Raw genomic sequence first — 57,671 nt, 5'->3', positions numbered from 1 at the left:
GGTGCGGCTCTTGCAAGCGAAGCGTTTTTCCCGTTTCGCGACTCCATCGACGCGGCGGCAGCCGCGGGTGTGAAAGCCATTATCGAGCCGGGCGGTAGTATCCGCGACGACGAGGTCGTCAAAGCCGCCGACGAATACGGTATCGCACTCTACTTTACGGGCGTACGCCACTTCTTGCATTAACTCCATGGCAGAGCTTCTTTCAATGTCGGCATTGAAAGAAGCCTGTGCGACACATTTCCCGATGATTACTTTTGCATTACGATTGGTTTTTCACGGTGAGTAAAAATTCGTAGGCAATTTTCGATAAACGTTTATCTTTACGGTATGCGAGTACGGCGGTACGCTTTAAAAGAGGTTCATCGATCGTAAATAACATCACTTTATCGGCTTTGTCTTCTTTAATAAATTGCGGTAACGTAAAACAGGCTCCGATTCCGGAAGCGACGATGGCATTAGCGATATCAAATGTTTCGGTTTCGCAAAAGACGTTCGGTTCAAAACCGGCTTTCTTGAAAATATGGTCAAAAATAGCACGACTCCTTTGCGTTTCTTTCGGCAAAATAAACTTTTCATTTCGCAATTCGCTTAAAGAAAGCATCGGATAGCCTTTGCTTTTTTTCTTAGCTTTTTGAGCCAAAGGATGCGTAATCGGCAAAGCAAGAAGTGCTTGATCTTCTTTAATAATTTTATAATTCAATTCTTCAGAACTCAGCGGTAGCATTAATGTCGCAATATCGATATCGCCGTCTAAAAGCATTTTTTCTAGTTTGAGGGTTGAAAAAACTTGTGAAACTTTAATGTCCGCTTTGGGAAATTTTTTGTAAAAAGAGGCTAAAGCGGTCGGAATGAAATGGTACCCAGTTTGCGAAAAACCCAAACGCAATTTACCGCTTTCAAAACCGGTAACGTCTTTCATCTGTATCGTTAAATCATTGTACAGTTCGATGATGGCATTGGCTTTGGAGACATAAATTTCACCCGCATGCGTCAGGCTGATAGGCGTCGTACTGCGATCAAAAAGTGGAACACCCAGCTGCTTTTCGATCGTATTGATATTCTGACTTAAAGACGGTTGGGCGATTTTCAGTTTATTTGCCGCTTTCGTAAAGCTTTTTAATTTTGCTACCGTTACGATACATTCTATCTGTTTGAAACTCATCATAATCTCCTATATACAAGCATTTAAGAACATTTATATTCATAGGTAAAACCTATAAGAATATATGAAAAATCTACTTTGACATATGGATAAAAGTGTATTAATATTTTGCTGTAATTAAATTTAAAATGTATTTTGAAAATATAATTTTAAATTTATAAAATCATTGAGAGGAAATCTTATGAGTGAACAGTTTACCAGAAGAGAATTTCTGCAATCCGCCTGTATTACCATGGGTGCTTTGGCCGCCAGTACGACAGGCGTTGAAAAAGCGTTTGCGGCATCTTCAACCTCTATCAACACGTCAGGCATACCTACATGTGATGTTTTGATTATTGGAACAGGTGCGGCAGGACTAAGGGCAGCCGTCGCCGCACGCAAGAAAAATCCAAATCTTAGCGTTGTGGTTGTGAGCAAAGTGATGCCCTCACGTAGCGCAACGACGATGGCGGAGGGCGGCATTAACGGTGTTATCGATTTTAGCGAAGGCGATTCGTTTGAACTTCACGCCAAAGATACCGTTAAAGGCGGCGATTATCTCGTTGATCAAGATACGGCACTAAAATTTGCGACGTACGCAGGTGCCGCTATTCATGAACTTGATTATCTGGGTATGCCGTTTTCACGCGATAGTAAAGGTCGTGTCGATAAACGCTACGCAGGCGGTGCTTCGAAAATTCGTTGTAACTTTGCATCGGATAAAACCGGTCATATCTTAACGCATACCTGTTTGGACGATGCTCTTAAACACGGCGTGAAGTTTTTGATGGACCATCATATGCTAGATATTAGCATTGATAACGGTCGTTGTGAGGGTGTCGTTCTTCGTAATGTTCGTACCGGCGACATCGCTCCCGTTCGCGCAAAATCCGTTGTTTTAGCCACAGGTGGTTACACGCGCGTGTTTTGGAATAGAACATCAACGCCTTACATTGCAACCGGTGATGGTGCAGCAGCTGCCCTTCGTGCTGGGTTGATCTTTAAAGACCCTGAGATGCTTCAATTCCATCCGACCGGCGTATGCCACGGCGGTACGTTGATTACCGAAGCGGCACGCGGGGAAGGCGGTATCTTACTCAATAACCTTGGCGAACGTTTTATGAAACGGTATGTTCCCAACAAAATGGAACTAGCACCTCGTGACATCGTTGCACGTTCTATCGAAATGGAAATTCGTGAAGGTCGCGGTTTCGGTCACGATATGGAAGCCTATGTTCTGCTTGACGTTACCCACCTCGGCAAAGAGAAAATTATGCGAAACTTGCCGCAAATTCGTCATATCGGTCTTTTGTTTGAGAACATGGACTTAGTTGAAAAACCGATTGCGATTCGTCCAACGGCACACTACTCTATGGGCGGTATTCACGTTGATAGTCTTGATACGATGGCAACGCCGGCTCCCGGTCTTTTTGCGGCAGGCGAGGCAGCGTGTGTTTCGATTCATGGGGCAAATCGCTTGGGCGGTAACTCTTTGTGCGATGCAACGGTAACAGGTAAAATTGCAGGGACGAATGCGGCTGAATACGCGGCAAAAGCGGATTTCGGTACAGGCAAACGCCTCAATGACCTAACCCTTAAATGGATCAGTCATTTTAAAGAAGTCACGGGATCAGGCAAAGGCAATGTGAATGACATGTATGCGCTTCGCGAAGAGATGGGTGCGGCAAACTGGTACAATATGGGTATCTTTAGAACCGAATCTAAATTACTCGCCCTTGCCGACAAACACGCGGAATTTCAAGCACGTTACGATGCGCTTCGTATTCCAAACGCCAATCCGGTGTTTAATACCGCCTTTACGGAGTATGTCGAGTTGGGTAACTTACTTCTTGCCTCTCGCGCTGCACTTATGGGTGCAACGGCACGTAAAGAATCACGCGGTTCACACTTTAGAGAAGATTACTTGAAGCGTGACGATGAAAACTTCCTCAAACACTCGATGGTTACGATGGATGAGAGCGGCAAAATGCATTTAGCATGGAAAGACGTTGTGGTAGGTCAGTTTAAAGTTGAAGAGAGGAAATACTAATGAAATTTATCATTGATCGCTTTGATGGCAAAAAAAATTATCAGCAAACCTATACGGTTGAGAAAAAAGATATTGAAGCATTAACGTTGCTTGGGACGTTGCTGTTTATTAAACAACACCAAGACCTTACGCTCAATTTTACCGCGTCATGCCGTATGGCCATTTGCGGCGCGTGCGGCGTACGTGTCAACGGACATGCGTATCTTGGTTGCGACACCAAAATGACGGAACTTTTTGAAGAGTATAAAGATGCCGAGACATTCCGTATCTCTCCGCTTGCGAATTATACCGTGCTTTCCGATCTCGTCGTCGATTGGGAGCCTGCGATTGAAAATCTTCGCAAAATCAAACCGGGTCTTGTCGCCAAAGATGAATTTTCCGAAAAAGAGGGTTGTCGTCAAAACCAAGAACAATACGACCGTATCGTTGGACAATGGGACTGTATCTTATGCGGTGTGTGCGCGTCTGAGTGTAATAAACTCACCGCTGATCATTCTGACTATATGGAACCGTTTGTCTTTACTCATGCGTGGAAATTAGCCAATGATTCACGTTCAAAAGACCCAATGACTCATGTTAAACCAGCAGTCGTCAATGGTTTATGGAACTGTGTCCACTGCCATGAATGTACCAACCGTTGTCCAAAACATATCAGTGGTGCCGAAGATATTGCGGGTTTACGTGCTCTTGCCATGAGAAAAGGCTTAAACAGCGGCGTCGGTCCGGCACATGCCAAATCATTCTATACGGACTTAGTCGAAGACTCCGGTCGACTCAACGAGATACGTTTGGCTCTTAGAACCGAAGGTATGAGTACGGCGCTTCGTGCCGGTACGGCCATCACGTTGATGCGCGCAGGTAAAATGAATCCGTTAGAGATTTTCGGCGGACATGAAATCGAAGGTCATAAAGACTTGGTAAAAATGATTGAAGCAGCGCATGCTGCACATAAGGAGTAAGGTATGCAAAAAGAATTTGCTTTTTTCCCCGGATGCGTGCTTACACAAGCCGCTATCGAAGCTAAAATGTCAATCGAAGCCATTGCTCCCGTATTAGGCATTACGTTAAAAGAGATGAAAGGATGGAGTTGTTGCGGTGCTTCTCAAGCGCAAGACGTCGATCCGTTAGCCACTTTGGTCGCGAATGCGAGAAATCTTGCATTGGCAGAGCAAATGAAATTGCCGGTACTCACGACATGTAGTACCTGTTTATTGATGTTGCGTCGCGCCAAAGCAGAACTGGACAACGGTAAAAAAGAGAGCATCAATACATTTCTTGCCAAAGGAAATATGAATTATCAAGGTACGAGCGAAGTGACCAGTCTTCTTTGGTTATTGGCACAAAATGCCGAAGAGTTGAAAACAAAAGTGAAAAAGCCTTTGTCTAAACTCAAAGTCGCCGTCTTTTACGGTTGCCACAGCATTCGTCCACACAAAGATCTCGGATTTGAGAGTTCAACCAATCCTAGCAGTTTTGAAACGGTGGTAAGAGCACTTGGGGCGGAAGTCGTTCCGTTTACGAAACGTTTGGATTGTTGTGGATTCCATGCGGTCTATCCTGCTGAAAAATCCGTTATGAAAATGACCAGTGGAATTGTCAACAGTGCGGCTGAATCGAAAGCCGATTGCGTCGTCACGCCGTGTCCTCTATGCCAAATGCAACTTGACATTTACCAAGACGATGCACAAGAAACGACCAAATCTAAAGCACGCTTACCGGTGATACACCTTGCTCAATTGGTAGGTTTGGCACTCGGTATTGATGCTAAAAAATTAGGTCTGGATTATAACGTCATAGATGCGAGCAAGCTCGCTTAACGCTTTTAGAGCGGCGCTTCCAAAAAGAAGAGTCGCTCTTTAAAACGCATGTCTTGGTAAAAAGCTTAAAGGAAAAAAATGAAATATGCTCATTTGAGTGTTGCGGCTATCGTAGCGGTCGGTTTGTCTTCTCATGCTTTCGCGGCGGCGGATACGCTCGCGGATGCTTTTAAAAACGGCACGGTCAAGGGCGAGCTTAAAGCGTGGTATTTTGATAAAGATTCGGAAAAACTCGATTCTTCGACTTCCCCGAGTAGGGTTCTCAAAGATACTGAAAAATCGGGTGATATTTTCAATACCGTTGCAGTTTTAAACTATGTTACGGATACGTTTTACGGTTTGAGTCTTGGCTCAACGATTCAAGCCAGTGCCGCTCCGTTTGCCGATACGGAAGGTAAAAAAGCATATGCAAGTGACATGTATGGCTCGGGTGCCGTTCTTTCGGAAGCGTATGTCGGATATACGCTTGGTAAAACGAATGCAAAGATCGGTCGTCAGTTTATTACGACGCCTCTTGTGAACGGAAGCGGTTCTCGTATCGTCAAGGAGTCGTTTGAGGGTGCCACCGTCGTCAATACGGATATTCCGGCAACAACATTGATTGCAGGTTTTGTGGATAAATTTCAAACGCGAACAAGCTATCTTAAAAAAAATGACGTAGGCGGCAATGCTCCGAGTTTTGAGAAAAGAGCGATTTTTAACGGCGTTTCAGCTTCCGATACGTATCAATTCGATGACGCCTACACTCTTGCGATTATCAATAAATCGATCTCTCATCTTACGTTAACGGCTCAGTACGCTAACATAGGCGATGTCGTTGCAACCAATACGAAAGACGTTGACCTTTATTACACCGATGCCGATTACGTACTTCCGATGAACGGCTTTAAATTAGGTTTTTATGCAAATTACCGCGGTGCAAAAACGGATTTGGTTTCCGGTACGGGAAGCAATGCGATCTCTTTTGACGGTGCACAAACCGCAGGACGGATTTCTATTAGCGAATTATCGGGATTTGGTTTGGCTTTGACGGCGGCAACGAATAGCAAAAACGACGCCGTAATCGCCGGTATGGGAAACGGTGCCGCAAGTAGTACCGCAACTTTGGTAAAAGCTAGCAGTCCTTCATTACGTGCCAATACCGATTCGTATCGCTTAGATTTTACGTATGATTTTTCTACGATAGGCGTGATTGGGCTTAAAAGCATTTTACAATATGCCCAAGCAAATCAGGATCGGGTCAAAAATGCTTCCACGAGTGCCGATTATACCTCGTATGCCGGCGGTATCATGTATGCCGTTCCCGTTTTAAAAGGGTTAAGTTTAGAACTTTTGTATGAAAAACAAGAGATTGAAACGACACGTTACTCAAACAATACGACATTTATGGCAGATTTGGATGAGTTAAGATGTAAGGTAAACTATAAATTCTAACGTGAATGAATCCGTCTTCATGGTGTCGAAAGATCGTCTATAAAATGATCAAAGGCTTGAAAATCAATAAGGATCGTTAAACTTCTTGTCTCGATCCTTGTTGATATGCTTTTTTAAGTTTAGGAGTCACATTATGTTGAAGTTCTTTTCTAAGCTAACATCGGTTGTAGGTATATCGCTTTTAGTGGTATTAGGGCTACAGGCCGCAACCATTGAAGTGATCAGTTCAGGGGCATTTTATGCTACGATGAATGACTTAAAACCCGCATTTGAAGAAAAAACGGGACATACCATCCATCTTTCCTCAGGTTCGTCCATGGGGGCTTCCGAGACATCTATTCCCAATCGTCTAAAGCGAGGCGAAACCTTCGATCTTATCATTCTTGCGAGTAACCAATTGGATAAAATGATTGACGATGGTTTTGCGATTAAAGGAAGCAGAGTTGACCTTGTACACTCTTCCATCGGAATGATGGTCAAAAAAGGGCAACCCAAACCGGATATTAGCACGCAAGAAAAATTTGACAAAGTTTTAGTGGATGCCAAATCGATCGGTTATTCGGCTAGTGCAAGCGGGACGCATCTGAGCGAAAACGTATTCCCTCATTTTGGGGAGGAAGTGAAAGCGAAGTCGAAACTGATTGTGGGTGATCGCGTTGCCACATGGGTTGGACGCGGTGATCTGGAAATCGGCTTTCAACAAGTGAGCGAGATTGTCCCTTTTACGGGCGAAAACGGTAGTGTCGACTTGGTAGGGCCTATTCCGGCTCCGTATCAAAAAGTGACTGTCTTTTCAATCGGTGTTGCAAAAGGAAGTAAAGAGCCCTCCGCGGCACAAGAGTTAGTCGGCTTTCTCACATCGGAGGAAAATTATCCCCGTTTAGTCGCACAAGGTCTTGTTCCGGCGGCAACGACACATGCTATAGCCAAAGAAAAATAGCAAACGCAAGTCGTTACATGTAAGCGTCAATGCTTACATGTAACCTATATTAAAAAAGCGTTTTTTGTATATGCATTGTATCGAAGAGGCTCTTTTAAGAGTGACGTTGCATTATTGACACTTGAGATTTTTTAAGGGAAAATGACAAGATGGATGCATTATTCTTTGGATTGATCAGTTTTTGTACGTCGAGCATAACGGCGGTTATCGGTATAGGCGGAGGTTTATTACTGCTTGCGATCCTTCCGTCGTTTTTACCGGCAAATGTTCTGATTCCTATTCATAGCCTCAATCAAATTACCAGCAATGTCTCACGAGCGTATTTTGGCTACAAAGAGATCCAATTTCAAGTCATACCGAAGTTTTTTATCGGATCTTTACTCGGCGTCGGGCTTTTTAGTTATAGCCTCAATTACATATCCATGACGTATATTCCCGTCTTTATCGGAACGTATATCTTACTGTCGTTATGGTCTCAAACGTTTAATACTACGATGATGCATTATGAAAATTACTACCTCATCGGTTTCTTTCAAACCGGCTTATCCGTCATCGTCGGGACGACGGGACAACTCGCGATCGCAAAATTATTGAAAGATTTTCATGATAAAGATAAAGTGATCGCAACATCGGCCGTTTTGATGTGTATGACGCATGTTATGAAAATAACGGTTTTTGTCTACTTTGGATTTGTCTTTCGCGAGTATCTCGGTATCATCTTGACTATGACGATCGGCTCTGTTTTCGGATCTTACGTCGGAACTTATTTACGCCATCGAATCGACGGGAAGAAACTTGTTTTGGCACTCAAAATAGTCTTAACGGCTCTTGCGATCAAATCTATTATGCAGGTTTTAGTCGCGTGTGCATTTTGATACTTTTTTAACGCGTCTCGTTTTATAATCTCTTTTGCATTGATAATCAAACAGTAAGGCTCTTATGAAAATTTACGAACGTATGAAAAAAGAGATGATGACGATCAAAGCGTTAGGAGTGGTTTACGGCGACATCGGAACGAGTCCGATTTATACCTTAGCGGTTATTTTTATGATCGTGCCTCCGACGGTTGAGAGTATTTTAGGGATTTTATCGTTTGTTTTTTGGGCATTGGTCGTTTTGGTAACGATTCAATATGCATGGCTTGCCACGAGTTTGAGCCAAAAAGGCGAGGGCGGTACGGTTGTGTTGGTTCAAATTCTAACCCCGTATCTCAGGCATGCCAAAACCGGAACGATCGTTTCGATTTTAGGGTTTTTAGGGATTTCCCTTATGATCGGTGATGGGGTGATTACGCCGGCGATCAGTATTTTAAGTGCTGTCGAGGGTGTTTTGCTGATTCCGCATTACGAAGAGACGCCGAGGCTTTATCTGCTTCTTTTAGCGTCGTTGATCGCGTTAGGGTTATTTGTCGTTCAAAAAAAAGGCGTCGAGAGGGTAGCTGCGGCATTTGGGCCGATTATGGTGGTGTGGTTTTTGAGTTTGGGAAGCGTGGGATTGTTTTACGTTTTGCAAGAGTCTTCCATCCTTTTAGCGATCAATCCGACGTATGCGATTTCGTTTGCGTATCATCATCCTTGGATTACCTTTGTGCTGTTAGCGGACATCGTTCTTGCGACGACCGGAGGCGAAGCGTTGTATGCGGATATGGGGCATTTGGGTCGACTTCCGATCTTAAAAGGGTGGGTCTTTGCGTTTAGCGCATTGGTGCTCAGTTATTTCGGACAAGGATCGTTTTTATTGACGCATCCCGAATGCGTCGGAAGTCCGTTGTTTGAAATGATGCAAGAGTTTGCGCCTTACATGTACGTTCCTTTTTTAGTCTTGACGATCTTGGCGACGATTATCGCGTCGCAGGCGATGATCAGCGGTATTTTTTCCGTTTTGTACCAAGCAATGACGACGCGTATTTTTCCCCATTTTCGCGTTGCGTATACGTCGCATGAATTACACTCTCAAATTTATGTCGGTTCGATCAATTGGTTTTTATTTATTTGCGTCGTCGTGATGCTGTTCGTGTTTCAAGAATCCGCCCAATTAGCCGCGGCGTACGGTTTAGCGGTTTCGGGGGCGATGAGCATTACGGGGTGTTTGATGTGTATGATTTTCGCGCATCAAGGAGCGTGGATCAAAATGGCGTTTTCGGTTCTTTCGGGAGCGACGAGTCTTATTTTCTTTAGCTCTTGTTTGTTAAAAATTCCGCACGGCGGCTATTGGTCTTTGTTGATCGCTTCGGTTCCTTTAGGATTGATTATTCTCTATACCGAAGGGCAAAAACGGTTGTACGCTTCGTTTATTTCCGTTGAAAAAGAGACGTTTGTCAAAGAGTACGAAGCCTACTATGCGTCTCAACCGCACATCGGCGGTACGGCACTTTTCTTTGCGCGTAAGAAGGAGAATATTCCGGCGTATATCCCCAAAACGATGTTTAAAAACGGCATTATTTACGAGCGAAACGTGATCGTCAAAATGAAGCCTACCAGTGAGCCCTTAGGCGTCGAATGCGAACTAAGCACTCTTGCCGCAGGACTTGATTTGCTTGTGATTTTCGTCGGTTACATGGAAATCTTCAATATGGAAACGATTTTAAAAAGCCAAAAAATTAATGAACGTACGATTTTCTACGGTGACGAAGAGATCGTCTCTTCCTCGTTATGGTGGAAACTTTACGGGCTTATTAAAGATATGTCGCCCAATTTCGTAAGCTTTTACAATTTCCCGAACGAAAAGCTCATCGGCGTTTCAAGGCGTGCCGAAATTCGCTAACGTGCTTGATATAGATTAAGGAATTTTGTCTCAAATAGGGTTATAGTGGTGTCAAAAAAAAAGGACAAAACTATGTTACCCGATACCGCTCACTCTTTCACCGTCCAAGACGCGACGGTGCCGTTTTTTACGTATGAAGCGCACGGCACGTCATACATCTATTTCGATACTTCGGCGTGCATTCCTCCCGAGCCTATGATCAATGCGATGCTGGCGCTCGAGCTTTTGGACAGCGTCACGAAAAAAGTCGTGATGATCAACCATCGCTCTCCGGTCGGTTTGTTGGCAAAAGTCGAAAAATTTTACGATATCGAAACGACACAGCTCGAAGAGGGAAAACTTCAATTGATCTTTTCGTACAAAGAAGGCGTAAGCGATCAAGCCGATCTTAGCCAAAAACAGTGTGCGGGTTAAGACGATGCGATCGCTCGCGACCGAAATGGCTCCGCCGTTTGCGTTGGTAGCACATTTTTTCATTGCCGCCGTGGTCTTTCTTCTCTTAAGCACGGTGGCGCTTTTTGAGGTTTATCCCGATCTTTCCGGTTACGGAATCTCTTTTAGCCTCGCCTCGTTTGCTCATTTATACCTTTTGGGTTTCGTGATGATGGTCATCTTCGGAGCGATGTACCAACTGCTGCCGGTCGTCTTGGAAATACCGCTTTTTTCCAAAGATTTTGCCTACGTGCAGTTCTACGCTTACGTCATCGGACTTGGTATGATGGTCTTAGGGTTTCGGTATCTTGAATGGCACCTTTTGATCGCTTACGGCGGTTTTTTAACCTACATGTCAATCGCTATTTTTTGCGCGAACGTCTTTTTAACCTTCTACCGCTTGGAAAAAAACAGTATCGTGAGCAGTTATTTGTTGATGGGAACGATTTTTTTAGCGGTTGCGGTCACGCTTGGCATTTTGTTGGGGTTTGTTTTAGCGCACGGCATGCTCAGTATCGACATCGACGCGTGGGTCAAAGCTCACGTTATCGGCACGCTTTTCGGATTTGTCATGATGATCGTTATGGGCGTTTCGATGGTGCTGATCCCGATGTTCTCGCTAGCACACGGCTTCAAAGACCGCTACATCCATGCGGCGTTATTTTTGCACGGTATCGGCGTAAGCGTTGCGATTTTAGCCTTGGTCGCGGCGTTGCCTACGGCGGTATTTTATGCGGCTCTTGGGTCAGTGCTTATCTCGATGGGGTTGTACCTGTTTCAGATGGGAATTATTTTTAGCGTTAGGGTGCGAAAGCAAAACGATTATTGGGTAAAAAATCTCTTCTTCTCGTTTTTATCACTTATCGGTGCGATGGTGATGCTACTACTTTTTTTCATCGAGGCTCAGGAGCGTTATTTATTTGCGGCTGCGGAACTCTTTTTCTTCGGGTTTTTGTTGGCGTTCATCGTCGGACATTTATACAAGATTTTGCCGTTTTTAATTTGGTATAAAACCTTTTCCCCGCTTGTCGGGAAACAGAAAGTGCCGCTTTTACACCAAATGGTTCATACTAAAAGCGCCGATATACAGGCTTTTTTACTGTTTATTTCCGTCGTGTGTTTAAGCATTGCGACGCTCTTGCCTCTTCAAGTTCTTTTCTACGGTGCAAGTTTGGGTGTGATGTCGAGTGTTGTGTTGGTTGCGTTTAACGTTGTTTACGCATTTACGTATAAAGGAGAAAACTAAAATGACACGTAGCGAACATGAAGTGTATCAAGCCATCCAAACCGTGATCGATCCGGAAGTCGGTTTCGACATCGTTTCTTTAGGGTTAATTTACGGCGTACGCGTTGAAGGAGAAGACGTTTACGTACGTATGACGCTTTCGACGAAAGGGTGTCCATTGCATGAATTGATGCAACAATGGACGAAAGAGGCGGTTTTGAAGTTAGAGAACGTCGCAACATGTACGATCGAGCTCGTTTGGGAACCCGCTTGGAATATCTCGATGGCAAACGATACCGTCAAACAAGCACTCGGTGTTTAAAAATAGAAGATACTCTCTCATTTTTAGTCGATCTTTAGTTACAATCGATAGAATATGTATTATAATGGGTAAACGTAAGGTTTTTGGGGGAAAAGAATGCACGTGGTAACTAAAGTACGTAGTGAGAGTGTCGACGTCGTCGTTACGGGGACGATCAAAACCGTGAGTGATACGCAAGCAATTAAAGACGCCGTTTTAAAAGCGCATACGAGTCATATCGACGTTCCGATTCGGCTTCTTCTTCAAGACTCGTTTATTATAACCTCTTCGTTAATCGGTTTCTTAATTAAAGTAATTAAGATGGATCATTATGCTCTTATCGTAGAAGTCGGAAGTTTAGAGCTTTACGAGATGCTTGAAGATATGAACTTGATTGAAATTATGAACGTGCGAAAGGCATCGGTATGAAAAAGGGCATCGGAACGAAAATCGGCTTTACGCTTATTCCGCTTTTGCTGGTAAGTTTTGTTATTTTACAATTCGTGATCGTAGGCGAGTTTAAAAAATCTTCGCAAATTCAAAGCGAAAACAATCTCAATCTTTTGAGTCAATCGGTTTTTCAAACGGTACGTGCCGCTATGAATTTGGGCGATAGAGCATTGATCGAAAAATCGCTCAAAGACGCCGAAGGAATGAAAGGCATTAAAGAGCTCAAAATTCATCAAGCCCAAAGCGTCATCGATACGTTTGGCATCGATGCCAAACCCTCAACGGAAGAAGCCGTCGTCGCTATTTTTAAAAATCCCGTCCAAACAAGTTCGACTTTGGATGATGCTAAAGGGCATCGTTTGCGTCTTTTAAAACCGCTGATTGCCGAGCAAGATTGTTTGGCCTGTCATGCGACGTCTCAAAAAGGCGATGTTTTGGGCGTTATGGATATGACGTTTTCGTTTGACGAGATCGATGCTTACATCGGTTCGATCAGTTGGAAGCTCATTACGATTTTTGCTTTTTCGTTACTGGTGACGTCGATTTTGATTATGTGGGTTTTAAAAAGCGTGGTCGGAAATCCTTTGGGTATTTTGTTGGAAAGAATTAAAAATCTCTCCGGCGGAAGCGGCGATTTAACCGCACGCGTCAATATTAACAGTCAAGACGAGATGGGCGAGATTGCTCATCATATCAACCTTTTTATCGAAAAAATTCAGTCGATTATCGTTACGTCGCAAACGATTTCAAAAAACGTCGAACATACGGGCGAGACGCTCAATACCAACGCCGTTAACTTTTCGCAAGGCGTTTTTGAACAAGCCAAACAGATTAAAACGTCGTTTGATCTGATGAAAGATATCGAAGCCGATCTTGATCTTTCCGAAGAGTTAGCGATTCACACCGTTGAAGACAATAATGCTTCTTTTAGTGTTTTGGAGCGTATGAGTTTATCGTTAAACGACGTCGTTCAAAAAATTAACGGCGCAAGCGAACAAGAACAAGATATGGCGCACCAAATACAAAGCGTCGTCGCTCAAACCGATCAAATTAAAGGCGTTTTAGAGATGATCAAAGATATTGCCGATCAGACCAATCTTTTAGCGCTTAACGCCGCCATCGAAGCCGCGCGTGCAGGCGAACACGGACGAGGGTTTGCGGTCGTTGCCGATGAAGTGCGAAAACTTGCCGAGCGTACGCAAAAATCTCTAGCAGAGATCGACGCGACGATTAGCGTTATCGTTCAAGGCGTAACGCAACTCAGTGCGCATATGGAAACCAACGCGGACAATATCCGCCTTATCTCCGATAATGCCGTTGAGGTGCAAAACGAAACGGAAGAGACGCGAAACCGAACGATTCAATCCATTGAAATCTCGAAAAAAGCATCTAAAAAAGTCGTTGAAATTTCGCACTTAACTAACCAAATGATGGAGCAGATGAAAAAGACGCTGAGTCTTTCAAACAATAACGAAAAGATTGCCGAAGAACTTTCAGTGATTTCCGGTAACATGTTAGAATCGTCTCAGCGATTAGACTCGACGCTCTCTTCGTTTAAAGTATGATGCAAAGGGCTTTTAGCCTTTTTGCATCGTTTCGATTTTTTCTTCAAGCTCAAGCCATGCTTCGATAAGCGGCTCTAAAGCGTCTTCTTTCAAACGTAAATCTTCCGAAAGTTTGCTTAATCCTATTTTTTGGTAGCAATCGGGATTTTCAAGGCATTTTTTAATCGTTTTGATCTCGTCTTCAAGGGTTTCGATTTGATGCGGAAGCGTTTTAAGGGCTTGTTGCTCTTTGTAGCTCAGTTTGAGCGTCATTCCCTCTTTATTTTTTTGCGTTTTGGAGGAATTCTCCTTAGCCTCACTTGAAGTTTCGTTTTCCATGGCTTCGAGCTCGGCAATCTCTTTTTCGATTTCAAGGTATTCGCTGTAGTTTTGGTAACTCTCTTCGATACGTCCGTTGCCTTTAAAGACGTAAAGCTTCGTAGCGATTTTATCGACGAAATAGCGATCGTGGCTGACAAAAATAACCGCGCCTTGAAAACTTTGAATATACTCTTCTAAAATGTTGATCGTCGGTATATCCAAATCGTTGGTCGGTTCGTCCAAAATCAAGCAATCGACTTCTTGAGTAAACAAAAGTGCCAATGCCACGCGATTTTTTTCGCCGCCGCTTAAAACGCCTATTTTTTTTGCCAAATCTTCTTTTGGAAAAAGGAAGTTTTTGAGGTAACCGAAGACGTGCATATTTTTCCCTTTGACGTCTACGCGATCGCCTCCGTTAGGACAAAACGTTGCGAGCAGGTCTTTGGTGTCGTCAAGCATGGCACGTTGTTGGTCGAAGTAGCCTATTTTAAACTCTCCTTTTTTGAGGAGACCTTGATCGATGGCTAAATCACCGAGGAGAATTTTGAGAAGGGTCGATTTTCCGGCACCGTTTTTACCGACGATCGCGATGCGGTCTTTTTGCAAAATGCGCGCGCTAAAAGCCTTGATAAGAGGCTTGTCGCCGAGCGTTTTAGCGATGGATTCCATTTCGAACAACATCTTTTGCTTATTGAGAATCTTGTCGCCGTTAAAGTTGTGCTTTTCACGCTCCAGCTCCAATTTGAGCTTGCGAACGAGTGAGGGATTTTTTTTTGCCTGATCGCGTAATTCGAAAACCCTTTGTTTGCGTCCTTCGTTACGTTTGAGTCTGGCTTTAACGCCGCGTCTTAACCACTCTTCTTCGCCTTTTAAGTATTTGAGAAGATTTTCGTGTTGTTTTTGCAACGAAAGAATGAGCTGTTCTTTACATGTCAAATAGTGTTCGTATCCTCCATCGAAACTACGTAACGAAGCTTCTTCGATTTCGATCGTACGCGTTGCGATTCGGTCGATAAAATAACGATCGTGCGAAATAAAGAGCAACGTAAATTTACCGTTCAAAATCATCTGTTCTAAAAATTCGACCATATAGACGTCCAAGTGGTTTGTCGGTTCGTCTAAAAGCAAAATATCGGGTTTTTGTAAAATCAGACCTGCAAGCGTAACACGGCGTTGTTCACCTCCGCTTAGCATCGTTACGTCGCTTTGTTCAAATTGTTTCAGGTCGAAAACTTCCAAAACACGTTCGATTTTTTCATCTAAATTCCATGCATCGTGCAGTTCTAAATAGCTTACGAGTTCACTTTGTTCTTTTAAAAGCGATGCATTTTGAAAGTCGGTTTCCAATGTTTTGAGGAGTTCATGATAGCGCGTCAAAGCAACTTTAAGCTCTTTAAGACTCTCTTCAATCGCCTCTTTAACGTTCATGCCTTCTTTAAAACGCGGTGTCTGATCGAGCATACCGATCGTCGTGTTTTTTTGAAGAATACGCCTACCTTCGTCCGGTTCCAATATGCCGTAGAGAATCTTCATTAAGGTCGATTTTCCGCCGCCGTTTTTGCCGATGAGGGCGACACGTTCGTTTGCGTGGAGCGAAAAGTCGACGTCGGAGAGAATTTTTTGCGTTTCGTATGCTTTATGAATGCCGATAAGATCTAGAAGTGCCAAACGAGTACCTTGTTTTTACGCGTATTATACCATTAAGCGGGCAAAGCAAAAAGCCTTGCCCGAAGAAGCGATTACGATTGGAATTGGTTGAGTTTGTTGTTTAGATTTTCCGCTAAACGGGAGAGATGATCCGCCGCCGCCGCAATTTCTTCAACGCTACGTGCGTTTTGGCTGGTAAGCGTGTTAATATTGGAGACCATTTCGACGATTTTATCGGTATCGTGTGAAATTTTTCGCGAATTTTGAGCGTTGGAAGCCACCGTCGTGACGGTTTCATCCATCACGTTCGTCGTATCGACGATAGTCTCTTCGACACCGTTTGATACGCTTGATAGCCTTTGAATATTACGTGCGTTTTTATTCATTTGATCCGAAGAATCGACGATGGCTTGTACGATCACGTTAATCGTCGCATTGATTTCGGTTAACGATGTTTGCGTACGCTCGGCAAGTTTTCGTACTTCATCGGCAACGACCGCAAAACCTCGTCCGTGTTCTCCCGCGCGCGCGGCTTCGATGGCGGCATTGAGGGCTAAAAGATTGGTTTGATCGGCAATATCGGAGATGACCGTTAAAATATGTTTTACTTGTTCGGCGTCATGACTCATCTGCTCTAATTTTTGAGCTAAGGCAGTTTCGGATTGGCTAGCACCTTCAACGTCGTTTCGAAGCGTAATGATCTCATTTTTGGCGCGTGAGAGTTTGTCGTTTGCCAAAGCGATTTTATCTTTTGTGACATCCGATAATTTAGCGGTTTCTTGAACGAACGTTTTAATGGTATCGATTTCGTGAATCGTATTTTCGACGATCAGCGAGCTTTGTTCGGCGTTACGTCCGATTTGCATACTGGTGGTGCTAAGCTCATGCGATACCGAAGCGTTTTCGCTGGAAGAATTTTTGGCATCGATAATCGTCTGCTCTAACGTATGAACAAGCGCGTTGAAACTGTCGACGATTTCTTTGATTTCGTTGGCTTTATCGTAAGGAATACGAAAATTAAGGCGTTTGTGTTGAACAAACCCCGTGATGCTATCGCGAATCAGATGAACGCCGTGCATAATATTTTTACGGATGTAAAACGTCGTGATAAAAATCGTTACGCCAACAAGCAATAAAACGACGAACATCCACGTATCGGCATTGTGTTTCACTTCCATCGCATTATTCGCCATTTTTTTGGAAACTTCGATATTGTATTTGATGTGCGCATCCAAGGCTTTTGTAAAATCGAGTAACGTAGGGCGGCTTTTATTGAGCAATGCCGCAGCTTCAACGGTTTTATTCTCCTTGGAGAGTTTGCTGACATTTGCGATGATTTCTAACGCTTTGCCGAGCATAACGCGATCTTTGGCTAAATGCTCTTTATCTTTTTCATCGGAAACCATCGTTTCATACGTTTTAAACGATGCTTCGATGCTTTGCCTTACTTTTTGAATCGCTTCGTCGCGTTTGACTTTTTCTTCCGGCGCGTCATGGGTAATATGTTCCCATAGATTTAGACGCAAGCGATAGCCGTTTTGGATCGTATCGTTGAGAAGATCGATGCTTGGAATGGAATTGACGTTCGCATAGTTCGTCTCGTCGTAAACGTGCTCCATCTTTTGTAACGCGATACCGAAAATCGTACATGTACCTAAAATTGCTACCGCTAATATGCCCGTTAGTTGTTTGCCGATCGTCATAATAGCCCCTTTTCTAAATAAATCATATGCATCGTAAACTAATCTTCCTAATAATATGTTTAAACTCCATTTTAGTGATAATCAAATAAAAAAGTTTTTGATCATCATAGAAAAAGGATACACTACGCTGCGTGACAAATGCGTTGCAATGTTATGATTTAGAAAATATTGATCAAATCTTGGTATCATACGGCACTTTATCGCATGAAGGATGCATGGAATGTTAGAATGGATTTTAGGGCTTTATTGTCTTTATCTTTTGATCAAGCTTTATGCCGCTTTGATGGAGATCGGCTTTGTCGAAAAAGCACAACGGTTTGAACCGGTTATCTTATCGGCTGTGAATTATACCAAAGCCGCCGCGTACAAAATAGCATCGCAAAAACTCTTGTTAACGACGACGTTGTACGATTTTATCCTCTTTTTTTCTTGGATCGGTTTTGGGTTGCGACGTTTGGACGAAATCGTGATTTTTGAAAACACTCTTTTAAATTCCGCCGCTTACGTGTTGGTTTTTAGCGCGATCAATTATCTTTTAACGCTTCCGTTTGAGATTTACCAAACATTCGGGCTTGATAAAAAGTTCGGTTTTTCAACGATTACCCCTCGAACTTTTGTGCTCGATCAGTGTAAATCCGCCGTGATGTTTGTACTCTTCGGCGGAGCTTTTTTTGCCGCAATGGTGTCTATTATCGATACGTTTAAGGATTGGTGGATTTACGGATTTGTGTTTTCGTTTGCGGTCGTTTTGTTTATCAATATGATCTATCCCATCGTGATCGTTCCGATGTTTAACAAACTGACGCCGCTTCAAGACGAAACGTTACAAGGTGCGATTGAACGTTTGCTGGAAAAAGCGGGGCTTCACAGTAGCGGTGTTTTTTGTTTGGACGCCAGTAAAAGAGACAACCGTTTGAATGCGTATTTTGGGGGCTTAGGGCGTTCGAAGCGGGTTGTTTTATTCGATACGCTGATCGCGAAACTGACGACGTCTGAATTGTTGGCGGTTTTAGGACATGAATTGGGACATTTTGCACACAAAGATATTCTGAAAAATATTGCCGCGAGTGCTTTGATGCTTTTAGTGATGTTTGCACTTTTTGGAAACCTTCCTCTAGCGTTGTTTGAATCTTTACATGTAGAACCGAGCGCGCATGCTATCATCGCTCTTTTTCTGTTGTTCTCTCCCGTCATTTCGTTTGCGATGATGCCTTTGTTTGGGCTAATGAGCCGTTACAACGAATACCGAGCCGACGCTTACGGAAGCGAATGTGAAAATCAAGAAGCCTTGCGTGACGCATTGATGAAGCTCGCCGATGAAAATAAGAGCTTTCCTTTTGCCCACCCTTTAACGATCGCGCTTTATTTTACCCATCCGCCGTTAACCAAACGGTTGGAACGGCTCGGTATGCATTTTGAGTCTTCGACGAAGGACGCGTGTGCGCATTAAAGAGATCATCGCTCATTATGCGCGTTTGTTAAAAGACGTCAGCGACGTTCCTCAAAAAGAGGTTATGTTGCTTTTAGCGGAACTTTTACGCCAAGAGGCGAGCTGGCTTGTAGCGCACGGTGACGAAGAGATCGTTTTGCCTTTGCTTTTTGAAGAATGGATGAACCGACGTATGCGGCATGAACCGTTAGAATATATCTTAGGGCGTGCCGAATTTTACGCCAAAACGTTTTACGTCGATTCAAACGTTTTAATCCCGCGTCCCGAAACGGAACTTTTGGTCGATAAGGTCGTAGAAGAAGCACGCGCTTTAAATGCGCCCGTGATTGTTGAGATCGGTACGGGAAGCGGCATTATCGCTATTATGACGGCGCATTTACTGCCCGATGCTTCGATTATAGCCGTCGATATTTCAGGCGAGGCGTTAAAGGTTGCAAAAAAAAATGCACGTTTACACGGGGTTGAAGATCGTATCGAATTTATCGAGGGGAGTTATTTGGCGGGTATTCAAAAACCGATCGATATTTTAGTATCGAATCCGCCTTATATCGCTTTGGGTGAGCCTTTAGCCCAAGGGCTTTCGTACGAGCCTTCGTTGGCACTGTTCGGAGGAGAAAAAGGCGATGAAATGTTGTGTCGCATCATCGACTTATACGTTTTTCATAACATTAAAACCCTTATCTGCGAAATGGGGTACGATCAGCGAATCGCCTTGACATGTTATGCCGAGCAAAAAGGTCTAGAGATTGAGTTTTACAAAGATTTAGCGGGCTTGGATCGCGGATTTTGGATTAAGGAGCAAAAATGAAAAGTTTAACATCGCTTTATTTGATGGTGTTGGGAGTTGCGTTAGGTGTTGAAATTGCGGCGGGTGCTTTTGTCGCTCCGGTCATTTTCTTTCCTCAAAAGTATTTGGGAGAAGGTGTCTTAACACATTTTCAAAGCGGTATTTTGATGACGCAGGTTTTTTTGAAAACCAACCTTGTGATCGGTTTTATTGCACTTTTTAGTATGATTTTTGAAGTGCAAACGACGATGGCACGCAAACGAAACGATATGCTTTCGTTTTTTCTTTCTTTAGGTTGTGCCATTGCAACGGGCTTATTTATTTTTTATTATACGCCTTTTATCGTTCATGCCCAACAATTAGGAGCAGAGCATACGACCGGAGAAGCTTTTTTGAGGATGCACAAACAAAGCGAACTCGTTATGAAAGTGCTCATGGGATTTCAGTTGATTCTTTTTTTAAGACGAGGGTGGTTGGCTCAACGTTAAAAGAGGGAAGTGTGATCTTCCCTCTTTTTTGATGAGGTTTTGAGGAGTTACGGGGTTGGGTTAATCCATTTGGTGGCGAATGTATGTTGGAATATCAAGATAATCGTCTTGTCCTTCATAGCCGCCGCTGACTTTTTTCAGGCGTAAAATACGCTCTTTTTTAATTGCTTCTTGGTTCGTGTTGAGTGCTTTTAGCTCTTTGGCTTCTGCTTTATTTTCAAATCCCGTTGCGACGATCGTGACTTTGACACTATTTTCAGGCATATTTTCATCGGTCGTCGTACCGAAAATGACGTCGGCGTCTTCATCGGCACAATCCATAATGAGTCCCATCGCCGTACTGATTTCGTTCAACGGATACGTCGGAGGAAGTTGGAAATGAACGAGTACGCCTAAAGCGCCGTTAATCGACATGTTGTCCAATAACGGAGATTCGATGGCGCTTTTGATCGCTTCGATCGCCGCTTCGTCTCCGGTACTTTCGCCGATACCCATCAACGCCATACCTCGGTGACTCATAACGGTTTGTACGTCGGCAAAGTCAACGTTAATATCGCTTTGTCCCGAAGAAAGAACGACCAAACTCATACCGCCGACCGCACGACTTAAAACGTCGTCGACGATTCGAAAGCTGTCTTTAATACCGAATTTTGCATCAACGATAGAGAGGAGTTTATCGTTAGGGATAATAACGATCGAATCGCTTTCTTTGCGAAGTTCGTTAATCCCGAGATCGGCAAGTTTCGCGCGTTTTTTACCTTCGAACGCAAACGGGCGCGTGACGACGGCAACGGTTAACGCTCCGACCTCTTTTGCCGCTTGTGCAACGATCGGTGCGGCACCCGTACCGGTACCTCCGCCGAATCCCGAAGCGATGAAAACGATGTCGGATTTTTCAAGAGAACTTTTAATTTCATCATAGCTTTCCAATGCGGATTCTTTTCCGACTTCGGGACGCATACCCGCACCCAATCCTTTTTTGCCGAGTTGAATTTTTGTTTTTGCTAAACAATTTTCCAAGGCCTGTGCATCCGTGTTGGCGGCAATAAGGTCGATACCGTTAATGCCTTCTCGTACCATATGGTTAATCATATTACCGCCGCCGCCGCCGACGCCGATCACTTTTATTTTAGCGCCGTAAACACCTTTTGATTCTTCTATGCTAAATCCGTTCATAACCCCGTACCCCTCTCTAAAATAGTTGTGTCAATCTGTTCCATAACTTTGCGCCGAAGCCTTCGCTATGTTCTTCTTGGATATTGGCCAAGTCTTTCAGTTTTTCTTTTGCGTTGTCTGTTTGTAATTTTATGTTCGTATTGGTTGTTGTCGGTTCATTTTCTATCATCTCGTCATCATCTATGTCGTCAAAAAGTTTTTCTTGATGGTGGTGGCGACTCGGTTCAATCGTCTCTTCTTTGTAACGTAATTTTTTATTGGAATCGATTTCATACGGCGTAAATTGACCACCCCCGTAAAGCACAAGTCCAATAGCGGTTGAATAGCTTGGATCGCGTAAGGTTTCAAAAAGTCCGTCGACTTCTCTAGGCTTTGCGATACGAATCGGCACATTGTCGAAAATAGCAGAGGCTAATTCTCGAATACCGTCTAATTTCGTCATACCGCCCGTTAAAACCACGCCCGCACCGATTTGTTCTTTAAAACTACTGTCTTCAAGCGCTTTAGCTAAAATCATTAAGGTCTCTTCGACGCGAACGTAAATGACGTTGGAAACGATATTGAGCGAAACTTCATGTGTGGAACCGTCGTCTCCGATCACGGGAAGTTCGATCAGTTCGTTTGAGTTGTTTTTTAAAGAACCGTAATTGATCTTAATCTCTTCGGCCGCTCCCAAAGGCGTGTGAAGTGCCGTCGATAAATCGTTGGTAATATTAAGTGATCCGACGCCTAAATAGTCGTTAAAACGCATTGAATTACCCGCATGGATCATCACGTTACACGTCGCGCCGCCCATATCGATAACCGCAACGCCGAGTTCGCGTTCGTCGTGGTTTAAAACGGCGATAGCGGATGCATAGCAGTTCAAAACGATATTGTCGATTTCGACACCTGCAGATTTTACGGCTTTTCGAAGGTTGCTTAACGATGATTTTTGTGCGGTAATGATATGTACTTGTACTTCGAGCCTCGCGCCGTTCATGCCTAGCGGATCTTCAATAAATTCTTGGTCGTCGACTTTAAAGTTGTAAGGTAATACATGGAGTTTTTCGTATTCGTTCGGAATGTTGGCATTGTGATCCGCCATTTGCATGGCTCGGTTAATCTCTTTGATGCCGATGTCACGGTTAGGAATATTGACGATACCGCTACTGTCGACACTTTTCGTATATGCTCCGGAGATGGAAACGATCACGCGTTCGTACTGTGTACCGGCAACACGTTTTGCATCGTTGAGTGCATTGCGAATGGATTTTGAAGCAAGGTCGATATTGGTAATAATACCTTTTTTTAGACCCTGAGACTTTGCAATACCCGCGCCTAAGATTTTGATGTCGCCGTCATCACTTTTTTGAGCAATAATTGCGCAAATCTTGGTTGAACCAATGTCAATGCCTAAAATCGTAGTGCTCAACTATTTTCCTTTATAATATTGCTCGATCGGATAAATCGTCGCAAGCTTTTTAATCAGATTTTGATTCAAGTCCGTTTGCTTAGCTTGAGCCACATTCTCGCTAATCATACTAACGTATTGCTTAGCTTTGTCATTATTAAGCAACTTTTGTTCCAAAATCTCGTAAACAATGGCTTTCCCGTCAATAACTTGATAACCTTTTTTAGCCGTGTTATCAAAAACGTGACTTAAAAATTCGGTACTTTTCGCTTCGCTAAGTCCCGCAATCGACTTCACGCTGTCGCGACTAACAAAGCCGATGTCGGTACCGTTAAACGTATCGAGTCTGGCTTGTGCTTTTTTCTCCAACGCCGCCGATTTGAGTTCGTCGAGAAGGTTTTTAGCAGCTTCTTTTTTAGCAAGTTCGTAAGGCATGGGCTCCGGGAATTTAATCTCTTTGACTTTGACGACGACGTAGCGATTATCCACAATGAACGGTTTTAACACTTCGTCTTTTGCCGCCGTTTGGATTTTATCAACCGGAAACGTTGCATCGTCGTCGTAGATCGTTTTTGTTTCCGTAGCGTTGGTTTCGCCTTTTTTAAATGCCAAATACGTTTCGAGTGCCGTTTTCTTATCGCCTTTGAGTTTGAAATCTTTTAAAAGCGCGTCTTTCGCCTCGTCAAAGCTCATCAATTTACCGTCTGGATGCGTGTAATTATGTTTTTCTTGCGCGTAAAACTCTTCCAACTCTTTTGGATCGACTTTGGCATCCGAAGAAGCGATCGTAATCAGATCAATTAGGTAACTTTTTTTCGTGAGGTAGTTTGATTTGTGCGCATCCCAATAGGTTTTAATCTGCTCTTCGTTCACGTTGACTTCGTTGGGTTCTAGCGTTACGGATGCGACGGATAGGCGATCTTCCATAAAAAATGCCGATGTAAAAAGCTCGATCTCTTTTTGTGTTGCGGGAAGTTTAAACGCTTTTTCCAATTTTGCGTATAAAATCTCTTTTTCCAAGCTTTTTTCGTAGTCGCTCGGGTTGATTCGGTTGGCTTTTAAAATCGAGTAGTAAAGCTCTTTGCTAAACGTGCCGTTGTTTTGAAAATTCGGCGTGTTGACCAAGCGTTCCTTGACGTCTTCTTTCGTGGCTAAAAGTCCTATTTCATCGGCATAATTGAGGATAAGCGCTTGATTGATAAGATTTTGCATTACGATTTTATCAAGGCCCATTTGTTCGGCTTGTTCTTGGGTAAGTTTGCCTCCTAGAAGGTTGTTGTACATCGCGAAGTGGTTGGCATATGCGGATTGAAATTCTTGTACGGAGATGGAACGGTGACCGACTTTTGCTACGGACGCCGCACGGTCTTTATTTAAATCGTAAGCACCCCAGCCTACAAAACCGGCTCCTACGAAAGCGATCGTACTGATCCAAATCGTAACGACCAAGTATTTTTTATGACGTTGCATCCACGTAATCATTCAAGCCCTTTAAGAACGGTGTATTTTGATATAATTCTATCCATATAGTTATTAAATAACGATAAATTCAAAGAATCCTCCTAACAAAAAGGTCAAAAAGTATCATGAATCCACAAACGTTAATCGATGCCGATTTAAAGCATATTTGGCATCCTTGCACTCAAATGAAAGACCATGAAACGCTTCCGTTAATTCCGATTAAAAGCGGCAAAGGCGTCTATTTAACCGATTTTAATAACAACCGTTATATCGACGGCGTTAGTTCGTGGTGGGTCAATCTTTTCGGTCATGCACATCCCTATATCAATCAAAAAGTCAAAGAGCAAATCGACACGTTGGAACACGTCATTTTTGCCGGATTTACGCATGAACCCATTATCCGACTTTCCGAACGTTTGTGCAAGCTTGCGCCAAGAGGTCTGGAAAAATGCTTTTATGCCGATAACGGTTCAAGCGCGATCGAAGTCGCTTTGAAAATGAGCTTCCAATACCATCAAAACAAAGGACAAAAGCGTCCTTTTTTCGTCTCCTTGCAAAACAGTTATCACGGAGAGACGATCGGTGCGCTTTCCGTGGGCGATGTTGCGTTGTATAAGGAGATTTACGAAGATATTTTAATACCGACGTTACAAGCGCCCGTTCCCCAAGATCAAAGCGAAGAGGCGGCTCGTGAAGCCGCATCGGGATTGGAAGCTATTTTCAAAGAGAAGGGCTCGGAAATTTCCGCTTTTATTATCGAGCCGTTGATTCAATGTTCCGGTTATATGCACATGTACCATCCGCTTTACATTGCGCTTGCCCGCAAACTGTGTGATCGTTACGATATTCATCTTATTGCCGATGAAATCGCGGTTGGTTTCGGTCGAACGGGTAAAATGTTTGCGTGTGAGCATGCCGACGTTAGTCCTGATTTTATGACCTTGTCCAAAGGCCTTACGGGCGGATATTTACCGCTTTCGGTGGTCTTGACGACTCAAAAAGTGTACGATGCGTTTTATTGCGATTACACCGAATTTAAAGCCTTTTTACATTCACACAGCTACACGGGCAATCCGATCGCATGCAGTGCCGCAAATGCGGTGTTGGACCTGTTTGAAAACGAAGCGGTACTGGAAAAAAATCATGAAAAAATTGCTTTTATCGCGCAATGCCTTGAGCGTTTTAAAACACTCGGTAATGTCAAAAGCGTGCGCCAAACGGGCATGATTGCCGCAGTCGAGCTTAAAACCTATCCCGTTTCGTTTCGCGTTAATTTGAAAATTTTTCAGTACGCCTTAGGTAAAGGGGTTATTTTACGTCCGCTCGGTAACGTGGTCTATTTTATGCCTCCTTACGTCATCACATGTGAAGAGATCGAGACGATGATGAATGCCGCGTATGAGGCGATTGTAAGTCTAGATGCGCTATAATACGCCCCTTATTTTTAAGAAGGATTTTGCGTGAATATTCCCCACATCCCCGTACTTTTAAACGAAGTCAAAGCGGCTTTTCAAGGCATTGACGAGGGTGTTATCGTGGATTGCACGCTCGGATACGGCGGTCACAGCGAAGCCCTTTTGGAGCAAAATCCGAATATTAAACTCATCGGTTGCGATCAAGACGCAGAAGCGTTACGTTTTAGTCAAAAACGTTTGGAACGTTTTGGAGAACGCGTACAGTTTGAACACGATAATTTTTCCAACGTGATCGCGAAATACCGACACCTTCCTCTTCGAGGAATCCTCGCCGATATCGGCGTTTCGTCTTTACAGCTTGATAAAAAAGAGCGTGGTTTTGCCTTTGATTCGGACGTGTTGGATATGCGTATGAATCCAGAGCAAGAACTCAGCGCTTACGACGTGATCAACCGTTACGACCAAGATGCGTTGGCGTTTATTTTACGCGAGTACGGCGAGATTCACGAGCATAAAAAATTGGCACAACTCATTTGCGAAGCACGGGCAAAAGCACCGATAAAGAGTGCTAAAGAGCTCTCCAAAATTGCCGAAAAAGTCGGCGGCAAGAAGAAAATTCATCCTTCGACGCTTCTGTTTCAAGCGATTCGCATCGAAGTCAATAACGAGCTGGGCGTTTTGAGCACGCTTTTAGAAAGTATCAAAAATGCCGATCTTGAACATTGCATCGTGGGGATTATTTCGTTTCACTCTTTGGAAGATCGTATCGTCAAGCAAACGTTTAAACTGTGGAGCCAAAACTGTATTTGCCCACCCGAAGTCATGCGATGTATGTGCGGTAATAACCATGCTATCGGAAAACTCCTGAGCAAAAAGCCGATCGAAGCGAGTGCCGCGGAGTTGAAGAAAAATCCCAGAAGTCGCAGTGCAAAACTTCGAATTTTTGAGATAAGAAGAGCCTAATGGACGATAAAAATCAGCTACTCGATCAATACGACGCGGAGCAAAGGGTCGAAAAAAATCTCGATTTTCGCTTTTTATTACTGGTCTATATGGTCATCGGCGTCGCTTTTTTATTGATTTTGCCGAAAATTTATATCAAAAACCAAATCTATTATATGAGCCGCGATATTAATAAACTCTACGGCGAGTATTCGATTCTCAAGGAAGAGAACCGCGTTTTGAAGCAAAATTTGGAAAATATCCGTTTTAAAAACCAGATTTTGGATACGATCTACATCAATTAATTTTCTTACATGTACGTTTTTTAGGAGTGCGATATGTCTTTTGAAATACAAACGATAGCTTTGTTCGTCGGTATCGGCGTGTGGATGATTGCGACGGCGCTTTGGCTGTACGCTTCGTTTCGGGATAAAGCGAGGGAACTTGGCGAATTACGTAGTTTTTGTACGACGCTTCAAAGCGAAAATATGGAGCTCAGCGTTCAAAAAGCCAAATTGGAAGCCGAACTCGTCGCCCAAAAAGAGGGTAATGCCGCGTTAAAAGCCGATTTGGAGGAGCAAAGCCAAAAGTTGGAGCTCAAACTGAACGCTATTATGGAACAACACTTGGAGAAAAAGCTCCAAAAATTGGACGAAACATCGACCAAGTCGCTTGAAACGCTTTTGAAACCGTTTAAAGAAAATTTAGAGACCTTTAAAAAGAGCGTGGAAACGTCTCAAGAGCACAGTACGAAAAAATTTGCCGAACTCTCCAAAGAGATCGAACTCGTGGCGCGTGCGGGGATCAATATCTCCAAAGAGGCGGAAAACCTGACCAAAGCACTCAAAGGTAAAAAGCAGAGTCAAGGCAGTTGGGGCGAGATGATTTTGGAGAGCGTTTTGGAGTATTCGGGGCTTCTAAAAGGGGTGCATTACGAAACGCAAGAGAGTTACAAAGACGAAGAGGGACGCACCAAACGTCCCGACGTGATTATTAAATTACCGCAAGAAAGAACGATCATTATCGATTCGAAAGTTTCCCTCAACAGTTACGACGAATACGTGCGCGCCGAGAGCGACGAAGAGAAACGTTATGCCGCCAAAACGTTAACGGCGGCGTTTCGCGAACATGTCGATACGCTGGATTCCAAAGATTACGCGCATTACCGACAAGGTACGCTTCAATACGTCTTTATGTTCGTGCCCATCGAAGGAGCGTTTTCGGTAGCCGTAAGCGAAGATCCGAAACTGTACGAGTATGCTTTGCGTAAGCATATCGCTATCGTCAACCCTTCCACGCTGACCGTTTCGTTGCGTACGATTTATCTCTACTGGCAAAGCGAACAGTCCAGTACTCTTGCTTCAAAACTCTTTGACGAAGCGGGAAAAATGTACGATAAAATGGTCGGTTTTGCCGAAAACTTTAGGCGAGTAGGTGCGCAAATTCAAACCCTCAACAACAGTTACGACATTGCGCATAAACAACTCACCGAAGGTTCGGGCAATATTATGAGTAGGGTTGAAAACCTCAAACGGCTCGGTGCAAAAGCGACGAAAAACCTTAAAGACGCCAAGATCGACTATCAAGATTTCAATCCCGAAGTCGAAACCGTCGAACTTTTGGAAGAGAAGCAAGACGAGCAAGAAACTGACATGTAAGGTTTTTCGTTTATCTTCGCAAAAGCCTTGAAGCGTTAGAATGTCACAAAAAACAAGGATAAAAAATGTCCGAAAAGCAGTTTGACCTTGACGTGAAAGGCATGACGTGTGCGGCATGTTCGGCGCGAATTGAACGTGTATTAAACAAAATAGAGGGCGTAAACGCCAACGTCAATCTTGCCGCCGAGAGTGCTCACGTCATCTCTTCCAACCCCGATATTACGTTAGAACACATCATTCAAACCATCGAAAAAACAGGCTTTCAAGCGAGCGAACTCGAAAAAGTCGATCCGGAGCAAAAAAGCTTGGAAAAAGAGCAGGAGTACCGCAAGCTCTTGATTCAATTTTGTATTGCGGCACTGCTGACGTTGCCGTTTTTTATCGAAATGCTTTTTATGCTCACGGGCTATCATCTTTGGCATATGCCGCCTTTTCTACAGCTTCTTTTAGCGAGCGTCGTACAGTTTTACGCCGGAGCAAAGTTTTACAAAGGTGCTTACAAAAGTTTGGCGGGCGGGGGTGCCAATATGGACGTTTTGGTCGTCTTAGGCACGAGTGCCGCGTATCTTCTAAGCCTTGGCGTAATGGTTTTAGGGCTTTCGGGGCATTTGTATTTTGAAGCTTCCGCATCGGTCATTACGTTGGTACTTTTAGGAAAACTCTTAGAACTTCGTGCGAAAGCGAAAACGGGGTTTGCCATTCAAAAGCTCCTTCATCTTCAGCCAAAAACCGCTTTTGTCGAAAAAGAGGGCAAACTTCAAGAAGTCAGTATCGAAAGTTTACATGTCGGCGATATTTTCGTCGTCAAAGCGGGAGAGGGCATTCCTACCGACGGTATCGTTTTGGAAGGGCATAGCGTGGTAGACGAGTCGATGGTGACGGGAGAGAGCCTTCCCGTTCTCAAAGCCCAAGGCGATAAGGTCGTGGGTGCGACGAAAAATGCGGACGGTATGCTCAAATGCCAAGCGACCCAAGTGGGATCTGACACTTTTTTAGCTTCGGTGGTCAAACTCATTGAAGAGGCGCAAGGCTCCAAAGCCCCTATTCAACGTCTTGCCGACACGATTTCGGGTATTTTCGTTCCCGTTGTCGTAAGCGTCGCACTCATCACGTTTATCGCGTGGTGGATGTTGGGAGCGGGATTTGAAAATGCGTTGATTAACGCCGTAGCGGTTTTAGTCATCGCGTGTCCGTGCGCCTTAGGGCTTGCAACGCCGACGGCAATTATGGTCGGAGTAGGACGCGGGGCGAGTGAAGGAATTTTGATCAAAAATGCCGAAGTGCTTGAAAACATCGGCAAAATCACGGCGGTAGTTTTTGATAAAACGGGAACCTTGACCTACGGCGACGTTAAAGTCAATGCCGTCGTCGCACACGATAATGCAAGTCCGGAGGAAATTTTAACGCTTTGTGCGGCATTGGAAGAGGGCTCAAACCATCCGCTTGCCAAAGCGATCGTTACCGCCGCCGCGTCTTCAAAACAGACGATGAGCGATTTTCACAATTATTCGGGGCAGGGAATTTCGGGCATTATCGAGGGCGTGCTTTATTACGCTGGGTCGCTTCACTTCGTCGCGCAAATGAGCGGATGCGACGTGAGCGCAAAGATCAAACCTTATGTAGAAGAGGGCAACAGCATCGTAGCGCTTGGAACGCAAGAGAGCATTTTAGGCTATATCGTCATTTCCGATACGCTTCGAGAGAGTGCCAAAGAGGCGATTGCTAAACTACGCGAACGAAATATCGACGTTTATATGCTCACGGGCGATCATGAAGCTAGCGCACACGCGATCGCCGAGCGTTTAGGGATTTCGCATGTTTTCGCCGAAGTGTTACCGCATCAAAAAGCCGATAAAATCGCTGAGCTCAAAGCGCAAAATGCATTTGTCTGTATGGTGGGGGATGGCATCAACGATGCGCCCGCCTTAGCACTTTCCGACGTTGCCGTAGCGATGGCGCAAGGCTCGGACATTGCCATCGAGAGTGCGGATTTGATTTTGACGAAAAACGATCCGATGAACGTTTTACACGCGATCGATCTCTCTCGTGCTACGATGTCAAAAATTAAACAAAACCTTTTCTTGGCATTTGTGTATAATACCCTAGCGATCCCGCTCGCCTTTTTAGGAATGCTGAGTCCCGTCGTTGCGGGTGCGGCAATGGCGATGAGTTCGGTATCGGTTGTGAGCAATTCGCTCCTACTTCGACGTTGGAAAATTAAACTTTAATCAAAGGAAAATCTATGGCAAATATAACTTTAACGGTCAAAGGCATGAGTTGTATGGGATGCGTCAAAAGCGTCAAAGGCGTGTTAGAGGCGATCCAAGGCGTGAGCAAAGTCGATGTCGATCTAGCCAGCGGAAAAACCATCATCGAATACGATGCGCCCATTGATGTCAGCGTCTTTGAAAAAGCGATCGACGAAGCGGGTTTTGAAGTCGAGCAATAATCGTGCTTGGAAGTAGGCGAACGCGCCTACTTCTCGAATAAAATCTTAATATACCGCTTTGCCCACAGTCCAAAAATCAGTATCCACAAACCGGCAACCGTTAAAATCGCGTGCATGTAACCTATCTGCGGAAAGATACCGGCAAAAATCCGTAAAAGCGTCATCGCTTGAATCAATCCAAAAAGCGTTATCGCATACGCATCCGCTTTGGGCGTACGTCCCGAATGCCCCAAAATAACGCGGGTTCCAAAGCCGATCAAAACGGTGGTAAAATACCCCAGTGCCAAAGCATGAAGTGGTGCTTTTTCGACGTAAATCGAAGCACTTAAAAGTGCGCTAAAATCGTGTACGACGAAAAGCGCAAAAGCAACGGGAACCCACCAAATCGAAAGAAACAGTACCCATAAAATTGCCGGAGCCTTGCTAAAGGGCAAACGCCATTTCAAGAGTTCGTAGGTCACGATAGCAAATAACGCACTATCCGCTACAAAAGCGTTGAGTTCGCATCCTTCCAAAAGCACTTTAAGCATCAATGCGACAAAGACGCTCTCTAAAAAATATGTGCTTTTGTTGATCGTGTAACCCGGAATTGTATTGGACGTAAAAAACGGCATCATTTTTTGCGAAACGATCAAAACGATCAAAAAGAGGTAAAGGTAAAACCCGCTTCCTAACGCAAAACGGTAGACGTCGACGAAGAAGTCGGCGAAAAACAAGAGTTGCGAGAGCATACCGAATGCAAATGCAACGAGCATCCACGTCGTATCTTTTTTAGCGGAAACTTGACTTGCTTTTTGCATTTGCCAAAGCGTCTTAAAAAGAAGGCAGTATCCGACGAAAATAAGCCCCATCGCAAGAAGCGTCGCTTTTTGGGAAAACAATGAAAGAGCGATAAACAGTACCCCGCCGCCGTTAATCAGCCAAACAATCGGCATATAGGTTTTTTGCGCAACCGAAGGGCGGGCTAAATAACGGGGAAATACCGTCAATAAAAACCCTGCAAAAAATTGCGTAAAAATGACAAATGCCATCGCATACGCATGGTAAAGTCCAAGGCTGACATGTAAGCTTAAAAGCCCCGTATACACGAATCCTAAAAGCGACACAAAGAAAAGCCCTTGCACCACGCCCGCAAAGAAAAAGATGCGGTGTGGTTGGGCTTTTAAGTTCTGAAATGCCGTCGTTTTAGGCGGCTCGGGTGGGGTTAAACTACTGACAAAAACCACAACAACTAGCCCCCCTATTGGCTGCATCGATAGCGGCAGTTAGCGCTTCGTCATAATTAGGCTCTTCGGTAATCTCGGGAACCACCTGTTTGTAGACGATCTTGCCGTCTTTACTGATCACAAAAAGGGCACGCGCACATAACCCTTGAAGCGCTCCATCACCGATGAGCATGCCGTACGCACGTGCAAACGCTTTGTCTCTAAAGTCACTACCGACGGTGAGATTTTCGATGCCGGCAACGTTGCAAAACTTCGCCGCCGCAAACGGTAAATCCATCGAAACGATGGTCGCATCAATGTTCTCATGTTTCGCCGCTTCTTGGTTGAAACGTCTCGCCTCAGCGTCACACACAGGCGTGTCAAGGGAAGGTACAGCGATGATAAGTTGTGCTTTGTTGCTCTCCCCACCGATGGTTTTTTCTTGCAAGTCTGGCGTCGTTACTTTTACCAAAGGCGCATAGTTGCCCACCTCTTGAAAGGTTCCCTCCAACTTTACAGGTCTCCCTTTAAGGGATGTCTTGTCAATTTTCGCCATAAAAATCATATCAATCCTTTCTCATATTTTATATGAGAGCAATTTTATCCCATTTAAAACGAAAAAACCTTGATCTACATCTAGGTTTTTGAAAAAATGTTTACATGTAAAAGGTTATTTCATTGTGAAATATTTTTGAAATGACAGTGTAAATAAAGCTAGAATGATCGTAAAGTTTTACATGTAAGAAGGGAAAAGACTATGGAGCATCAAAACGTCATTCTCTATACCGATGAGCAAGGGCACGTGAGTTTAGAAGTGAGCTTAGAGAATGAGACTCTTTGGCTGAATCAAGCTCAGATGGCTGAGCTGTTTGGTACTAAGCAACCAGCTATATCAAAGCATTTAAGCAATATCTTTAAATCGGGAGAATTGGATAAAAATTCAGTTCATTCCATATTGGAATATACTGCGAGCGATGGAAAGACATACGAAACATCGTTTTATAATTTAGATGCTGTGCTGTCTGTTGGATACAGAGTTAATTCTAAAAATGCAACGCAGTTTCGCATTTGGGCAAGTAAAATCCTCAAAGACTACCTCATCAAAGGCTATGCCCTCAATCACCAACGCATCAATGCTCAAAGTTTGAGTGAACTCACCGCCACGATGGAGCTAGTGCGCAAAAGCATCGAAAACAAAGAACTCAGCAGTAATGAAGCCAAAGGATTGCTTGACATCATCAACAACTACGCCAAAACGTGGGCATTGCTTCAGGGTTATGACGCTGAAGCACTTCATGCATTACAAGGCACGCTACAACAAAGGTTTATTTTAGACTATGATGAGGCTAAAAATGCCATCAAAGCGCTCAAAAAAGACCTAATGGCAAAAGGCGATGCGACAGAACTTTTCGGCAATGAAAAAGCGGGTGAATTTCAAAGCGCACTGCTCAATATTTATCAAACGTTTGGCGGGGTTGATTTGCTTCCAAGCATCGAAGAAAAAGCGGCAAATCTGCTCTACTATGTCATCAAAGACCATGCATTTTCCGATGGCAATAAACGCATTGGCTCGTTTTTGTTCATCCTCTTTTTACATAAAAATGGCATCGCTTACAAGCCAAACGGAGAGCCTAAAATCAACGATAATGCTCTGGTCTCTCTTGCTCTTTTAGTCGCCGCAAGTGAGCCAAGTCAAAAAGAGTTGATGGTAAAGCTTATTGTCAATATTTTAGGCGAAACAGACTAAAATACGTTTACATGTAAAGATAATATTAAAAAAATGGATAGTTGTTTGGTATTGGAAAAAACGTAAAATAATAAAGGTTTTATTATGGATTTTTTAGTTTATGTTGATCAATTTTTAGTTTGGCTGATGCAAAAATTAAAACAATTACATCTTTTAATAATCAATAAAATTGGTTACAGTGTACCAGATAATCCGAACAAATACGAAGCATTGATTCCTAATGAAAGTTCAGATAAGGATGGACAATATTCTCAGGCGTTATTGTATGCACTAAAAACACTCAAAGTAAATAACATTGCTATTTCTGGTGCTTATGGTTCAGGTAAAAGTAGTTTTTTAAGAACCTTTGAAAAAAAGAATGACGTAGATTGGCATTATCTTCATATTTCACTAGCGACGTTTAAAGATCCAATCAGTTCAGATACAGCTAAAGAAGGACAATCTTCAAAAAGAGAAGGAAAAACAACTGATATAAAAGCTGAGAAAGTTACACAAGAAGAACAACAACTTATTGAAAAAAGTATTTTACAACAAATTTTTTATAAGGAATGTGACAAAACTATTCCTTATTCACGGTTTAAACGAATCAAAAATCTTAAAAAATCTTTTCTTATTCTGCATGTAGTTGCCATAGCTTTTTTCTTATCTTATACTTTTGCAATTTATTTTCCTACCGAGATAAGTGTATTTCTTCAAGTATCATCATCAGATTTTACTAGCACACTTAATGAATATAAAAAATGGTTTTTATTAATAGCTCTTCCCATAGGTTTATATTATTTCTACCAATTTATCAAATATCTATCAAATTTAAAAATCAGTAAATTTAACCTGAAAAATGGAGAAATGGAAGTTGCTAACAAAGATAAAGCTTCCATCTTAAATGAACACTTAGATGAGATTTTGTATTTTTTCCAAGTGACACAGTTTAACGTGGTTGTCATTGAAGATTTGGATAGGTTTGACAATACAGAAATTTTTATAAAATTGAGAGAGCTCAATACATTACTCAATAATTCAAAAGATGTAGGAAGACGTATTATCTTCATTTATGCGATTAAGGATGATATGTTTATAGATAATAAAGACCGAACGAAATTTTTTGATTTTATCTTGCCAATTATTCCCTATATCAATTCAACAAGCTCTTTCCAAAAAATGAAAGAAAAATTTAAAGATGAAAAGATCAGTGATGATTTTTTAAGAGATATTGCACTTTATATTGATGAAATGAGGCTTTTAATCAACATTCACAATGAATATAAGTTGTACAAAAATAAAATCGGAAATTCTGAGTATTTTTCTGCTGAAAAGCTGTTGGCAATGATTATATATAAAAACTTTTATCCCAAGGATTTTGCATTGTTGCACAAAGGAGAAGGTAGTTTATACACAATTTTTAGTAAGAGATTCAGTTGGATTTCGTCTTTATCCAATGATGTTGCACAAAATAAGCAGAAAAAAAACGATGAAATTGCTAAGAGAAAAGAGGTGCTTGCGCAAGAGCGTCAAAAAACCGTTGAAGAGCTTCGAATGGTATATCTCTTTAGGATTTATAGAAGAGTTAATTCTACGCAGTTTTATACAAATGCTAACAGATACTTTAATCTATCGGATGCAGACAATCAAACGAAAGATGTGATGTTTGAAGAAATTATGAACGTGGAACGAATAAATAACCATTTTTCTTTTTCAGACATTGAAAAAGAGATTAATAATACACATTCATATAGAGAAAGAGAAAAGCTTATACTAGAAATGAGCGATGAAAAGCTGGAATTTTTAAAAAAAGAATTGGAAGCACTTTCCGCTGAAGAGCATAAAATTAAAAAGTATTTTATTCGTGATCTCTCAAAGACAACAATTTCAAATGAAATTTTTTCAGTGATAGAAAAAGAATCTCTCTTAAAATATCTTATTCGTGAGGGATATATCGACGAGGATTATCATTGGTATATTTCACACTTTTTTGAAGGAAGTTTGACATATAAAGATAGAGAGTTTGTCCTAGCTGTCAAAGATGGAAAAATCTTGCCAGTTGATTTTGAATTAACTAATAAAAAAGAGATTGTTTTGCATCTTAAAGAGAGTGAATTTAACTCCAAAGCAATCTTAAATTATAGCTTGGTGGAGTATTGTGTTCAAAAAAGAGAAGAGAACTTCTTAAAGGATAAGTTTGACTCGTTATTTAAAAAGCTAGCAGATGAAAGTGAGGAATCACGAGAGTTTGTTTTATCTTTTGTATTAGTGACGGTTGAAAGTGCTTTTTTTGTTAAAAAGATAGCTACTCTTTGGAAAAACTTGTGGTTTTATATTGCTAATGAAAGCAATGTAACTCAAGAGAAAAAAGAGGAGTATTTTAAACTTTTGTTTCAGTATTTAAGTGTCAAAGAACTTGTTACCCTTAATATTGATCAGTCATTAAAACTATACCTTCAAAACAACGAAAAACTAGAGAAATATACAGAATCTGATAATGAAAAATTTCAAAGCCTCATTGAATCTTTGAATGTAAAATATGGTTATATCGAAAATCCAACAGATAACCCACCGTTGTTTCATTTTATCTATGAAAAAAATCTTTATGCGTTTAATGAAAAGATAATAAATCAAGTTGCCTATGTAAAAGGTAAACCTGAGCGTGAATTTTCAGAAGCGTTAAAAACAGCTCATCTAACGACCCTAAAAACGACTTATGCTTCCAAGTTGATTGATTACATTGCGCAAAATATCAATGAGTATATTGAAAATGTCTTTTTAAAAATAGAGACAAATACTCAAGAATCGGAAGATGTGGTTATTGAATTATTTAATAACGAGGACGTTAAGAAAGAAAATAAAATAAAAATAATTCAAAAAGAAGTAGTCAAAATTCAAGATATCTCAAAAGTAAATAATAAAGAAATTTTGGAGTACATACTAGAAGCTAATAAAGTTGTTCCTAAATGGGATAATCTTTTGTACTACTATCAGGAAGTCAATGAGCTCAATAAGACACTTATAGACTTTTTTAATAAAGAAGAAAATTATAGTGAACTCTCAAAAAGCAAAATGAATAATGAAGCAACCTTTACGAAAGAATTATTACAAAAGTTTTCAAAAGAAATTTTATTAGCAAATGAAATTTCAGATAAAGCCTATGAGTTTATTGTGAGAGGAATTTGGTTTTGGAAATATAAAGTTTTAGAGTTTCAAACTTTATCTTCTAAAAAAGTCGGTATTTTGCTAGAAAATACTAAACTAGAGTTGACACAGGCAAATATTAATAATTTGAGAGAATATTTTACAGATAAAGTTGTTATTTTACTTGAATATTTTAAAAGTGACTTATTGGCAAAGATAGATGAATTTGAATTGCAAAGTGGTGATTATCTACACATCTTAAATTCTCAAAAATTTACGGATACTGAAAAGATATTGCTTATAGAAAAAGCCGATGTATCAATCTTTGAAAGTAAAGAATTGATGTTGTGCACCAATAATCTCTATATCAAAAATTCAAAACTCATACCAATGGATTTATTTGAAGTATTATTTGAAAAAAGTACTTTGCAAGAATCTTTGAAAATCTTAACATTACAAATACCTAATCTGGAATTTGAAAAAATAAGCGATTACCTCGATCAATTTGATAGCCCATATTCTGATTTAAGTCAGAAAGGTGCAAAACCAATAGAATTTGAACCGAATAATGTCAATAAGGCATTAATAAAAACGTTAGAAGATAAAAAGTATATTTCAACAAGTTCCCTAAAAAAGAATAAAATTATTGTCAATAGAAAAAGATCTTAATAACTTTACATGTAAGCATTTCAAAGGAGTTAAATATGCAGTACAAACTGATCACAGGACCCGATGATTCCACTTTTTGTGCAAGAATCACGGAGTTTTTAAATAACGGTTGGAAGTTACACGGAAACCCTGCTGTAACGTTTAATGGTCAGAGCGTGATTGCGGCGCAAGCGATTGTGAAAGAGGATGAAAAAGATATGAAGGCGTGCGGGTTTACGAAATAGAGCTTTACATGTAAAGCTCTATCGCTAATCTATACTCTCAAACAACTCTGGTCGATACTCAAAGTGCATGGTGTCATAGTGGTACCATCGTCCACCCCACACAAAGCCATGTTTCTCAAAAATATCGACGATTTCTTTGGGGAACTCATTGTGAAATGTGTGTGTTTTGTCCCATTGCCAGTAGCGTGAAAATCGGGTGTCTAAATCAATGGCAATGCCGTAACTGTGCGCACTTAGGCGAGAAGTTCCTGCGATTTTTCGGTAGTAGTAGGTTCCATCGACTTTTTTGAGGTATTTCATGTACTCTTCGGGCAAACGATCAAGCTCATCAGAGACTTTTTGCAGTTGTGCGGCCGCGTTTTCATTTTTGTTAAATTTCAGTTTTACTCCACCGTGGTTGGAAAGCCAATTGACCGTTGTAAGGTTTTTTTCGATCTCGCTTTTACTAGAGCCGTAGAGTTTTTTCAAAAAAGCATCATTGCGAAAACGACCGGGGTCATCATTAAATGCTGGGTTGGTTATGGGTGCAAAGGCAGGATATTTTTGAGCAAACATATCTTCAATGTCTGCATTTTCAAGCTTCTCGTCAAATGTTTTTACTTTTTTATCATCATAAGGGAGTGAGCTTCCATCCATAAAAAAGACGGTGTTGTCTTTGATGGTTTTTACACTTGGGTATTTAGAGACGAGGTTGTTGCTTTTTGGATTGGCAGGTTTGACCATAATGCCCTCAACACGGTTGATGAGAAGCCCTTGTTCAGGTACATTGGGCTGGTTGGCGCCGACATAGAGGTCTGAGATGATGGCTTTACCGATGACGTTTCGACCCTCCTTGCCGTCCTCCATCGTTCGTACTCCCCAGATGTTTTGCATGACAAGCGCTTTACCTTCATACTCGCCAGCATAGAGCATAATGTGACCTTTGAGGTAAATGAGGCTTAAAAAGGCTATGCCGTTTTTGAGTATCATCGCTTCTTTCTCCTTGGGTGTTAAATCTTTGAGTGAGACGTACTCTCCAAAACTTTTTTGTGCTGCGGAATTACGTGGAATCCAGATGCCAAAAGGTGATAAAAAATCGCGTGTCATGGCAGAACAGTCACGGTTGGCAAGAAACCCACCCCAGCCGTATTTTTCGCCCAAAAGTGCATCGCCGATTTGGCTGAGATTCTCTTTATTAAAGCTTAGAGGTACGGTTTGCGCAAAGCTTTTAGGAATGCGCAGTTCTAATTTTTGCGCGTTAAATGCGGCGTCTCGTGTGTACATGTACGCATGAAAGAAGTTTTCATCTTCACTCTCTATGGGCAAAATAGCGCCGATTTTAGCGTAGGTGATGAAACGTTGCTTTGCATTGTACAAAGGGATATTGTCTTTCGTGATCGCCACTTTTTTAGCGTTGATAAACTCCGTACGCTCTGTTGCATCGACCAGCACAAAACTCTCCACAGGAAGCCATCCTGAAGCAAAAGAGCTCTCCACAAACGCCCAAGCGCCATCTTTACTGTAATGCGAGATAATAATAGGCTCAGCCACATGAATGCGTGAGGTTTGCAAGTAATCAAACGGATACCCTTCACCCGGCAACGTTGTTTTTTTGAAAAAGGGCTTGTCAGTGGGGAGGTTGCGCATTTGTGCATTTTGAATCATAATCGCATGTGAGTTGATACTGCCATACGCTTCTATGTTTGTTGCGCTAATGATAGCATCGATCTCAGCGCCATCGATGAGTTGTAGATTTTCTCCGTAATAGCGATTTTTCAGTCCGAACGAGCGATTTGCCCAGAGCGCGTCCTCTTTGTCGTGGCTCACGTGGGTTCGAAACCAAGGGCTATAGTAGCGGTAGGTAAAGTCATCTTGTGCGACCTTTTGCGGCGAGACATTTTGCGCTAAAAAGTCTACTTTTTGCGGGTACAAAAGCATCGCGTTAGAAGCCGCATTTTGGGCTATAACCGCTTGGGGCGTCGGCTCTTTGGGTGTACAACCGCTGAGAAAAAAGAGTGTACATGTAAAAAGAAAAATATTTCGTAATGACATATGTGAAGCCTTGAATTTTCTTAATGCTATAATACCCAAAACAACTTAGGAAGCCTCTTTGAACGTAGCACAAAAACTCATCGACATCTTAAAAAAGGACAATGTTCTGCTCACGGGCGGTGCGGGTGTCGGTAAAAGCTATCTGGTGGGTGAAATCGTCACGGAGCTACGAAAAGTCGGCAAACAAGTGGTCGTTCTTGGAAGTACAGGTGTCAGTGCGGTCAATGTGGGTGGTCAAACCCTGCACAGCTTTTTTGCGTTTGGCATCTGCAATCACCTTGATGAACTGACCCGTCATGACCGCTATACCAAAGCCAGACTTGTAGAGATCAAAAAAGTGTTGACACGCTGCGATCTGTTGGTCATCGATGAGATTAGCATGGTTTCGGCGGATCTGCTTGATATGATCTATTATCGTTTGAGAAATGCTGGGTTTGAGGGAAGTGTGCTCTTTGTAGGCGATTTTTTCCAACTTCCTCCCGTTTCAAAAGGCAAAGACGATAGCTTGTGGGGTGGGTTTGAGTATGCGTTTGAGAGCAGTTCGTGGAATGCTTTTGAGCCAGTGGTCGTGGAGCTGACCATCACAAAGCGTACGCACGATGCACAGTTTTTTGAGCATCTGGGCAAGATACGACGAGGCATTTTGGAAAGCGATACCATCGCATACCTTGAAGCGTTGCGTGCCAATGTGAGTGTTTGGGACAATGATCCGACCGTTTTGTTCGGCAGAAATAAAGAGGCCGAGATGCTCAATATTCAAAAATTGGCACAGATCGAGAGCGAGCCTATTGTGCTGAAAGCGAAAGAGAAAGTACACGAGCAATCTTTACATGTAAACAAGATCGAAGGGTGGAAAAACGCGCTTCCCATTCCTGTGGATTTGACGTTGAAAGTGGGCGCGAAGGTGCTCTTTTGTACCAACAAATGGGGTAAATACTACAACGGTGAAACGGGCATCGTTCGTGCCATCGAGGGTGAGAGCGTTTTGGTGGAAAAAGCGGGTGAATGGGTCAAAGTGGAGCGCCAAGAGTACACCTTGCATGAAAATGTCGTGATGGAAGGCGAAGTCAAAGAAAAGCCGCTCGTTTCGCTAGAACAGTTCCCACTCAAACTAGCCTATGCCATCACGATTCACAAAAGCCAAGGCATGAGCATTGACTCTTTGGTGTGTAACATCAACACTATTTTTGAAAAGAGTCAATTTTACGTGGCGATTTCAAGGGCACGTGAGCCCAAACAGTTGTTGCTTGACTATCATTACCAGAGGTTTCAAGAACATTTAGTACGGTGCGTACAGGTTTCGCCAAAAGTTGGCGAGTTTTACCGAAAATCAGACATCTTAAAAATCGAAGAGCCCAAACCCGATTCACTTTTTGATGTGTTTTGACGATTTACATGTAAAATACAAGGAGTCACCCATGGAACTCAATGTCAGTTACGAAAGCACGTCTAGCACGACAAAACGCGCAAGCAATGTCTCTCTTGAAGAGGCACAAAAAAACAAGCTGAGCGGTAAAGATATTTTTAACAGTTACTTGGCAGAGTACCAAAAAGAGATGATGGCACAATCACGTGCGACGTTTGGCACACAAGCCGATACGTTTCGTTTAGCCGACATTGGCTATACGGGAAAACCCATTGGCGAACTTACACAAGATGAAGCCAAAGCCTTGGTCGCAGACGATGGTTTTTTTGGCATCGCACAGACGAGTGCGCGCATCGCCGATTTTGTCATCAACGGCGCGGGCGATGATCTTTCTAAGCTTCAAGCGGGACGCTCGGGAATGCTTCAAGGTTTTGATGAAGCCGAGAAACTTTGGGGTGGAAAATTACCTGAAATTAGTTATACTACGATGCAAAAAGCACTTGAAAAAGTTGATGCACGCATCGCCGAACTTGGCGGGAGTGTACTCGATACATCCGTATAACAAAGGCTCAAATGAGACGCATTTTTATCGCATTTTTACTCTTACATGTCAGTCTTTTTGCCGAGATGTTGGCAATTGAGCATTTCAAAGCCAACGTCTTTGCAAAGTCCGATAAAAAGCCCGTTGAGGTAACGCTCGGGCTTATTTTTGAAGGCAACGATATTAAGAAAAACGAATACAAAGCTATCGATGCGCTCAATATCGTCATCGGCAGTTATTATGCCGAAGATTTGGTTACCTCACGCGGAAAAGAGCTTTTAAAAGCGACGTTAATCGCATATGCCAAAAAAACACACAATATAACGATCGATTCGGTTTTTATTAAAGAACTCACCGTGAAAACCAATCCAACCACCCAAGAGATCGTCGAAGCGATCAAAAAAGAGGGCGTTTTTCAGCAACAACAGCAAAATACCGCACCCAGACAACAACAATCCCCGCAACTCAACCTTGCACCGCCTTTACCGAAGCGTTCGTTAATCCCGGAAGAAAATGGAATCAACTTTTAATGCGTGAATTCGAAGCCGCTAAAGAACTTTTCAAAGACGCTATCGATCCGTCGTTTTATTTTGACAGTATCAGTGCCGAAATTGCACGCAAAAAGCTTCAAGAATCCATCGGAGACGAGTCCGTACCGTTGATTTTTATCGTCGGCGATCCGGGCGTGGGGAAAAGTCATATGATGCGCTTTATGCATCACGCGACGGCGGTACGTTCGCTAACCGTTTTTATCGATCATCCGTTTTTTGAACCTAAAGATTTATTTAAACAGCTCTACGACGTACGCGGTATGGAGTTTTTGCCGCATAAAACGCAAGGCGAGATGCTTGAAGAGTTATTCGAAGCTTTCGTCGGATTGCGATGCACAATTTTCATCGACGAAGCGCAACTGCTCAACGACGATCAATTTGAGCTGATTCGTATTTTAGGCGATTATAAACTGTTTCAATTTGTCTTGGCGATGCACAAAGACGAAGGGGTACGGTTATTGCGTAAAAAGCAGTTTCAAACCCGTTCAAAATGGGTCATAGAGTACGGAAATCTCGATGAGCACGAAGTCCTACGCTATATCCATGCTCTGTTGATGTCTCATTCGTACGGCGATATTGCGTGTATGTTTTCCAAAAGTGAAGCAAAAATTATCACGCGTTACACGCAAGGCAATTTTCGCACGATTAAAAAATTTTGCTATACGTTGATGAAATTGCTTGCCTATACACATAAAAACAACCTTGCCAAATACCGAAAAATAACGCGTTGCCTTTTAACGATGACGGCACTCGATATAGGACTGATTCATGACGCCTAATCGTTTTTTGGACTTGGAAAAACGGTGCGCTAAGCTCCGAAAAAAACGTACGATGAAAATTTTAAGCCTTTGTTTAGGGCTCTTTTGCCTTAGTGCGGCGGTTGTTTATGCGTATCGTCCCGCTTGGTTCGGCATTCATCACCTCAAGAACGACACACCGATCGTTACTCCGGTTACGAAACCCGCAGAGACGATTCCCACTCCCGTTTCCGTACCGCCGATTGAAGCGGCACCTTTGAATGAGGTTGCCAAACCCAAAGCCAAAGAGGTCCTTTTTTTAGGCGTTAGCGGTCTGCACTCTAAAGCCTCTTTACCCGAAAAAGAGTCCGAAGAAGCTTTACGTGCTTTACAAGAAGAGCGCAAGCTCGTCGAAGCTTTTTCCAAAGAACCCGATTTTAAAAATGCGTACGCTTTAGCGGAGTTTTATTTTCATCTTCGAGCCTATCAAGAGACGATTCTTTGGGCACAAAAAGCAAGTACGTACGATACCCATTCGCCGTTGCCTCGTCTTTTGTACGCCAAAGCAAAATTTCATCTTGGCTATCCGCAAGAAGCTATAAGCTCTTTAGAATTATTTTTAAGCTATATTAAATCTCCCGAAGTTGAAGCACTTCTCACTTTTTACAAAGGACAGCAATGAAAATTTTAGTTGTATGGTTTGGACTTTTGTTGACGATGTCTTACGCTTATACGTATAAAGAGCTTACCCGCGATTATGAGGCAAAAAATTACGATAAAGTCTGTAACGACGCCGCTTCTCAAAGTTATTTGAAAAATGAGAAAAACGAGCAAATTTTGGTAATGATCGGAGATGCGTGCGCCAAAACCGATTCGATTAATCCGTTAGGCAATATCTCAAAAAACCTTATCAGCACAAAAGAGTACCGTGAAAGCGGTTCGTATTTTGCGACGCTGCTGCTTCAAAAAAAGCTTATCTATCAATTTATGCACGATGCGATAAACCTTAAAGAGTTAACCTTACCGCGAACCGATCATGTGCTCTCACGCGTGTTTGAACAGCTTTCAAAAGGCAATTACAAAGAAGGTTCCAACGGCATCGAAATTACGACCGATACGATGGACTATCTGTTGTGGCTTTCCAAAGACGAGCCGAAAAAAGTCTATATCGATGAGCATAAAGACGGAAAATTGGTTCAACGTCACTGGTATTTGTAAACGTTTTTACCTAGATTTTGGGTGAGTTGGACTACAATTTCGCCTCAAATGTTTTTTCTAGGAATACCATGCCTCTAAGCCGTTTAAATCCCGAACAAAAAAGTGCCGCAACCGCACCGTTGGGGTACAATCTTATTATCGCAAGTGCCGGAACGGGCAAAACGTCTACGATCGTGGCACGTTTAGCCTACTTGCTCGGACGAGGCATCGCCCCTTCTCAAATACTGCTTTTAACGTTTACCAACAAAGCCGCCGCCGAGATGATCGAGCGCGTGGGCGTTTTTTTTAACACGTCGATTACCTCTCAAATCGAATCGGGAACCTTTCATGCGGTCAGTTATCGCTTGCTCAAAAAAATGGGCTACAACATCGTTTTAAAACAGCCTAAAGACCTGAAAATTTTACTCAAAACCATTGTGGAGCGAAGACGGTTCGATCATATCGAATCTGGCGTCAAAGCTTACAGTGCGGGCTATTTGTACGATCTTTTTTCGCTCTATCAAAACAGTACCGTGACGCAAAGCTTTACCGAATGGTTGGCGGAAAATGACAGTGAACACGGCGTTTTTTTCGACATTTACGAAGATATTTTTGAAGAGTTTAAAGCACTCAAACACGAATTCGGATACGTGGATTTTAACGATTTGTTGATTTTGATGCGCGAAGCATTGACGAAAAACGATCTGATCGGTTTTGAGGAAGTCTTAATCGACGAGTACCAAGACACGAACACCTTACAAGGCTCTTTGATCGACGCGTTTCGTTCCAAGTCGCTTTTTTGCGTAGGAGATTACGATCAGAGTATTTACGCCTTTAACGGTGCCAACATCGACATCATCGGCTCTTTTGCGACGCGTTATCCCAATGCCAATGTTTTTACGCTCAATAAAAATTACCGATCATCTCATAAAATTCTCTCCTTAGCCAATCGCGTCATCGAACAAAATCCAAGGCTCTACGAAAAGCACTTGGAAGTCACGCGCGAAGGAGCGTTTGAAGCACCGCAACTGCTGATTTACGATGAGTTGTTCGCTCAATACCATTCCATCGCTTCGTTGATTCGCAATTCCGCCAATCCGCCGCAGGAAATTGCCGTTATTTTCCGCAATAACTCTACCGCGGACGGCATTGAGGCAACGCTACGAGAACAAGGCATTGCCTGTAAGCGAAAAGGAGGCATCAGCTTTTTTGACGCGGCTGAAGTCAAGGCGATGTTAGACCTTGTGGGCGTCGTGGTCAACCCCAAAGATATGATGGCGTTTATTCATACGTTTGAGTATGCTAGAGGCGTGGGGAGTTCTCTTTCGAAAGAACTGTTTGACGCCCTTTTTAAATTGGGCGAGGGCAATATTTACGAAGGGTTTTTTCATCCCAAATCCGGTGTTGAAGACCTGTTTAAAAAACGTCCCAAGAACCATCAGTTAGGGCTTTTTGACGAGATTTGCGATTTGGGGAGCGTGAGCCGTTTTTACAATTTGGGTTTTGAAGAGTTATTTTTATCCAGTCCGATTTTAAAGCACCCGCGTTTGAGCGTTGATGGGGCGAAGTTTTTATACCAATTTTACAAATTTATGAAACATGCCACGCGCATTAAAACGCCGCAAAGTCTCATCAATCACGTTTTAAGCTCCGAAGTATTCAGCGCGATCGCCGAAACTTTGGCACTTAAACGTTCGATTAAAAAAGACGGCAGTGTCGATGAAAAACAAAAAACCGAAGCACGCTCGCGCATCTTTCGCAAAGGGCACCTGCTCAAAGACCTTTCAAGTTCGTACGCTTCGAGCGAGCGTTTTTTAAATGCCTTAACGTTAGGAAGCAACGAAATGAGCGAAGGCGAGGGGGTCAATTTGCTCAGCATTCATGCGAGCAAAGGGCTGGAGTTTAAAGAAGTCTACGTCATCGACCTCATGGACGGACGCTTCCCCAATCGAAAGCTGATGCAAAAGGGTGGAAGTTTGGAAGAAGAGCGTCGCCTTTTTTACGTAGCGACCACACGGGCTAAAGATACGCTTTATCTTTCGTACGCCAAGTACGACAAAATCAAAAAGATCAGCTATACCCATTCACCGTTTTTAGTTGAAGCGGGAATGGTACATTAAGTTTTAAAGTCGTCTCTTACTTTAAACGGATAAAATAACTCCTAAAAATAGAGGAGTTATAATGCGTAAAATCGGTCTCTTTTTAATCTTTCTGAGTTCATTTCTTTTTGCAGATTTGCGAAACGTTGAAGTCGACGAAGCCGTCGTCAAAAGCGGTATAACGGTCGTGGATATTCGCACTAAACCCGAGTGGGCCGATACGGGCGTTGTGAAAGGTGCGGTTTTGTTGACGTTCTTTGACGAGCAAGGACGCTACGATGTCGATGCCTTTTTAAAAGAACTTGACAAACATGTTAGCAAAGACAAAGAGTTTGCTTTGATCTGTCGTACGGGAAGCCGTACCTCTGCCGTTTCGGATTTGCTTTCCAAACAAGGCTACAAAGTCGTAAATCTACGCGGCGGCATGAAATTACTCCTTCAAAAAGGCTACGTACCTACGCCTTACAATCCTTAGGAGTCTAAAATGCACACGAACGAGCTGATACACGAGGATTCTCCTTATCTGTTGCAACACGCGCACAATCCTGTGAATTGGATGGCATGGAGCGATAAAGCCCTTGCCAAAGCCAAAGAGGAAAACAAACTGATCTTTCTTTCCATCGGGTACAGTACCTGTCATTGGTGTCATGTGATGGAGCGCGAAACGTTTGAGGATGAACTCAGTGCAAAAGTGCTCAATGATGCGTATGTGAGCATCAAGGTCGATCGTGAAGAGATGCCAGACCTTGATAAATACTACCAAGACGTGCATTATCTGCTCACCAAACGCGCGGGTGGTTGGCCACTGAGTATCATTATGACACCCACACAGCAAGTCATTTTTGCAGGAACCTATCTGCCGCCGCAAAGCGCACAAGGGCGTATGGGATTTCGTGAACTGACAAGCTTTATCAAAGGCAAGTTTGACGATGCGTACGAAGAGGTGCAAAAAAGTGCCGTAAGCATTGAAGCTGCGATAAAGCAGTATGAGCGCAGTTTTGAGCAAAAAGAGCACATTGATGCAGGCACGGTTCTGGAAACGTTTGTAAGCAAAGTAAAGGCGAGCTACGATGATGTTTCCAAAGGCATCGGAAGTGCACCAAAATTTCCCCATGCGTCGACGTGGAATGCTCTGTTAGACATTTATCAGAAAACGGGTAATCTTGAAGCACTTTACATGAGTGAAGATGCGCTTATGGCGATGGCACGAGGGGGCATTAACGACCAAATTGAGGGTGGTTTTTACCGTTACAGCGTCGATGAAAGTTGGGTGATTCCCCATTTTGAGAAGATGCTTTACACCAATGCCGAACTCATCGAAGTCTATGCTAAAGTGTTTAAAATCACTCAAAAACCGTACTTTCAAGAGGTTATTGACACAACCATCAAAGCGATGGACGAGCGGTTTTTAAAAGAGGGGCTTTACCTCAGTGCAAGTGATGCGGACTCTGAGGGAGAAGAGGGCAAATACTTTGTGTTTGGTTTTAAAGAAACCCAAGAAGCGCTTTTAAAAGGTGGGCTCAGTGAAGTAGAAACGAAAGCCGTGATGGACTATTTTGGCATCACAAAATTTGGAAACTTTGAGCACCAGAGCACCAATCCGATTCTTACATGTAACGAAAAACCTGCCCGTTTTGATGAAGCCATTGCGATTTTAAAAGAGAAGCGTCAAAATGTAGCGTACCCGTTTATCGACACCAAAATTTTGACCGCATGGAATGCGTTGATGGTCACAGCACTCTTTGAGGCGGACAAGGTCGAAAAAGCAAAAAACGTGCTTGATACACTTTTAAACTCTTTACATGTAAAAGGTGTTTTGTACCATCAGATGGTTTTAGGCGGTAGTTTGAAAGTGGAAGCATTGCTCGAAGATTATGCTTTTGTGATCGAAGCGTTACTTCGAGCTTACGCGCACAGCAACGAAGCGCGCTATTTGGAACTGGCAAAGAGACTCAGCCATGAAGCAGAGCAAAAATTCTACAAAGAAGGTACGTGGTACCTCTCCGATAAAGCCTTTCGTGCCAAAGCCGTTTTGGAAGATAACAGCTACAAAAGCCCACTTTCAACGATGATCAAAAATCTTTTTGAATTAGCCAAAATTGAAGATGATACAGTGTTGTTTATAAGAGCTAAAGATATGTTGGAGAGTTTTGGTCTCGGGATTCAAAAGTATGCTCATGCGTATCCCGAAGCGGTGAGGGCAGTTGCACTTTATATGTAAAAGTTAAAAGTTTAGCCCTTTTTTTTAATTCCGTTAAGGTTTTTTACGGCTATATGGAAAAATAAGCTGATAGGGGTTTTTTCGTATTTCATTTAGCAAGAGCTTTAAAAATGAAAAAACATCTCCAAAATAAACATCCCTTGAGAGTAAAGAAACCTTCAGTGCCAACATAAAACTTATGAGTAAATTAACCAATCCAATTAAAAGCACACACGTTAGATAGAAAAAAAACTTATACACTGAACTCTCTAAATGCATTGAAGCATAACCTAAATACGCAGAGGAAAAAGCGACATGTCTAATATCTAAAGGTAAATTAAACATGTTGCCAACAAGTGGGGTAATCCCCAAGAGTACTCCAAAAAAGAAATTTCCTGCTATTGCACCGTGGTTTTCATGCAAATATTTGGCCACTTTTTCTCTTCGTGTATCATTAAGAAATTTTTTTAATAAAGGATGATGATAGTACCTCTGCTTTAACTCAAGCACACCCGCACGATTGTCAAAATATCCAGCAATTAAGCCTGAAAAAAAAAGCCAAACACCCGCAATCACTGCAAAGAAAAGTGCCGAAAAAGGCTCAAGACCTTTTAAATAATATGCTGCTTCTTCATCGGTTAAAATTCCCCCTTGGGCATCTTTCAAAAAATAAGCAATACCAAAAGCAACACAAAGAGCCAAAGAAACATTTCCTACTATTGATATAAATTGTGAGCGACTAACTTGGAAAATAAGTTCCATAAGCTTCTTTGGATTGGCTGTTTTTTTTTCATCTTCTTGCTCAATGGCTCGTGCAAAAGTAGAAGCTGTCATTGCCGGTTGTTTGGTTGCAACGGTAAAGCCTAATAAATGAATTATGACAAAACCTATACCGTAATTGATACTAGCAAAGATAGTTTCAATTCCCTTGGAAAATTCTGCTTGAACGATAGTGATTTTTAAAAGTGCCATTATTGCAATAATAATACCTGCCCCACTAGCACTTAAAAACATCATAGCATACTCTTTGTTAGTGCTTGCAATGTAGTGTTCACCGTGGTCACTTGTATTATTAGCAATACTTTTAGCAACAATACGAATACTTTGTGCAAAAATCTCAGAGAGTGAGTTTTTTGTACTATTCTTTCTGACAGATTCTTTGAAAAGCTTTATAAGTTCTAACCCAGACACATGTGTATCAAAATTTTCAATTAACGCCAAAATAACTTCAAGGCGCTGAATTATTTGCGTAAGACGTTCTAATTGATAAATCAAATCAACAGATATACCATATTCCACAGATTTTTTCTTAAACGTGCTAATTTGCTCATTACACTGTTCAATAAACACACCAATATGCCCAAAATCCATTTTTGTTGAAATGAAGTCTGCTTTTCCTTGTTCAATTTTATAAACAAGCTTACTCACGCTTCGTTGCAATGCAATAAACGCAGAATCTCTGTTTAAAAGTTTTTTATCTAAGCGAATAAAATTATCATCAAACTCTTCTGAAGCAATCCAAATAGATAAAATCTCTGCTGTGTGCAAAAGTTCATTAAAAAGATGATTTTTTGTTTTTTCTAGGTAGTCTTGGCTTGAAAATATCGAAGAAAAAAATTTTATCCATGTTTCATCATCAACACTATCAACCCACACAGAGTCATCTTTTTTCGTAAACAATGTTGCAAGTATATATCGCAAATCGCCTTTTTGAGGAGGATTAGGTAAAAACTTATTGTAAAACCTCTCCCTTACTTCATATGCAAAGCCATTTCCTGAAAAAATACCTAAACTTGTAATATTATTTGATATTTTTGATTCAATAAACAGTAGGTTAATTGAGGCTGAGATGTCCATTGCAACCTGCTCTTTAGTATGAAAAAAATCAATCAATTGATGGATAGCATGTAAACTACTACTTCTATCATCATTTTTAGGTCGTATAAAGGCGACAATATGGCTTAATTTATCGATAATATGCATCTCTTTATTATCGAGGAGAGTTTGTCGTAATATTTTTAAATCGTTTTCATATTCCAAAAGGTAACCTTTAATGTTTAATTATTGATGGACTATGACTTGGTTTTTACCGTTTTCTTTTGCTTTATAAAGTGCTTTATCGGCTAAAGATATCAACGTTTTTGAACTGCATGCTCGTGTACTTTGGCTTATGCCAATACTTACGGTTACCGTAAAGTCATCAAAATGCAAAGATTCAATCGCTTTTCGTATTCTATTTGCAATCTCATAAGCTTCTTCTACTTTGGTATTGGGCATGACAACACTTAACTCTTCACCACCATAACGTGCTGCCAAATCCATCTCTCTAATGTTTTGATTTAAAATATTTCCAATGGTTTTTAAAACCTCATCTCCTTTTTGATGACCATAAGTGTCATTGACCTCTTTAAAATCATCAATATCCATCATTGCAAAACTGACATAACTCTTTTTTCTTTTTGCAGTACCAATCTCTTTTTCCAAAAATACTTCCAAAACATCTCTCGTGTAGAGATTGGTGAGCCCATCTTTTGCTGTAGACTCTGCTAAAAAATTAGCAATACTTTCTTCTATAATTATAGGAAAAAGAAGGATTTTTTGTATATTCTGTAAATAATCCAGTGTCGCTACACTGATTCCCACATCTCGTTGTAATGTATCGTTGAGCTTTTGTTTATGATTTAGAATAGCTTCAAACAAGTCTTTTGCTTCGTCTTCATCAAAAGACTTGTGTGTAAGCGTTAAAAGTATTAAAGAGAAAAACTCATCTTTATTCTTTTCAAGGAAGTGTTCAAACTTTTTTTTATCTTTTACTATGTCCTGAATATCTGACATGTAAAGCTCAGATTTATCAATATTAATAGCATCAAGAATATGTTCCTGCTCCATTTAATTCCTTAAGCAATTTTATTTGTAATTAAAAAAGTATAGAAAAATTATAACATTATTTTTAATATAAGACTGAGCTAGAAGGAATAAGAAGGCCGAAATAATAGGGGCGAAACTTTTAACTTTCTATATTTTCTGCCTACATGTTATAAATGTTGGATGTCGTGTGTGATGTTTTATGAAAATAGAGGTTTGATGTAGCTTAGAAAGGTAAGGGTAGTTCTCTTTTACATGTAAGGAAAAATCCTTACATGTAAAGTATATTTTAAAGTGCTTTCGCGATAAAACGGTTCAAGCGTTTGGCAAACGCTGCGGTATCTTCGATCTTCATACCTTCTTGAAGTTTTGCTTGGTCAAGGAGTAAGAATGCGATGTCATTAAGCTCTAACAAATCAGATTTTGCACTTAACTTTTTGAAAATCTCATGTTCAGGATTGATCTCTAAGATAGGTTTAACGGCTGGGAGATTGTCTTGTCCCATTTGTTTGAGCATCTGTTGCATTTGGAAGTCTGGGTCGTTTTTATCGTACACGAGGCATGAAGGAGAATCACTTAAACGACTTGAAATTTTGACATCTTTGGCATCGTCTTTGAGTATTTCTTTCATCTTCACCAAAATCTCTTTGTAGGTTTTCTCATCCTCTTCGACTTTCGCTTTGTCTTCTTTGATCTCTTCATCAATGTCGGAGTTATTGACTGGTTTGATTGGTGTTTTATCGTATTCGCCGACCATTGGGAAGACGATGGCATCGACTTCTTCATCAAGCAATAACACTTCAATATCTTTGGCTTTAAACTGCTCAATCAGTGGCGAATTGCGAAGGATTTTTTCATTTTCACCCGTAATGTAATAGATGCTTTTTTGATCTTCTTTCATCGCCTCTTTGTACTCTTTAAGGCTCACTAAACCCTCACGTTTTGAGGATTTGAAAAGTACCAATTCAAGGAGTGCTTCTTTGTTTTCCCAGTCGTTGTAAAGACCTTCTTTAATGACACGTCCGAAGTTTTTGTAAAATTCGAGGTATTTTTCAGTGTCTTTTTCTTTAAGAGATTTGAGTTCGCTCAAGATTTTTTTAACCGAAGCTTTTTTGATGGCTTCTAGGATTTTGTTTTGTTGTAAAATCTCACGGCTGACGTTAAGCGGTAAGTCTTCCGCATCAATGATACCGCGAACGAAACGTAAGTAAGTCGGTAAAAGCTCTTTTTCATCGTCGGTAATAAAGACGCGTTTAACGTAGAGTTTAACGCCCGGTTTGTAGTCCATGCGGAAAAGATCGAACGGCGGTTGTGAAGGAATGTAAAAGAGCGTGGTGTATTCATGCGTGCCTTCGGCTTTGGTGTGAATCCACAGTTGCGGTTCGCTACTATCGTGAGAGATTTGTTGGTAAAAGTCTTTGTACTCTTCGGGTTTGATTTGACTTTTTGCTACTGTCCAAAGTGCGCTCGCTTTGTTGATCTGCTCATTTTTGATTTCGCTGCTTTTCTCTTTGCCTTCATCGTCATACTCTTTGACCTCTTTGTCCATAAAAATAGGGAATTGGATGTGGTTGGAGTATTTTTTAATGACGTTTTGAATGCGGTAAAACTCTAAAAATTCATCTTCATCGTCTTTGAGGTAAAGGGTGATGGATGTTCCGTGGCTCTCTTTGGATGTTTCGGCAATTTCATATTCCGCACCGGCTTCACTGCTCCACATGTAAGCTTTTTCTTCACCGGCTTTTTTGCTTAAAACTTCGATTTTATTGGCAACCATAAAGGCTGAGTAAAAACCGACACCAAATTGACCGATGAGGCTAGAGTCTTTCTTTTTGTCGCCGCTAAGGTTTTGCAAGAAGGATTTTGTACCGCTTTTAGCGATAGTTCCGAGGTTTTCGACCAAGTCCTCTTCGTTCATACCGATACCACTGTCGCTGATCGTTAGGGTTTTGGCTTCTTTATTGATCGCAATATCGATACGAGGAACGTAAGAAAGAGCCTTATATTTTTCGTCTGTTAACGTTAGGTAGTTTAGTTTGTCGAGTGCATCAGAGGCATTGGAGACAAGCTCACGCAAAAAGATCTCTTTATTCGAGTAGAGCGAGTGAATCATCAGGTCTAAAAGTTGCGTCACTTCGGTTTGAAAAGGGTGTTTTGACATCGTAGTTCCTTTGTTAATGTATGTATTTGTTGGGTTTTTTCAAATACTTTTAGGTTTGAAAGTATTTTGAAAAATCCGAAAAACGGCGTTATTGTAGCAAAAAATAAAAAAAGAAAACGCCACTTTTGTGACGTTTCTCTTAACGTCACGCTTGGTTTAAATTGCTTTGCAGTGTTTGATTCATCGCGTCGTACATTTTCTCAAACCATTGCTCGTCGGCTTTGGGATCGATGGGATCAAGAAAATGCACATGGACTTCTCCGCCGTTTGCCATAAAGTTTTGCGAGTCGAGAATGTAGCGCGCACCCGTGATGAGAGCAGGTTGTACGACAAGGTCCAATTTTTCCGCCAATGCTTTGGCTCCGCTTTGGAATTTTAAAAGCTTATCGCCTCTTCCTCGTGTGCCTTCGGGAAACATCGCAAGCACACGACCTTCGCTAACGCGCTCTTTGCCTTCTTTAAGCATTTTGATAATGGAGCGTTTATCTTTTCGATCGATCGAAATCATACGCGGTGCCGGGATAATATGCCCAAAAAGCGGGATATCTTCAATCTCTTTTTTAGCGATCCAACAGAGATTTTTAGGGTAAATCGCTTCGAGCGTCACGATGTCGAGCAAACTTTGATGGTTCATGACCAACAAGGTCGTCTTAGGCGAAATGTCGCCGTGGGTAATAATTTTAAATCCGATTAAATAGGTTTGAAGATTGGCCCACGTTTTTCGAATGCCGTGCGTACGGTTTCGAAACAGATACATTAAAACGATCGTGATCAAAACGGTCACGACGAATTCGATCATAACGAAAAAAGCTCTAATTCTGGGTAATATTTTCACGTTGCGTCCATCCTATTTTCCCATCAGGAAGTAAGATTTTGATGTAATTATCGCGATCGCCGAGCCTTTCGACGTCCAGCATTTTATCGTTCGTAAAAAAAACCGTGGAGCGTTCGGTCGGCAAAATCATCAAAGCGCTATTGGCTTTGAGTTTGACTTTATTTAAAGGGTTTTTATCTAAGAAAAACAGTGCCGTAAAAATCAAAACGGGAAGCAGATAGTACCAGCGTCGTTTCTTTAAAAGAATGACAAAAAAGACAAAAGCGAAAACACCGTAAGCGATCGTTTTGTAAAACTCGAAAATACTCTCTTTCGGATTGAGCCCCAGTTGGGTACTGACTTCATCGCTTTCGATGATGACCGGAAGCGTTATTTTTTGAAATTTATTGCTCGGAAGATCAAAATAGGTAAACTCGAATTCGCGTTGATAATTGGGGATAATGGCGTAATAGTAAATCTTCTCGCCGTTAGCGGTTTGAGAGTACGAATCGATGCCGCTTTTAGCGATACCGCCGAGTTTAAAATCTTGCAGATTCGCACCGCTTGTTTCAATCTCCAAAACAACGATGACATTTTTAGCATCGAAAGTCGTCGTTTTGTACTTATTGACGTTAAACGATTGGGCGATAACGTTGCAAAAAAGAGGATCGCTTTTGAGTTGAACGACGGAAGGAAGGCTTAAGCCGATGATTTCGCTCTCTAAGGCTTCTTGATTTTGAATCAACGAGACGCTTAAACGCGGCATGGAAGCATTTTTAGACGTGACTTTGAAAAGAAACGTCGCATAATACGTATTGGAACCCGCAGATTCCCACATCACTTGAGGATTGAGGACGACGACGTTAGAACCTTCGGAAAAAGTGTTGCTTAACGCATCGACTTTGCTCTTGGCAACGATGGCTTTAACTTTAACGCTAAAAACTTGTCCGATATAGACTTTTTGCGGGCTGGATTCGAGCGAGACGAACAGCGATTTGGAGCGTGACGATGTTTCCGCAAAAACCCCTTCTTCGGCATAAAGGCTTTGGAAGAGGATAGCAAGAAGGATAAACGGAAGTAAAAAACTTCGTATAAGCTTAGTCAAGAAAACCTCGGAGCATTTTGACGCCGTCGTCTGAGCCCAAAATCGCTTCAATCGCACGCTCGGGATGCGGCATAAGACCGAAAACGTTTTTGGCTTCGTTACAAATGCCCGCAATCGCGTCGATCGAACCGTTAGGGTTTTGAGGAGTGCCTTTTTCATCGCAATAGGTTAAGAGAACTTGATGCTTAGCATAGAGTTCTTTGAGACCTTCCGGATCGATGTAAAAACTTCCCTCACCGTGAGCGATAGGGATGTTGAGCACTTCGCCAACAGAACATCGGCGTAAAAAGGTATTGTCGTTGTGAACGACTTTTAAGTGATGAAATTGCGAAATAAAATGGACGTTTTCATTACGTTTCATCGCTCCGGGTAAAAGACGTGCTTCGACTAGCATTTGAAATCCGTTACAGATACCGAGTACCTTTCCGCCTTGTTGGGCAAACGCGATGACGGCTTTCATAATCGGTGAAAATTTAGCAATAGCCGCACTTCGTAAATAATCGCCGTAGCTAAAACCTCCGGGGAGAACCACAAGATCGGTTCCCTCGGGTAATTTTTCCTCTTTATGAAAAACCAAAACAACTTCTTGACCCAATTTTTCGAATGCATATTTCGTATCGATTTCACAGTTGGTTCCCGGAAATACCGCGACGGCGACTAACATGCGGGAAACTCGATCGTATAGTTTTCGATAACCGTATTGGCTAAGAGTTCTTCACACATAACGGTTACGCGTTCTTTTGCCTTGGCTTGATCGTCGGTCGCAACGTCAAGAATAATCTGCTTTCCGATGCGTACGTCGCCGACTTCGTCAAATTTGAGCGAAGCGAGCGCATGATGGACGGCTTTTCCTTGCGGGTCGAGGACGCCGTTTTTCAGTTGAATATTGACAATAACTTTCATCGTTTCGTTTTCCTTCAGTATTTAGTGCGAGAGTATACGTTTTAAAACCTCTTCGTAAGCGACTTTGACGCTGCCGAGACCTTGTCTAAATCTATCTTTATCGAGTTTTTCGTTGGTATCCATATCCCAGAAGCGACAGCTGTCGGGGCTGATTTCATCGGCAAGGAGAATCGTGCCTTCTTGATCGACGCCAAATTCGACTTTAAAATCGACGAGTTTGAGTTTGCGTTCTGCGAAAAAGCTTTTCATGATTGCGTTGATTTCGCGACCCAAACGTTTGAGTTCTTCAAGATCCGATTCGCTTTTGACGAGATTGAGCAATAAACAATGTTCGTCGTTGATAATAGGATCACCGAGTGCATCGTCTTTATAATAAAATTCTACCAAGGTAAACGGAAGAACCGTACCGTCTTTGATACCCAGACGCTTCGCCAATGAACCGGTTGCGATGTTACGGACGACCACTTCGATAGGAATAATTTTAACTTTTTTAATCAATTGGTGCGTATCGTCAAGCGTTTTGACCAAATGCGTTTGGATACCGTGTTGTTCCAAAAGATGAAACAACTGCGTACTGATTTTACAGTTGAGTGCGCCTTTTCCTGCTTCATTGCCTCTTTTTTCGGCATTAAATGCCGTCAAATCGTCTTTAAACTCGGAAATCAAGAGATTTTCGTCATCGGTTACAAAAAGTTTTTTACCTTTACCTTCGTATATTAACGCACCTTTGTTCACAGAAAGCTCCTCGCTTATTTTTTAATAGAAAGTACCTTGATAATGTCAACGGCACTTTTGAGTTGTAAATCTTTGTAAAGATTCTCTTGGGTTACGATCTCTTTATTGGTTGTTTTAGAGTCCTTACCGCCCTTCGCTTTTGTTTTTGCCTCTTTCGTATCCGCGACCGCGGTTGTTTTATTTTCGTCTACTTTTTTAAGTTCACTTTCAAGGTGTTTTTTCAAATCTTTTTCTTTAATCGTCTGTTCGTTGGTTTTATTCGGTACGTCGCCGGGATAAACGACGATGTCCGGCACGACGCCTTCGGCTTGAATGGTACGACCGCTTGGGAGGTAATAACGTGCGATGGTTAAGCGGATGGCTTCGTTATCGACGACGGGAAGAATGGCTTGAACGCTACCTTTACCGAAC

Annotated in this window: 52 protein-coding genes (2 of these 52 cut by a window edge); 34 read left to right on the top strand and 18 right to left on the bottom strand. The window is 42.1% G+C overall.

The window, feature by feature from the left end; genetic code table 11:
* A protein-coding gene (gene purH / locus OA34_RS04415) for a bifunctional phosphoribosylaminoimidazolecarboxamide formyltransferase/IMP cyclohydrolase (protein ID WP_039672817.1) crosses the window boundary here: on the top strand, window positions 1-183 show its 3' portion. 1,350 nt of this gene lie to the left of the window's left edge; only the last 183 of its 1,533 coding nucleotides appear in the window; the start codon falls outside the window, past its left edge; its stop codon occupies window positions 181-183.
* A gap of 76 nt (window positions 184-259) precedes the next feature.
* Here purH and OA34_RS04410 read toward each other — a convergent pair whose 3' ends face one another.
* Window positions 260-1,162 (bottom strand): LysR family transcriptional regulator, encoded by a 903-nt coding sequence (locus OA34_RS04410; RefSeq protein WP_039672815.1) that lies wholly within the window; start codon window positions 1,160-1,162, stop codon window positions 260-262.
* A gap of 181 nt (window positions 1,163-1,343) precedes the next feature.
* Between OA34_RS04410 and sdhA the strand changes: the two genes are divergently transcribed.
* From sdhA to OA34_RS04350, 12 genes are all read left to right on the top strand, one after another.
* Window positions 1,344-3,191 carry an 8-methylmenaquinol:fumarate reductase flavoprotein subunit gene (gene sdhA / locus OA34_RS04405; protein WP_039672814.1) on the top strand — a complete coding sequence of 616 codons (1,848 nt, stop codon included), beginning with the start codon at window positions 1,344-1,346 and terminating at the stop codon, window positions 3,189-3,191.
* Window positions 3,191-4,150: a succinate dehydrogenase/fumarate reductase iron-sulfur subunit gene (locus tag OA34_RS04400; protein WP_039672812.1), complete on the top strand. Its 960-nt coding sequence runs from the start codon at window positions 3,191-3,193 to the stop codon at window positions 4,148-4,150. Before sdhA ends, OA34_RS04400 begins: the two co-directional genes overlap by 1 nt.
* A gap of 3 nt (window positions 4,151-4,153) precedes the next feature.
* On the top strand, window positions 4,154-5,008 hold the full coding sequence (gene sdhE, locus OA34_RS04395; protein WP_039672810.1) for an 8-methylmenaquinol:fumarate reductase membrane anchor subunit: 855 nt from the start codon (window positions 4,154-4,156) through the stop codon (window positions 5,006-5,008).
* Between the two features lie 78 nt (window positions 5,009-5,086).
* The gene (locus OA34_RS04390; protein WP_039672808.1) at window positions 5,087-6,442 is read left to right on the top strand and encodes an OprD family outer membrane porin; all 1,356 of its coding nucleotides are present in this window, start codon (window positions 5,087-5,089) and stop codon (window positions 6,440-6,442) included.
* Between the two features lie 133 nt (window positions 6,443-6,575).
* On the top strand, window positions 6,576-7,382 hold the full coding sequence (locus OA34_RS04385) for a substrate-binding domain-containing protein (RefSeq protein WP_039672807.1): 807 nt from the start codon (window positions 6,576-6,578) through the stop codon (window positions 7,380-7,382).
* A gap of 149 nt (window positions 7,383-7,531) precedes the next feature.
* Complete coding sequence (locus tag OA34_RS04380; RefSeq protein WP_039672805.1) at window positions 7,532-8,257, top strand: sulfite exporter TauE/SafE family protein; 726 nt, start codon at window positions 7,532-7,534, stop codon at window positions 8,255-8,257.
* A 64-nt stretch (window positions 8,258-8,321) separates the two neighbouring features.
* On the top strand, window positions 8,322-10,145 hold the full coding sequence (locus OA34_RS04375; protein WP_286682840.1) for a KUP/HAK/KT family potassium transporter: 1,824 nt from the start codon (window positions 8,322-8,324) through the stop codon (window positions 10,143-10,145).
* Window positions 10,146-10,217: 72 nt separating this feature from the next.
* Window positions 10,218-10,559 carry a hypothetical protein gene (locus OA34_RS04370; protein WP_039672803.1) on the top strand — a complete coding sequence of 114 codons (342 nt, stop codon included), beginning with the start codon at window positions 10,218-10,220 and terminating at the stop codon, window positions 10,557-10,559.
* A 4-nt stretch (window positions 10,560-10,563) separates the two neighbouring features.
* Window positions 10,564-11,823, top strand: coding sequence for a hypothetical protein (locus tag OA34_RS04365; RefSeq protein WP_039673273.1), 1,260 nt, complete (start codon window positions 10,564-10,566; stop codon window positions 11,821-11,823).
* A gap of 1 nt (window position 11,824) precedes the next feature.
* Window positions 11,825-12,124, top strand: coding sequence for a metal-sulfur cluster assembly factor (locus tag OA34_RS04360; RefSeq protein ID WP_039672801.1), 300 nt, complete (start codon window positions 11,825-11,827; stop codon window positions 12,122-12,124).
* Window positions 12,125-12,226: 102 nt separating this feature from the next.
* A complete protein-coding gene (locus OA34_RS04355) occupies window positions 12,227-12,532 on the top strand; it encodes a hypothetical protein (protein WP_254375890.1) in 306 nt (101 codons plus the stop codon).
* Complete coding sequence (locus OA34_RS04350; protein WP_039672799.1) at window positions 12,529-14,118, top strand: methyl-accepting chemotaxis protein; 1,590 nt, start codon at window positions 12,529-12,531, stop codon at window positions 14,116-14,118. The genes OA34_RS04355 and OA34_RS04350 overlap by 4 nt, the downstream gene beginning before the upstream one ends.
* A gap of 12 nt (window positions 14,119-14,130) precedes the next feature.
* On the opposite strand, the gene OA34_RS04345 is transcribed toward OA34_RS04350, so the two are convergent.
* Together OA34_RS04345 and OA34_RS04340 are read right to left on the bottom strand one after the other, a co-directional pair.
* Window positions 14,131-16,086 carry an ABC-F family ATP-binding cassette domain-containing protein gene (locus OA34_RS04345; protein WP_039672797.1) on the bottom strand — a complete coding sequence of 652 codons (1,956 nt, stop codon included), beginning with the start codon at window positions 16,084-16,086 and terminating at the stop codon, window positions 14,131-14,133.
* A 71-nt stretch (window positions 16,087-16,157) separates the two neighbouring features.
* Entirely contained in the window at window positions 16,158-17,768 is a 1,611-nt protein-coding gene (locus OA34_RS04340; RefSeq protein ID WP_039672795.1) for a methyl-accepting chemotaxis protein, read from the bottom strand.
* Between the two features lie 220 nt (window positions 17,769-17,988).
* On the opposite strand from OA34_RS04340, the gene OA34_RS04335 reads away from it, so the two are divergent.
* From OA34_RS04335 to OA34_RS04325, 3 genes are read left to right on the top strand one after another with little or no spacing between them, the layout of a single operon-like run.
* Entirely contained in the window at window positions 17,989-19,218 is a 1,230-nt protein-coding gene (locus OA34_RS04335) for a M48 family metallopeptidase (RefSeq protein ID WP_039672793.1), read from the top strand.
* Entirely contained in the window at window positions 19,208-20,026 is an 819-nt protein-coding gene (prmC, locus tag OA34_RS04330; RefSeq protein WP_039672791.1) for a peptide chain release factor N(5)-glutamine methyltransferase, read from the top strand. The genes OA34_RS04335 and prmC overlap by 11 nt, the downstream gene beginning before the upstream one ends.
* Window positions 20,023-20,493 (top strand): DUF4149 domain-containing protein, encoded by a 471-nt coding sequence (locus tag OA34_RS04325; RefSeq protein ID WP_039672789.1) that lies wholly within the window; start codon window positions 20,023-20,025, stop codon window positions 20,491-20,493. The genes prmC and OA34_RS04325 overlap by 4 nt, the downstream gene beginning before the upstream one ends.
* Window positions 20,494-20,553: 60 nt before the next feature.
* Here the strand turns inward: OA34_RS04325 and ftsZ are convergent, their stop codons facing one another.
* From ftsZ to OA34_RS04310, 3 genes are read right to left on the bottom strand one after another with little or no spacing between them, the layout of a single operon-like run.
* Window positions 20,554-21,669 carry a cell division protein FtsZ gene (gene ftsZ, locus OA34_RS04320; RefSeq protein WP_039672787.1) on the bottom strand — a complete coding sequence of 372 codons (1,116 nt, stop codon included), beginning with the start codon at window positions 21,667-21,669 and terminating at the stop codon, window positions 20,554-20,556.
* Between the two features lie 16 nt (window positions 21,670-21,685).
* On the bottom strand, window positions 21,686-23,083 hold the full coding sequence (gene ftsA, locus OA34_RS04315) for a cell division protein FtsA (protein ID WP_039672785.1): 1,398 nt from the start codon (window positions 23,081-23,083) through the stop codon (window positions 21,686-21,688).
* Window positions 23,084-24,544, bottom strand: coding sequence for a peptidylprolyl isomerase (locus tag OA34_RS04310; RefSeq protein ID WP_039672783.1), 1,461 nt, complete (start codon window positions 24,542-24,544; stop codon window positions 23,084-23,086). It lies immediately after the preceding gene.
* 104 nt (window positions 24,545-24,648) lie between these two features.
* Between OA34_RS04310 and OA34_RS04305 the strand changes: the two genes are divergently transcribed.
* The 6 genes from OA34_RS04305 to OA34_RS04280 all read left to right on the top strand — a co-directional run bounded on the left by OA34_RS04305 (window position 24,649) and on the right by OA34_RS04280 (window position 30,987).
* The gene (locus tag OA34_RS04305; protein ID WP_039672781.1) at window positions 24,649-25,953 is read left to right on the top strand and encodes an adenosylmethionine--8-amino-7-oxononanoate transaminase; all 1,305 of its coding nucleotides are present in this window, start codon (window positions 24,649-24,651) and stop codon (window positions 25,951-25,953) included.
* Between the two features lie 30 nt (window positions 25,954-25,983).
* Complete coding sequence (rsmH, locus tag OA34_RS04300) at window positions 25,984-26,901, top strand: 16S rRNA (cytosine(1402)-N(4))-methyltransferase RsmH (RefSeq protein ID WP_039672780.1); 918 nt, start codon at window positions 25,984-25,986, stop codon at window positions 26,899-26,901.
* Window positions 26,901-27,185 carry a hypothetical protein gene (locus OA34_RS04295; protein WP_039672778.1) on the top strand — a complete coding sequence of 95 codons (285 nt, stop codon included), beginning with the start codon at window positions 26,901-26,903 and terminating at the stop codon, window positions 27,183-27,185. Before rsmH ends, OA34_RS04295 begins: the two co-directional genes overlap by 1 nt.
* A 33-nt stretch (window positions 27,186-27,218) precedes the next feature.
* Window positions 27,219-28,538, top strand: coding sequence for a DNA recombination protein RmuC (locus OA34_RS04290; RefSeq protein ID WP_039672776.1), 1,320 nt, complete (start codon window positions 27,219-27,221; stop codon window positions 28,536-28,538).
* 65 nt (window positions 28,539-28,603) lie between these two features.
* Window positions 28,604-30,766, top strand: coding sequence for a heavy metal translocating P-type ATPase (locus OA34_RS04285; protein WP_286682839.1), 2,163 nt, complete (start codon window positions 28,604-28,606; stop codon window positions 30,764-30,766).
* A 14-nt stretch (window positions 30,767-30,780) separates the two neighbouring features.
* Window positions 30,781-30,987: a heavy-metal-associated domain-containing protein gene (locus OA34_RS04280; protein WP_039672774.1), complete on the top strand. Its 207-nt coding sequence runs from the start codon at window positions 30,781-30,783 to the stop codon at window positions 30,985-30,987.
* Between the two features lie 26 nt (window positions 30,988-31,013).
* Here the strand turns inward: OA34_RS04280 and OA34_RS04275 are convergent, their stop codons facing one another.
* Both OA34_RS04275 and tpx read right to left on the bottom strand, forming a co-directional pair.
* Window positions 31,014-32,213, bottom strand: a complete 1,200-nt coding sequence (locus tag OA34_RS04275; protein ID WP_039672772.1) for an NnrS family protein — start codon at window positions 32,211-32,213, stop codon at window positions 31,014-31,016.
* Window positions 32,197-32,739 (bottom strand): thiol peroxidase, encoded by a 543-nt coding sequence (gene tpx, locus OA34_RS04270; RefSeq protein ID WP_353681538.1) that lies wholly within the window; start codon window positions 32,737-32,739, stop codon window positions 32,197-32,199. Before tpx ends, OA34_RS04275 begins: the two co-directional genes overlap by 17 nt.
* Before the next feature lie 210 nt (window positions 32,740-32,949).
* On the opposite strand from tpx, the gene OA34_RS04265 reads away from it, so the two are divergent.
* The 3 genes from OA34_RS04265 (at window position 32,950) to OA34_RS04255 (ending at window position 37,955) form a co-directional block, all read left to right on the top strand.
* Window positions 32,950-33,939 carry a virulence RhuM family protein/type II toxin-antitoxin system death-on-curing family toxin gene (locus OA34_RS04265; RefSeq protein ID WP_039672770.1) on the top strand — a complete coding sequence of 330 codons (990 nt, stop codon included), beginning with the start codon at window positions 32,950-32,952 and terminating at the stop codon, window positions 33,937-33,939.
* An 84-nt stretch (window positions 33,940-34,023) separates the two neighbouring features.
* Window positions 34,024-37,731, top strand: coding sequence for a YobI family P-loop NTPase (locus OA34_RS04260; protein ID WP_039672768.1), 3,708 nt, complete (start codon window positions 34,024-34,026; stop codon window positions 37,729-37,731).
* Between the two features lie 35 nt (window positions 37,732-37,766).
* On the top strand, window positions 37,767-37,955 hold the full coding sequence (locus OA34_RS04255; protein WP_039672767.1) for a DUF1737 domain-containing protein: 189 nt from the start codon (window positions 37,767-37,769) through the stop codon (window positions 37,953-37,955).
* A gap of 24 nt (window positions 37,956-37,979) precedes the next feature.
* Here the strand turns inward: OA34_RS04255 and OA34_RS04250 are convergent, their stop codons facing one another.
* Complete coding sequence (locus OA34_RS04250) at window positions 37,980-39,986, bottom strand: SH3 domain-containing protein (protein WP_039672765.1); 2,007 nt, start codon at window positions 39,984-39,986, stop codon at window positions 37,980-37,982.
* A gap of 58 nt (window positions 39,987-40,044) precedes the next feature.
* Here OA34_RS04250 and OA34_RS04245 point away from each other — a divergent pair, with 58 nt between their 5' ends.
* From OA34_RS04245 to OA34_RS04205, 9 genes are all read left to right on the top strand, one after another.
* Window positions 40,045-41,373: an ATP-dependent DNA helicase gene (locus OA34_RS04245; RefSeq protein ID WP_039672763.1), complete on the top strand. Its 1,329-nt coding sequence runs from the start codon at window positions 40,045-40,047 to the stop codon at window positions 41,371-41,373.
* 31 nt (window positions 41,374-41,404) lie between these two features.
* Window positions 41,405-41,914, top strand: coding sequence for a hypothetical protein (locus OA34_RS04240; protein WP_039672760.1), 510 nt, complete (start codon window positions 41,405-41,407; stop codon window positions 41,912-41,914).
* Between the two features lie 11 nt (window positions 41,915-41,925).
* A complete protein-coding gene (locus OA34_RS04235; protein ID WP_039672759.1) occupies window positions 41,926-42,423 on the top strand; it encodes an SPFH domain-containing protein in 498 nt (165 codons plus the stop codon).
* Complete coding sequence (locus OA34_RS04230) at window positions 42,423-43,223, top strand: ATP-binding protein (RefSeq protein WP_039672757.1); 801 nt, start codon at window positions 42,423-42,425, stop codon at window positions 43,221-43,223. Before OA34_RS04235 ends, OA34_RS04230 begins: the two co-directional genes overlap by 1 nt.
* Window positions 43,213-43,863 (top strand): CDC27 family protein, encoded by a 651-nt coding sequence (locus tag OA34_RS04225; protein WP_039672755.1) that lies wholly within the window; start codon window positions 43,213-43,215, stop codon window positions 43,861-43,863. Before OA34_RS04230 ends, OA34_RS04225 begins: the two co-directional genes overlap by 11 nt.
* Window positions 43,860-44,399, top strand: a complete 540-nt coding sequence (locus tag OA34_RS04220; protein WP_039672754.1) for a hypothetical protein — start codon at window positions 43,860-43,862, stop codon at window positions 44,397-44,399. The genes OA34_RS04225 and OA34_RS04220 overlap by 4 nt, the downstream gene beginning before the upstream one ends.
* 68 nt (window positions 44,400-44,467) lie before the next feature.
* Window positions 44,468-46,498 (top strand): ATP-dependent helicase, encoded by a 2,031-nt coding sequence (locus OA34_RS04215; RefSeq protein WP_039672753.1) that lies wholly within the window; start codon window positions 44,468-44,470, stop codon window positions 46,496-46,498.
* Window positions 46,499-46,559: 61 nt separating this feature from the next.
* On the top strand, window positions 46,560-46,952 hold the full coding sequence (locus OA34_RS04210; RefSeq protein ID WP_039672752.1) for a rhodanese-like domain-containing protein: 393 nt from the start codon (window positions 46,560-46,562) through the stop codon (window positions 46,950-46,952).
* Between the two features lie 9 nt (window positions 46,953-46,961).
* Window positions 46,962-48,698, top strand: a complete 1,737-nt coding sequence (locus tag OA34_RS04205; RefSeq protein ID WP_039672751.1) for a thioredoxin domain-containing protein — start codon at window positions 46,962-46,964, stop codon at window positions 48,696-48,698.
* Window positions 48,699-48,731: 33 nt separating this feature from the next.
* On the opposite strand, the gene OA34_RS04200 is transcribed toward OA34_RS04205, so the two are convergent.
* The 9 genes from OA34_RS04200 to OA34_RS04160 all read right to left on the bottom strand — a co-directional run.
* The gene (locus OA34_RS04200) at window positions 48,732-50,717 is read right to left on the bottom strand and encodes a transporter-like protein (protein ID WP_286682837.1); all 1,986 of its coding nucleotides are present in this window, start codon (window positions 50,715-50,717) and stop codon (window positions 48,732-48,734) included.
* A 21-nt stretch (window positions 50,718-50,738) separates the two neighbouring features.
* Window positions 50,739-51,566: a GGDEF domain-containing protein gene (locus OA34_RS13510; RefSeq protein ID WP_286682836.1), complete on the bottom strand. Its 828-nt coding sequence runs from the start codon at window positions 51,564-51,566 to the stop codon at window positions 50,739-50,741.
* 265 nt (window positions 51,567-51,831) lie between these two features.
* Entirely contained in the window at window positions 51,832-53,703 is a 1,872-nt protein-coding gene (gene htpG / locus OA34_RS04190) for a molecular chaperone HtpG (protein ID WP_039672749.1), read from the bottom strand.
* 145 nt (window positions 53,704-53,848) lie between these two features.
* On the bottom strand, window positions 53,849-54,538 hold the full coding sequence (locus OA34_RS04185; protein WP_286682835.1) for a lysophospholipid acyltransferase family protein: 690 nt from the start codon (window positions 54,536-54,538) through the stop codon (window positions 53,849-53,851).
* Window positions 54,516-55,622, bottom strand: a complete 1,107-nt coding sequence (locus OA34_RS04180) for a hypothetical protein (RefSeq protein WP_039672747.1) — start codon at window positions 55,620-55,622, stop codon at window positions 54,516-54,518. The genes OA34_RS04185 and OA34_RS04180 overlap by 23 nt, the downstream gene beginning before the upstream one ends.
* Window positions 55,615-56,286 (bottom strand): phosphoribosylformylglycinamidine synthase subunit PurQ, encoded by a 672-nt coding sequence (purQ, locus tag OA34_RS04175; protein WP_039672745.1) that lies wholly within the window; start codon window positions 56,284-56,286, stop codon window positions 55,615-55,617. The genes OA34_RS04180 and purQ overlap by 8 nt, the downstream gene beginning before the upstream one ends.
* Window positions 56,280-56,525, bottom strand: coding sequence for a phosphoribosylformylglycinamidine synthase subunit PurS (purS, locus tag OA34_RS04170; protein WP_039672743.1), 246 nt, complete (start codon window positions 56,523-56,525; stop codon window positions 56,280-56,282). Before purS ends, purQ begins: the two co-directional genes overlap by 7 nt.
* Before the next feature lie 21 nt (window positions 56,526-56,546).
* A complete protein-coding gene (purC, locus tag OA34_RS04165) occupies window positions 56,547-57,260 on the bottom strand; it encodes a phosphoribosylaminoimidazolesuccinocarboxamide synthase (protein WP_039672741.1) in 714 nt (237 codons plus the stop codon).
* Between the two features lie 14 nt (window positions 57,261-57,274).
* Window positions 57,275-57,671: the 3' end of a S41 family peptidase gene (locus OA34_RS04160; RefSeq protein WP_039672739.1), read on the bottom strand. The gene runs 947 nt beyond the window's last position; only the last 397 of its 1,344 coding nucleotides appear in the window; its start codon lies off the right edge, out of view; its stop codon occupies window positions 57,275-57,277.

Source organism: Sulfurospirillum sp. MES (genome assembly GCF_000789415.1).
In the GTDB taxonomy this organism is placed as follows: domain Bacteria; phylum Campylobacterota; class Campylobacteria; order Campylobacterales; family Sulfurospirillaceae; genus Sulfurospirillum; species Sulfurospirillum cavolei.
Note: the sequence above shows the minus strand (reverse complement) of the source record. Positions and strands in the feature narration are given on the sequence as shown.

Excerpts from the sequence above, each read along its gene's own strand:
- OA34_RS04410 (WP_039672815.1), bottom strand. The coding sequence starts at position 1,162 with ATGAGTTTCAAACAGATAGAATGTATCGTAACGGTAGCAAAATTAAAA.
- sdhA (WP_039672814.1), top strand. The coding sequence starts at position 1,344 with ATGAGTGAACAGTTTACCAGAAGAGAATTTCTGCAATCCGCCTGTATT.
- OA34_RS04400 (WP_039672812.1), top strand. The coding sequence starts at position 3,191 with ATGAAATTTATCATTGATCGCTTTGATGGCAAAAAAAATTATCAGCAA.
- sdhE (WP_039672810.1), top strand. The coding sequence starts at position 4,154 with ATGCAAAAAGAATTTGCTTTTTTCCCCGGATGCGTGCTTACACAAGCC.
- OA34_RS04390 (WP_039672808.1), top strand. The coding sequence starts at position 5,087 with ATGAAATATGCTCATTTGAGTGTTGCGGCTATCGTAGCGGTCGGTTTG.
- OA34_RS04385 (WP_039672807.1), top strand. The coding sequence starts at position 6,576 with ATGTTGAAGTTCTTTTCTAAGCTAACATCGGTTGTAGGTATATCGCTT.
- OA34_RS04380 (WP_039672805.1), top strand. The coding sequence starts at position 7,532 with ATGGATGCATTATTCTTTGGATTGATCAGTTTTTGTACGTCGAGCATA.
- OA34_RS04375 (WP_286682840.1), top strand. The coding sequence starts at position 8,322 with ATGAAAATTTACGAACGTATGAAAAAAGAGATGATGACGATCAAAGCG.
- OA34_RS04370 (WP_039672803.1), top strand. The coding sequence starts at position 10,218 with ATGTTACCCGATACCGCTCACTCTTTCACCGTCCAAGACGCGACGGTG.
- OA34_RS04365 (WP_039673273.1), top strand. The coding sequence starts at position 10,564 with ATGCGATCGCTCGCGACCGAAATGGCTCCGCCGTTTGCGTTGGTAGCA.
- OA34_RS04360 (WP_039672801.1), top strand. The coding sequence starts at position 11,825 with ATGACACGTAGCGAACATGAAGTGTATCAAGCCATCCAAACCGTGATC.
- OA34_RS04350 (WP_039672799.1), top strand. The coding sequence starts at position 12,529 with ATGAAAAAGGGCATCGGAACGAAAATCGGCTTTACGCTTATTCCGCTT.
- OA34_RS04340 (WP_039672795.1), bottom strand. The coding sequence starts at position 17,768 with ATGACGATCGGCAAACAACTAACGGGCATATTAGCGGTAGCAATTTTA.
- OA34_RS04335 (WP_039672793.1), top strand. The coding sequence starts at position 17,989 with ATGTTAGAATGGATTTTAGGGCTTTATTGTCTTTATCTTTTGATCAAG.
- OA34_RS04325 (WP_039672789.1), top strand. The coding sequence starts at position 20,023 with ATGAAAAGTTTAACATCGCTTTATTTGATGGTGTTGGGAGTTGCGTTA.
- ftsZ (WP_039672787.1), bottom strand. The coding sequence starts at position 21,669 with ATGAACGGATTTAGCATAGAAGAATCAAAAGGTGTTTACGGCGCTAAA.
- OA34_RS04310 (WP_039672783.1), bottom strand. The coding sequence starts at position 24,544 with ATGATTACGTGGATGCAACGTCATAAAAAATACTTGGTCGTTACGATT.
- OA34_RS04305 (WP_039672781.1), top strand. The coding sequence starts at position 24,649 with ATGAATCCACAAACGTTAATCGATGCCGATTTAAAGCATATTTGGCAT.
- OA34_RS04295 (WP_039672778.1), top strand. The coding sequence starts at position 26,901 with ATGGACGATAAAAATCAGCTACTCGATCAATACGACGCGGAGCAAAGG.
- OA34_RS04290 (WP_039672776.1), top strand. The coding sequence starts at position 27,219 with ATGTCTTTTGAAATACAAACGATAGCTTTGTTCGTCGGTATCGGCGTG.
- OA34_RS04285 (WP_286682839.1), top strand. The coding sequence starts at position 28,604 with ATGTCCGAAAAGCAGTTTGACCTTGACGTGAAAGGCATGACGTGTGCG.
- OA34_RS04280 (WP_039672774.1), top strand. The coding sequence starts at position 30,781 with ATGGCAAATATAACTTTAACGGTCAAAGGCATGAGTTGTATGGGATGC.
- OA34_RS04265 (WP_039672770.1), top strand. The coding sequence starts at position 32,950 with ATGGAGCATCAAAACGTCATTCTCTATACCGATGAGCAAGGGCACGTG.
- OA34_RS04260 (WP_039672768.1), top strand. The coding sequence starts at position 34,024 with ATGGATTTTTTAGTTTATGTTGATCAATTTTTAGTTTGGCTGATGCAA.
- OA34_RS04255 (WP_039672767.1), top strand. The coding sequence starts at position 37,767 with ATGCAGTACAAACTGATCACAGGACCCGATGATTCCACTTTTTGTGCA.
- OA34_RS04250 (WP_039672765.1), bottom strand. The coding sequence starts at position 39,986 with ATGTCATTACGAAATATTTTTCTTTTTACATGTACACTCTTTTTTCTC.
- OA34_RS04240 (WP_039672760.1), top strand. The coding sequence starts at position 41,405 with ATGGAACTCAATGTCAGTTACGAAAGCACGTCTAGCACGACAAAACGC.
- OA34_RS04235 (WP_039672759.1), top strand. The coding sequence starts at position 41,926 with ATGAGACGCATTTTTATCGCATTTTTACTCTTACATGTCAGTCTTTTT.
- OA34_RS04230 (WP_039672757.1), top strand. The coding sequence starts at position 42,423 with ATGCGTGAATTCGAAGCCGCTAAAGAACTTTTCAAAGACGCTATCGAT.
- OA34_RS04225 (WP_039672755.1), top strand. The coding sequence starts at position 43,213 with ATGACGCCTAATCGTTTTTTGGACTTGGAAAAACGGTGCGCTAAGCTC.
- OA34_RS04220 (WP_039672754.1), top strand. The coding sequence starts at position 43,860 with ATGAAAATTTTAGTTGTATGGTTTGGACTTTTGTTGACGATGTCTTAC.
- OA34_RS04215 (WP_039672753.1), top strand. The coding sequence starts at position 44,468 with ATGCCTCTAAGCCGTTTAAATCCCGAACAAAAAAGTGCCGCAACCGCA.
- OA34_RS04210 (WP_039672752.1), top strand. The coding sequence starts at position 46,560 with ATGCGTAAAATCGGTCTCTTTTTAATCTTTCTGAGTTCATTTCTTTTT.
- OA34_RS04205 (WP_039672751.1), top strand. The coding sequence starts at position 46,962 with ATGCACACGAACGAGCTGATACACGAGGATTCTCCTTATCTGTTGCAA.
- OA34_RS13510 (WP_286682836.1), bottom strand. The coding sequence starts at position 51,566 with ATGGAGCAGGAACATATTCTTGATGCTATTAATATTGATAAATCTGAG.
- htpG (WP_039672749.1), bottom strand. The coding sequence starts at position 53,703 with ATGTCAAAACACCCTTTTCAAACCGAAGTGACGCAACTTTTAGACCTG.
- purQ (WP_039672745.1), bottom strand. The coding sequence starts at position 56,286 with ATGTTAGTCGCCGTCGCGGTATTTCCGGGAACCAACTGTGAAATCGAT.
- purS (WP_039672743.1), bottom strand. The coding sequence starts at position 56,525 with ATGAAAGTTATTGTCAATATTCAACTGAAAAACGGCGTCCTCGACCCG.